Genomic DNA, 55,847 nt, shown 5'->3' with positions numbered 1-55,847 from the left:
ATGAATTCAAAGCCCATCAGGCCCATTGGGTTTTCGTATAAATCTGCCATGGTTGGCGCCTCATCATTCTTTATCAATTAACAAAGGTTAGTTGTAAGCAATGCTGAGACCAGTGGGAGGCGCACAGGAGATGCCCCGCACACTGCGGGCGAGAAAATCACCGTAGATCAGTTGAAACCCGAATATCTTCATTATCGACCCAAAGCTCTTGCGGGCGAGGCTTCTGCTGCCAGAAGACGATTATTATTGTATGCGTAACCTGATTCTACACAGCGTAAATCAGTTTGTCCGCCTTCTGTATCAAATCCCCTTTTTCCTTGCCCGCGCAAGGGGTTTATTGCAGAGGAAAATCCCCGCCAGTATCAGCCCGCCACCCAGGCACATGGCCAGCGTCAGCGGCTCATCCAGCAACAGCGCGCCAAGGATTACCGCCGTCAACGGGTTCAGGGCAATGAACACCCCGGAACGCGTCGCACCGATTTTGCGAATGCCGTCGTAATAGCCAATGTACGCCAACGCCGATCCCAGTACGCCCAGGTACAAAAGACTCGACCATTGCTGCACACCCAGGTGGGCGATCGCGACAACATTCACCTCAGCACTGACGATGCAGGTCATGCAGAGCATGGCGGTGCCCAGCAGAATCGAATACGTCACCGTTTGCACCGGCCCCAGGGTCTGGTTGAGTTCTCTGGAGCACAGCGAGTAGATGCCCCAGCCCAGGACACAGCCGAAAATCAGCAGATCGCCGAGCCAGGCGTCGGCTCCACCGGCCAACAATTGCGGGTCGCGACTGACGATCACCAGGCTCGCACCCGCGATGCAGATCGCAATGCCGAGGACTTTCATCCGGTTCAAACGTTCCTTGAACAGTAGCCACGAAGCCAGGCCGATCACCGCCGGGTTCAGCGCGACGATCAAGGATGCCCGAGAGGCGTTGATGAAATGCAGGCCATAAAAGAAGCACAGGTTGTAGAAAAAGATCCCGAAGAAGCCAAGCAATGACAATTGCAGCCACTGCCGCGCGCTGGGCCGGACCAGCGGTATCCGCGCCAGGCGCACAAACAGCAGCAGCGCCACGCTGGCCATCAGGAACCGCAGGCTGGCAGCCAGCAGCGGGCTGAGGCTGCCGGCCAGATAACGTCCGGCAACGAAGGTGCCGCCCCACACCATGGTGACTGCCGCCAGCTTTAGATACACCGGCAGATCCGATGGCTTTGACAGGGTTTGCTCGCAGGTCGTCATAAGATTCCAGAACCGGATGTCGGGGCAGATGACGTATCATTCAGCTAATACCCTGTCATCGTAAAATGAGCAAACACTCATGACCCTCACTCAACTGGAGATTTTCTCCATCGTGGCCGAACTCCACGGCTTCACGGCAGCGGCCAATCGCCTGGGTATTTCCCAATCGGCGGTGTCCCATGCCTTGAAGTCCCTGGAGCAGGAATTGGGTGTCGAGTTGTTGCGCCGACATCAATCCCGGGTCGAGCCAAGCGACATCGGCCAGCAATTGTTGCTCCGCGCCCGAGCGATGCTGGGTCTGGCCAATACCCTGCGCCAAGAGGCGGCCGATGCACGAGGCATGAAACGCGGCACGCTGCGCATCGGCTCCTTCGGCCCGACCTCATCGATCAAGTTGCTGCCGTTGATTTTGCAGCAGTACCGCGCCGCCCATCCCGGTATCGAGGTGCATATCGACGAAGGCCCTGATCGCCAGGTACTCCAGTGGCTGGAGGAGCGACGGATCGACATCGGCTTTGTGGTGTTACCCGAGGAGCGTTTCGACACGGTCGCGCTGATCGAAGACCAGATGGTCGCGCTGCTGCCCGCTGGCCACCCGCTGGCGGTATACGACAGCCTCAGCCTGAAGGACTTGTGCGATTCCCCGTTTGTGCTGACCGAGGCCGGTTCTTCGGAGCTGGTTTCACGCCTGTTCACCGCGGCCCGACTGACGCCCAACATCCGTTATCGCTGCTCGCAGTTGTTGAGCACTCTGGATGTTGTCGCGCGTGGCGACGGGGTGACGGTGGTTGCCGAAGGTTCTTTGCCCAACCAGATTGACAGCCGCTGGGTGAAAAAACCGCTGTCGCCGGCGGTGTTGCGCCAGGTCGGCCTGGCGGTACTCGATCGACGCCAGGCATCACCCGCGACGCTGGCCTTTATCGATCTGGCCCAAAGCCTTGACTTCCGTTGAGCGGCATAACCGCCAAGGGCCAACTATCATGGCCCGTACCCGAACTCTTCATGGGAGGCGTATTGCCCTGCCAGCGTTTGAGAGCCCTACTTTTTCGTGACAGGATTCGCGAATGCCACTGAAAGCCAAAACCCGCGGTCGCAACACAAGAATGGCTGTCACTCTGATCAGTGGATTGCTCCCGATGCTGCTGGGGACCGCCATTCTTTACATGCAAGCAGGGCGCGCACTCAAACAAGACGCCGAACAAACCGCCGAAGAAGCGATTCGCCAGTTCGACCTGATGCTCGACAACAACTCCCAGGCCGCTCGCGAACTACTGCCGCTGTCTGGCCAAAGTTGTGCTGACGTCAAACTGGCCCTGCGCGAACAGGTCACTCGCCGCCCATTCGTGCGCGCGACCAATCTGGTGTGGGACAACAACATTTATTGCAGCTCTTTGTTCGGCGACTACCAGGAGAAAGTCCCCCCCGGTGACTACACCCAGGGCGCCTTATGGCTCATGAACGGCAACCCGGTGACCCCCGATACCGCCTTGCTGGTGTACCGACTGAGCGAAGGAAAAAAAGGCGCATTGACGACCCTCGATGGTTATCACTTGAGCAACATTCTGCGCTTGATCGGTCGCAATACCTTGCTGTTGCTGCAGGTTGGGCCGGACTGGATGTCTGCCGATGGCAAGGTTCACACCGGTGCTGCACCTGAACTGCCCGTCGCGCCGAGCCGTTTGAGCTCCGGGCACTATGCAATTGCCGTGGAAGCCGGTTTCCCCGAAGGCGAAACCTGGCGATACATGAGCAGCGAATATCCGCCGCTGTTCAGCCTGCTGATTTTCTTCGGTGTGATTGCCGGGTCAATCGGTCATTTCCTGCAAAAACGCTCATCGGCACCCACCCAGGAAATGCAACGGGCACTGGAAGCCGCAGAATTCATTCCCTATTTCCAGCCCGTGGTGCATGGCGACAGCAAAAGCTGGTCCGGCGCTGAAGTGCTGATGCGCTGGAAACATCCGAAGGAAGGCCTGGTGCGTCCGGACCTGTTCATCCCGTTTGCCGAGCACTCGGGACTGATCGTGCCGATGACCCGCTCGCTGATGCGGCAAACCGCCGCCCTGCTCGCCCCGCAGTCCGCCAGATTCAACAAACCGTTTCACATCGGCATCAACATCACCGCCAGCCATTGCCAGGACCTGGAACTGATCAAGGACTGTCGCGAGTTTCTCGATGCGTTCGAGCCGGGCTCGATCCATCTGGTACTGGAACTGACCGAGCGCGAACTGATCGAACCCACGCCCATCACCCTGCAACTGTTCGAGCAACTTCGCGAACTGGGCGTGAAAATCGCCATCGACGATTTTGGCACGGGTCACTCGAGCCTTGGCTACCTGCGGCAGTTCAATGTGGACTTCCTGAAAATCGACCAGAGTTTTGTCGCCATGATCGGTATCGACACACTCTCGAGCCACATCCTCGACAGCATCATCGAACTGGCAGTCAAACTCGACCTTGCCCTGGTGGCCGAAGGTGTCGAGACCCGTGAGCAGAGTGATTACCTGAGCGTTCACCAGGTCAACTTCCTGCAAGGTTATCTGTTCGGCAAACCCATGCCCGGCGCGGAATTCATTAGTGCATTAAGCGACCATTAACTCGAGAATTTAATCGATAAAACAACGCTTAAACGCACAAATTTGAATCAAAACACTACTGCCGTTACATGAAAAAAAGACAGGATTTACTCTTGGTCAATTAACTACTACAATTTTTCATGCCTGCGCTAAATTGGCAGGTGAGCCACTATCACCGAGTCGCTTCAAGGCTCTTGGCTTATAGCTTTGTTTGCGGTTGGTATCAGCCAAACACACTATTGGAGTAAAGATATTGTCCAGACTCGCTGAATTTCGTGCAGCCGAAAAGGCCCTTCAAGAACAGCTCAAGCAGTTGGAATCCCTGAAGAACGATGCCGGGCTCAAGAAAGAAATCGAATTCGAAGAGAAGCTCCAGGGTTTGATGAAAACCTATGGCAAGAGCCTGCGCGACATCATCGCCATTCTCGACCCAAACCCGGCAAAATCCGGCCTGCAGGCAGCCGCACCTAAAACCCGCCGCGCCCGTGTGGTCAAGGTTTATCAGAACCCGCACACCGGCGAGCTGATTGAAACCAAGGGCGGCAATCATCGCGGCCTGAAAGCCTGGAAAGAACAGTACGGTGCAGCCACCGTTGACTCCTGGCTGCGCGGCTAACTCTCGCGGCGACAAAAAAGCCCTGCTTATGCAGGGCTTTTTCATGGGTTATCTAAATACCCGGGGCGGGCACCAGACAACTAGCTGACTGCCAACAATTTTGTGCTTAATCCATTTGGATATCTAAAATTTTTTTCATGCATCGAAAAAGCACTGACGCCAACTAAAGTTTCAAGCTGTTACGGGCAGCGTCTATTTCTTCCTGGCTCGCCTTATAAGCCTCTGCCTGCCCTGCGTAGGAAAGAACATAGGCCTTATCGGCATCCACCGCAGCCACCAATGTTTGAGAAAGCACGTGCCTGCCGTTTTGCGTGACGGTGCAGGTTGTTTCCAGCGCGGCCAATCGACTCAAGGTAGTCGAATGAATTCGCGTACAGACACTTTGATACCCACCCTGAAAGAAGTCTTTTTGTACCGACTTGCGCATCTCCAGCAACACGCCTTCGAGGTTTACCTGATGATCGCCTTGCACCGGACTCATGGTCAGCTCCATCACCATGAGCGGCGATCCATTCTGATCATTTTTCACTGCGCGCTGGCGACTGACCCCCGACGCCGCCCCAGGCACTTCTTCGACCTGCCAGCCTTCCGGCCAGGTCACTACCGGCTCATCGGCGCGAGCAACGCCAGCCAGCGAAAACATGCTTAGCAGGATGAACAGCACGTTACGGATTCGAATCATTGCAATGGGCACTCAAGGATCAAGCCGTAAAGTCTGGGCCCAGGTCGCCTGTCAGGCAATAGCCGACTGTTTGGGTTTGGTGATGTCCCAACCCTTGCGTATCATTGTCACCATTCGTTAGCCCACATATTTCCCGGAGGGCCCATGAGCCTGCACGAACTGAACACCTTCCCCGGCGTCACCGCCCAACCGGACGCCGCCACGCAGAAATTTGTCTTCAACCACACCATGCTGCGGGTCAAGGACATCACCAAGTCCCTGGACTTCTACACACGCATCCTGGGTTTTACGCTGGTGGAAAAGCGCGACTTCCCGGAAGCCGAATTCAGCCTGTATTTCCTGGCACTGGTCGACAAGAACCAGATCCCGGCCGATGTCGCCGCGCGCACCGAGTGGATGAAATCGATCCCCGGCATTCTGGAGCTGACCCACAACCATGGCACAGAGAACGATGCGGATTTCGCCTACCACAACGGCAATACCGACCCACGCGGTTTCGGCCACATCTGCATTTCGGTGCCGGATATCGTCGCCGCTTGCGAGCGCTTTGAAGCGCTGGGCTGCGATTTCCAGAAACGCCTGAGCGATGGTCGCATGAAGAGCCTGGCGTTCATCAAGGACCCGGACGCCTACTGGGTCGAGATCATCCAGCCTGCGCCGCTGTAACCCGCGCAACAAATCCCACATTTGAAATGTATGAAACACAAAACCCCATGATCAATCATGGGGTTTTGTGTTTGTAGGAGCGAGCTTGCTCGCGATAAACCCGAGAACACCGCGGGGCACCTGCCAACCAGCGTTATCGTTGACGACCATCGCGAGCAAGCTCGCTCCTACAGGGTTGTATATTTTCAACGCCGGCGCCGATGCACCTCTGTAGGAGCGAGCTTGCTCGCGAAAAACCCGAGAACGCCGCGGGGCATCTGCAATCCAGCGTTATCGTTGACGACCATCGCGAGCAAGCTCGCTCCTACAGGGTTGTATATTTTCAACGCCGGCGCCGATGCACCTCTGTAGGAGCGAGCCTGCTCGCGAAAAACCCGAGAACGCCGCGGGGCATCTGCAATCCAGCGTTATCGTTGACGACCATCGCGAGCAGGCTCGCTCCCACATCTGGAATGCGTTAAACAAAAACACCCATGACCAGTCATGGGTTTTTTGTTTTCAGCGCCAGGCTTTATGCCGGGGCGGAAGTGCGGATCAAGTGATCGAAGGCGCTGAGAGAAGCCTTGGCGCCCTCACCCACCGCGATCACGATCTGCTTGTACGGCACAGTAGTCACGTCGCCAGCAGCGAACACACCCGGCACCGAGGTTTCACCGCGAGCGTCGACGATGATCTCGCCGCGCGGCGACAACTCAATGGTGCCTTTGAGCCAATCGGTGTTCGGCAGCAGACCGATCTGCACGAAAATCCCTTCCAGCTCCACACTGCGCAATTCGTCGCTCTGCCGATCCTTGTAGCGCAGGCCGTTGACCTTCTGACCGTCGCCGATGACTTCAGTGGTTTGCGCACTGGTGATCACGGTGACGTTCGGCAGACTGTGCAACTTGCGCTGCAATACCGCATCGGCACGTAACTGCATATCGAACTCCAGCAGCGTGACATGGGACACGATGCCCGCCAGGTCGATGGCCGCTTCGACGCCGGAGTTGCCGCCACCAATCACTGCCACGCGCTTGCCCTTGAACAGCGGGCCATCGCAGTGCGGGCAGTAGGCAACACCTTTGTTGCGGTATTGCTGCTCGCCCGGGACGTTCATTTCCCGCCACCGCGCACCCGTCGCCAGAATCACGCTCCTGGCTTTGAGCGATGCACCGCTGGCGAAGTGAATCTGGTGCAGCTCGCCATTCTTGCCAGGCACCAATTTGTCCGCACGTTGCAGGTTCATGATATCCACGTCGTACTGCTTGACGTGTTCTTCCAGAGCCACGGCCAGCTTCGGCCCTTCGGTTTCCTGCACGGAGATGAAGTTCTCGATGGCCATGGTGTCCAGCACCTGCCCACCAAAACGCTCAGCCGCGACACCGGTGCGGATGCCTTTGCGGGCCGCGTAGATTGCTGCCGAAGCACCGGCCGGGCCACCGCCGACTACCAGCACATCAAAGGCATCCTTGGCACTGATTTTCTCGGCCTGGCGCTCGATGCCACTGGTGTCGATTTTGGCGAGGATTTCTTCCAGCCCCATACGGCCCTGGCCGAAGTTCACGCCATTGAGGTAAATGCTTGGCACGGCCATGATCTGGCGCTCGTCGACTTCGGCCTGGAACAGTGCACCGTCGATGGCGACGTGGCGGATGTTCGGGTTCAGTACCGCCATCAGGTTCAGCGCCTGGACCACGTCCGGGCAGTTCTGGCACGACAGCGAGAAGTAAGTCTCGAAGTTGAATTCGCCTTTGAGCGAGCGAATCTGTTCGATCACCTCGACACTGGCTTTGGACGGGTGACCGCCGACCTGCAACAAGGCCAGCACCAAGGACGTGAACTCATGACCCATCGGGATGCCGGCGAAACGCAGGCTGATATCCGCTCCCGGGCGATTGATCGAGAACGACGGCTTGCGTGCATCATCGCCGTTGTCGAGCAAAGTAATCTGGGTGGAAAGACTGGCAACGTCTTTCAATAGTTCGAGCATTTCCCGGGATTTCGCACCGTCGTCGAGGGATGCAACGATCTCGATCGGCTGGGTGACCCGTTCCAGGTACGATTTCAACTGGGCTTTAAGATTGGCATCCAACATACGGGCGATTTCCTTGAATTTGAGACATAAAAAAACGCCCGAACGAATCTCGCCCGGGCGTTTTTATTGGGCGGTGCAGCTTACCGGGTAGGTGCGGAGTTCCGCCCTGATGGTGCGATCACAGACTTAGATCTTGCCGACCAGGTCCAGGGACGGCGCCAGAGTGGCCTCGCCTTCTTTCCACTTGGCAGGGCAAACCTGGCCCGGGTGAGCAGCGACGTACTGGGCAGCCTTGATTTTGCGCAGCAGCTCGGAAGCGTCACGGCCTACGCCGCCATCGTTCAGTTCAACGATCTTGATCTGGCCTTCCGGGTTGATCACGAAGGTGCCACGGTCAGCCAGACCGGCTTCTTCGATCAGCACGTCGAAGTTGCGGGAGATGGCGTGGGTCGGGTCGCCGATCATGGTGTACTGGATTTTGCCGATGGCTGGCGAAGTGTTGTGCCAGGCAGCGTGGGCGAAGTGGGTATCGGTGGAAACACTGTAGATCTCGACGCCCAGTTTCTGGAATGCGTCGTAGTTGTCAGCCAGGTCTTCCAGCTCGGTCGGGCATACGAAGGTGAAGTCTGCCGGGTAGAAGAACACCACCGACCACTTGCCTTTCAGGTCAGCGTCCGAGACTTTTACGAAGTCGCCATTTTTGAATGCGTCAGCTTTGAACGGTTTAACTTGGCTGTTGATGATAGGCATCGTTGACTCTCCGTCAGGGGTTAAGAAGTTGATGGAGAGAACTTTACCCACTCGTCGGACAGAAGGCTCATTGGCAAACCTCATGCTGCTGATTGGCTTTCGCTATTAGCCGACCGTATTAATAGAAGAAAACGGTATCTAGGGTTCAACCGGCTTTTCTGTGATGCGCGCCATCCCGAGGAATGGGCTGGCCTCGATGTAACGCATGGCCGACTTCATGTCCTTCCAGCCCACATAACTCATGAGCGACTTCAAGTCCCAGCCACTTTGATGCGCCCAGGTCGCAAAGCCGCGGCGCAAGGAGTGGCTGGTGTAAAGCTCGCCAGCAATGCCGGCGCGCTCCAGCGCCTGACGCAGTAAAGGAATCACGCTGTTGGCGTGCAACCCCTCCTCGCCCAGATGCCCCCAGCGGTCGATGCCACGGAACACCGGCCCGCGCACCAGAGCAGCCTCGGTAATCCAGTCGATATAAGCCTGCACCGGACACAAACGCTGCAAGGCCGGCGTCTGATACGTCTTGCCGAGGTTGTCGCGATCACTCTTGCTGCGCGGCAGATAGAGACTGATGCCGGAACCGGCGCTGGCCTGCACGTGTTCAACCTGCAGCCGGCACAACTCATCGCTGCGAAAGCCGCGCCAAAAGCCCAGCAGGATCAACGCCATGTCGCGCCGGGCGCGCAGCATTCCCGGCCGGTCGCCTTCGGCCCTGGCGGTTTGCACCTCCAACTCCAGACAACTGACCACCTGCTCCAGATGCTGAAGCTGCAAGGGTTCGGCTTGTTTTTCCTGGGCCGGGTGCAGCGCGCGGATGCCCTTGAACACCTTGCGCACCACCGGCGCCTTGGTGGGATCGGCAAAACCCTGGCTGTTGTGCCACTGCGCCAATGCCGACAATCGCAGTTTCAGCGTATTGATCGATAACACACCGGCATGGGCCACCAGGTAGCGCGCCACGCTGTCGCCGGTTGCCGGCAGAAAACCGCCCCACGTGACTTCGAAGTGTTCGATGGCTGCCCGATAGCTGCGACGAGTGTTGTCGCGAGTCGCCGCTTGCAGATAGCGATCCAGATCGCTCATAGGACATGAACCTGTTTTGACTGTCTGTAGGAGCGAGCTCGCTCGCGATGATCGTCAACGATAACGCTGGCTGGCAGGTGCCCCGCGGCGTTCTCGGGTTTTTCGCGAGCAGGCTCGCTCCTACAAGGGTTTGTGTACGGAAATAGCGCGATGAATGCCTCGAAACTGCACTCACACGGGGTAATACCAGTATATCCCGTGCCAGCTATATTCAGCATTTAACTTTACAAATTGAATGGTACAATGTGTATTTACGTGGTACGTACCACATCATCAAAACCCGGGAGAACTCATGGCACGCGGCGGTGTAAATAAAGCGGTGGTGCAAGCCGCTCGGTTGGCGATCCTCGCCCGTGGCGAAAACCCCAGCATCGATGCCGTACGGATCGAGATGGGCAATACCGGTTCGAAGACCACGATTCATCGCTATCTCAAAGAGCTCGATGACAGGAACGAACCGGTCGAAGCGCCGACGGAACCGATTGACGACGAACTGATGGCGCTGGTGGCGCGGCTCGCACAACGCCTCAAGGAGCAAGCGCAGGAGCCCATCGACCAAGCGCGCGCGCAATACGAGGAACAGCGCAAGGCGCTGGAAAACCAGCTTGGCGAAGCGCAAGAGGCCAACAGCGAACTGCACCAGCAATACGAGTTTCAGAGCCTGGCACTGACCCAGGAATCCGAGGTCCTGCAAGAAACCCGCGCCTTGCTGCAAACGGAACAAACCCGCAACGCCGGACTGAACCAGGCGCTGACCGACTTCGAATTGCGCTTGAAAGACAAGGACGAGCAGATTCGCTCCCTTGAAGAAAAACACCTGCACACTCGGGACGCACTGGAGCACTACCGCAATGCGGTCAAGGAACAGCGCGAACAGGAATTGAGTCGCCATGAAGGCCAGGTGCAACAACTGCAGATGGAACTGCGTCAGGCACAACAAAGCGCGCTGGTACGCCAGGATGAAATCACCCAATTGCACCGCGACAATGAACGTTTGCTGACTGAAAACCGCGGCACGCTGCGGGAACTGAGCCTGATGCAAGAACAGCTCAAGCAAAGCAATACCCGTCAGGATCAGTTGCTGGAACAGGCCACCCGCGTCGACGGCGAACGCACCCTCCTCCAGGAACGCCTGCGCGTCGCCCTGCTGGAAAGCCAGGCCCTCAAACAGAACGTCGACGAGCAGTCGCAGCTCAACAAGTCACTGGAAATCGAGTTAGCCAAAACCCGGACAGACCTGGAAGAACGCGTACGTCTGGCCGCAACCATTGTGGCAGCGGCAGACGCAGCGAAGGACGATTAACCGGCGACCGGCGACCGCATGGTGACGAACTCTTCGGCGGCTGTCGGGTGCACGCCGATAGTTTCGTCGAAGTGGCGCTTGGTGGCGCCGGCCTTCAAGGCAATCGCCAGACCCTGGACGATTTCACCGGCCTCCGGACCGACCATGTGGCAACCCAATACCTTGTCGGTCCTGGCGTCGACCACCAGCTTCATCAGCGTGCGCTCCTGGCATTCAGTCAGGGTCAGCTTCATCGGCCGGAAGCGGCTTTCGAAGATCTGCACGTCGTGGCCGGCTTCGCGGGCCTCTTCCTCGGTCAACCCGACGGTGCCGATGTTTGGCAGGCTGAACACCGCCGTCGGGATCATCTTGTAATCCACCGGACGATACTGCTCTGGCTTGAACAGGCGTCGTGCAACCGCCATGCCCTCTGCCAGAGCAACCGGTGTCAGCTGAACACGACCGATCACATCGCCCAGCGCCAGGATCGATGGCTCGGCGGTCTGATACAGCTCGTCGACCTCGACAAAGCCTTTCCTGTCGAGTTTGACCCCGGTGTTTTCCAGCCCGAGATTGTCCAGCATCGGACGACGGCCCGTGGCGTAGAACACGCAATCGGCTTCCAGCTGGCGACCATCCTTGAGCGTGACTTTCAGACTGCCGTCGGCCTGCTTGTCGATGCGCTCGATGTCCGCATTGAATTGCAGATCCATGCCGCGTTTGGTCAACTCTTCCTGCAAGTGCTTGCGCACCGAAGTGTCGAAGCCGCGCAGGAACAGTTCACCGCGATACAGCAGCGTGGTCTCGGCGCCCAGGCCATGGAAGATCCCGGCGAACTCGACCGCAATGTAGCCCCCGCCCACCACCAACACGCGCTTGGGCAGCGTTTTAAGGAAGAATGCCTGGTTGGAACTGATGGCATGCTCGTGCCCCGGGATCTCCGGAATCTGTGGCCAGCCACCGGTAGCGATCAGGATATTTTTGGCGGTAAAGCGCTCGCCATTGATCTCGACCTGATGCGGATCGACGATCTTCGCGTGGCCTTCATGCAAGGTCACGCCACTGTTGACCAGCAGGTTGCGATAAATACCATTGAGGCGATTGATCTCGCGGTCCTTGTTGGCGATCAGCGTCGCCCAATCGAACTGCGCCTCATCCAGGCTCCAGCCAAAACCGGAAGACTGCTCGAAGTCTTCAGCGAAGTGCGCACCGTAGACCAGCAACTTTTTCGGCACGCAGCCGACGTTCACACAGGTACCGCCCAGGTAGCGGCTCTCGGCCACGGCCACTTTCGCACCGAACCCGGCGGCAAACCGCGCAGCCCGCACACCGCCAGAACCGGCACCAATCACATAAAGGTCAAAATCGTAGGCCATTTTCAATCTCCTCGGCAGGTGACCAGCATACCCGTAGACATTTGTGGGGCAAGCGCTGCAGACGATATGGAGCTGGAAAATGAAAAAGCCACCCGAAGGTGGCTTTTCGATACAACAGGTCGCCGGCTATCAGTAAGCCTTGCCCGTCTTGTAGAAGTTCTCGAAGCAGAAGTTGGTCGCGTCGATGTAGCCTTCGGCGCCACCGCAGTCGAAACGCTTGCCCTTGAACTTGTAGGCGATCACGCAACCATCCTGCGCCTGTTTCATCAGGGCGTCAGTGATCTGGATCTCGCCGCCTTTGCCTGGCTCGGTTTGTTCGATCAGGCTGAAGATGTCCGGCGTCATGATGTAACGACCGATGATCGCCAGGTTCGACGGGGCGTCTTCCGGTTTTGGCTTCTCGACCATGTTGCGCACGCGGTACAGGTCGTCACCGATCAGGTCGCCGGCAATCACACCGTACTTGCTGGTTTCCTGCGGGTCTACTTCCATGATCGCGACGATGGTGCAGCGATACTGCTTGTACAGCTTGACCATCTGCTTGAGTACGCCGTCACCTTCCAGGTTGACACACAGGTCATCCGCCAGCACCACGGCGAACGGCTCGTCACCGATCAGTGGGCGACCGGTGAGGATCGCGTGGCCCAGACCTTTCATTTCGGTCTGGCGGGTGTAGGAGAACGAGCACTCATCCAGCAGACGGCGGATACCGACCAGGTATTTCTCCTTGTCGGTGCCCTTGATCTGGTTTTCCAGCTCGTAGCTGATGTCGAAATGGTCTTCCAGGGCGCGCTTGCCGCGACCGGTGACGATGGAGATTTCGTTCAAGCCGGCATCCAATGCCTCTTCGACGCCGTACTGGATCAGTGGCTTGTTTACCACCGGCAGCATTTCTTTGGGCATGGCTTTAGTCGCTGGCAGGAAGCGAGTACCGTAACCGGCTGCTGGGAACAAGCATTTCTTGATCATATAAGTCCTTGTAACGGCTGTGTGTACGAGTTTCGGCGCAGTCTAATCAGGCGGCGTGCACCTTACAATGCCCCGCGCTGGCTAACCGATGCCAACATAGAGAAATATTCTTGCCGATAGTTCCCTGCGCGGGTGCGCAGGTTACGGGGCAAACCCTTATGCATAGCAGAGATTCGCGCAATTGCACGCTTTCTACCTAAGCCGGCATCCCACCATACGCCCAACGGCACCCGCTGCGCGCGTTTGGCGGTATCATGGCGCGATTGAACCAGACAACGAGGCAATTAGATGTCGGCAGCAAAAAGCGTCAACGGATTCCTGATCAATCAGGTGAAAGACGGTCAATGGTGGGTGGCGAGTGCCGCCGGTGAAAATATCGCCGGACCTTTCCCTTCCGAAGCCCTGGCAATCGAAGTGGCTTCGGTGCTGGAGCTTGAGCATCCGGAACCCAAGCGACGCGGCAAGGACAAGAACTGACCGACGCCCCTATCGAATAGCCCTGTCATTGCACAGGGCTTTTTTGTGACTGCCGAAAAAGATGTGGCCTTTCGCTATAACCTTTTGATCCCGGCGCTGTCTCAGCCTTGCCCCACCACCCTGACGATGATCAATCCATGAAAAAGATATTGCCTTTGCTAGCGGTATTGGCCCTGAGTGGCTGTGCGACGTCGGAAGAAACCTACCTGAACAACGGAGAGCAGGGCCTGACGATCGACTGCTCGGGAGAGGCCAATTCCTGGGCCGCCTGCTACGAAAAGGCCGACGCCTCCTGCGCGGGTACCGGCTACCGGATTGTCGGCACCGACGGTACGCCATCGCTCAAGGAAAGCGAAAAGACCCTCGGGGCCGATATCGGCAATTACAAGAACCGCAACGTCGTGGTGGTCTGCAAATAACGCGCTCGACCCTACAGATGAATTTCGGCGAACTTGATCCCGAGTCCGCGCAATGTTTCGATCAAGTCGTTGAGATTACCGAAGGACTCGACTTCATCGTTGTCATCCACCAGGAAATAGCTGCGCCCGGCGCTTTTCTTGAAAAACACGATCCATTCTCCAAGGTCAGCCGGGTTCTGAATCACGTGGGTGGCAGAGATAAGCCCCTCTGCGTGGCGCGCCCGGATCTGCTCTCGCTTCATACTCGACTCCAGAAATAACGATGCCGCCAAAGCCAGGCTTTGGCGGCATCGGTGCTGTCAGTCGATAGTCTATCAGCCGGAAATGCACTCGGTGGCGGCATTCTGTACATCCTTTGGACGCACCGGGACATTGGACATGCTCTCGTGTAGCTTGATGCTGCTGCCGCCCGAGCGCTCTTCAATGTCGAATACGGCAGACGGGCCCGAGGAATATTTGAGCGGCACGATCACGCGCAATCCATCCTTGTGCGGCTCGACTTGCAAGGCGCCACGGCTGTCGGCCAGTTTTTCGCTGAGGCATTGCGCATATTCATGGGGCTTCTTGCCAGAAATCACGTTCATGGTCGGCAGCGTCGCATTGATTTCAGAGACGTTCGCGCAACCGCTCACCAATACCGCCAGCGAAAGAAACCAAAAACCCCATTTCATACAAAACCTCCGATAAAGAGGCTCGGACAGCGCAGATGCGTTTTTTCTCCGAGGTGCCCTACTTTATCGCTCATCAAAGGTGAAATTAGCGTTTTTAATTGTCAAAGTGGCCGGATAATAAGGCAGTCGGGCTGATAAACTGCGCCAATCGCCCATGCTATCGTTTTGATTTTGTAGAAAAAGCCCTTCTGGAGGCGCCTCATGAAATTTATCCATCAGCGCGAGCACCTCAATGAAGACGACATTGTCGTCATTCAATGCTCGCAAATGTGCAACATCCGTTTGATGAACGACGCCAACTTCCGCAGCTTTAAAAATGGCGGCCGTCACACCTATCACGGCGGTGCATTCGACACCTTTCCGGCGCGCATCACCGCCCCGAGCACCGGTTTCTGGAACATCACGATCGATACCGTCAACCGTCGCCCTATCAGCGTGACCCGCAAACCCACCCTGACACACTCGATCAAAATCATTCGCCGCTCCAGCTCGAAACTGAGCTGAACAGCGAACCCGAAACAAACGACAGGCAGATACAACCGTGGCCCAAACGACCAAGTACGTCATCAAATACAAACTCAACGGTGAGCGCCGCTTCGAGTTTGCCCAGCTGGAAAACGGCACCGCAGAAGAAGCCAAGGCGGCGCTGGATGCCATTCATGGACAGGACGACGTCATCAGCGAAATCAGCGTCAGCAAAGCGCTGTAAGGCGAACCGGGGCGACAGTGGAAGTCGGCTCCCCCTCGCAATTCGACCGCAAGCGCCGGAGTGCCTGCTTCCTCCTTGCCCTCCAGACTGGCCACCTCACCAACAAGAGGCCCGGCAATGAGCGAGCAATATCTGGACAGCCTGGACTGGCCCCGGCTGGAACAGCAACTTGATCAGGACGGTTGCGCCGTCATCCCGTCACTGTTGAGCCACAAGGCTTGTGATCAGGTCAGCGCCTGGTACCCCCGGCCCGAACCCTTTCGCTCCCACGTGGTGATGGCTCGCCACGGGTTCGGCCGCGGCGAGTACAAGTATTTCAGCTACCCATTGCCGAACCTTGTGGCCCGCTTGCGCAGCAAGCTCTACCCACGGCTGGTGCCCATCGCCAATCGCTGGCATGAACAGATGGACCTGCCGACCCGCTTTCCAGACTCTCATCAATCCTTTCTCGAGCGCTGTCATGCCGCTGGTCAGAACCGTCCGACGCCGTTGTTGCTGCAATATGGTCCGCAGGACTACAACTGCCTGCATCAGGACTTGTACGGTGAGCACGTTTTCCCGCTGCAAGTGGCCATTCTGCTGTCGGCCCCGGATGAAGACTTCACCGGCGGCGAATTTGTCATGACCGAACAGCGCCCGCGCATGCAGTCACGCCCGATGGTCATCGGCCTGAAGAAAGGCGACGGGCTGATATTCGCCGTCAACCAGCGGCCGGTCAAAGGGGTACGCGGTTACTACCGCGTGACCCTGCGTCACGGCGTGAGTCGCCTGCACAGCGGCAAACGATATACCCTTGGAATCATCTTTCACGATGCTTTATGACCCCATGAACCCGCTGACTCATGACCTGTTTGCCAATGCCGAGCCCGAGCAGCAGCCCAGGCGCGAGCAGATCGGCGAACAGTCCTATGTGCTCAGAGGCTTCGCCCTGCCCTGGCTTGAGCGCTTGTTGCCCGCCCTGGAAGCAGTGCTGGCGGCCGCGCCGTTTCGGCAGATGGTCACGCCCGGCGGCTTTACCATGTCGGTCGCCCTGAGCAGTTGTGGCACGTTCGGCTGGACTACTGACCGCAGCGGCTATCGCTACACCCGCGACGATCCGCAGACCGGTCAGCCCTGGCCGAGGATGCCTGAAGTGTTTTTCCAGTTGGCGCAAGCGGCGGCGCTGGCAGCGGGGTTCCGTGAGTTTGTGCCGGACTCCTGCCTGATCAACCGTTACATCTCCGGGGCTAAAATGTCATTGCATCAGGACAAGGACGAGCATTCCTACGCAGCCCCTATCGTTTCGGTATCGCTGGGCCTGCCGGCGATGTTCCTGTTCGGTGGCTTTGCACGCAGCGACAAAAGCCAGCGCATCCCCCTGCTGCATGGCGACATCGTGGTCTGGGGTGGCGTCGATCGACTGCGTTATCACGGGGTGTTGCCGATCAAGGACGGCCATCACCCGAGGCTCGGCGAGCAACGCATCAACTTCACCTTCCGTACCGCCGGATAAAGACTGCGAATTTGACCGCAAGCGCCGGAGTGTGTGGGAATTGCCCCATGGTTAATGTGCAGGCAACCCCTCAAAGGACGTGACGCCATGACAACCCAATCGAGCAAGATCAGCACCGAAAACGATCCGCGCTGGGCCGCCGTGGTCGCGCGCGATCCCAAGGCTGACGGGCAGTTTGTCTATGCCGTGAAAACCACCGGCATCTACTGCAACCCCAGCAGCCTCGCGCGCTTGCCCAAACCACACAATGTGGAATTCTTCGACAGCGCCGAACAGGCACAGGCGGCGGGTTATCGCCCGAGCAAACGCGCAACCAGAGATCAGAGCGAACTCGCCGCACAACATGCCGCCACCGTGGCCGCCGCGTGCCGCCAGATCGAAAGCGCAGAAACGCTGCCTGCTCTGGGCGAGCTGGCCGAGGCGGCGGGGCTGAGCAGCTTCCACTTCCATCGCGTGTTCAAGGCCGTCACCGGCCTGACGCCCAAGGGCTACGCCGACGCTCATCGTTCGCGCAAGTTGCGCGAGCGTCTGGCGGATGGCGGCTCGGTGACCGATGCCCTGTACGACGCCGGCTTCAACTCCAACAGTCGATTTTATGAAGCGGCAGACCATCTGCTCGGCATGAAACCCGGGGACTACCGCGCGGCCGGCCAAAACAATGACATTCGTTTTGCCGTCGGCCAGTGTTCGCTGGGGGCGATACTGGTGGCGCAGAGTGAGCGCGGGGTCTGCGCGATCCTGTTGGGCGATGATCCGCACCAACTGGTCTGTGATCTGCAGGATAAATTCCGGCGTGCCAACCTGATTGGAGCCGATCATGAATTCGAGCAATTGATTGCCAGGGTCGTCGGCTTTATCGAGGCGCCGGCGATCGGCCTTGATTTGCCTCTGGATGTACGCGGCACGGCGTTTCAGGAGCGTGTCTGGCAAGCGCTGCGGGAAATCCCCGTTGGCAGCACGGCCAGCTACGCCGAGGTTGCCCAGCGCATCGGCTCGCCAAAAGCCGTTCGCGCCGTGGCTCAAGCTTGCGGCGCGAACAACCTGGCCGTGGCGATCCCTTGCCATCGCGTAGTGCGCAGCGATGGCAATCTGTCGGGCTATCGCTGGGGTGTCGAGCGCAAACGCCAGTTGCTGGAACGCGAGTCTCGGTAATCAGCGATTCACATCCACCACCACGCGCCCGCGCAACTGCCCGGCAAGCAAGCGCGGCGCGGCCTCGATGGCTTCGCTCAGGCCAATCTCGTGACTGATCAGCGGCAACAGGTTGAAGTCCAGATCCCTGGCCAGCCGACTCCAGGCCTCCACGCGCCTGGCTTTGGGCTGGGTCACACTGTTGATACCGGCCAGGGTCACACCACGCAAAATGAACGGTGCAACGGATGCCGGAAAGTCCATGCCCTGGGCCAAACCACATGCCGCGACGGTGCCATTGGCCTTGGTGCTGGCGCAAGCATTGGCCAAGGTGTGGCTGCCGACCGAATCGATGACCGCCGCCCAGCGTTCTTTGGCCAACGGCTTGCCTGGCAAGGACAGCGTGGCACGGTCGATGATTTCACCAGCCCCCAGTTGCTTCAGGTAGTCATGCTCCGACGTACGTCCTGTGGACGCGACCACCCGATAGCCGAGCCTGTTGAGCAACGCGATGGCGAAACTGCCGACGCCACCATTGGCGCCGGTCACCAGGATTTCGCCCTGCTCAGGCGTTACACCGTTGTGTTCCAGCGCCAGGATGCACAGCATGGCCGTGTAGCCCGCCGTACCGATGGCCATCGCCTGGGCAGTGGTGAACGCCTTGGGCAGCGGAATCAGCCAGTCACCGTTCAGGCGAGCCTTCTGCGCCAATCCGCCCCAATGTCCTTCACCCACACCCCAGCCATTGAGCAGGACCTGGTCACCGACCTTGTAGTCCGGATGCCCGCTGGCTTCGACGACACCGGCCAGGTCGATGCCCGGCACCATCGGGAATTTGCGCACCACCGGACTGCTGCCGGTGATCGCCAGGCCATCCTTGAAATTCAGCGTGCTGTAGGCAACACGCACCGTGACATCGCCCTCGGGTAACTGATCGTCCTGGATCTCTTGCAGTGTGGCCCGGTAACCGCTGTCGTCTTTGTCGATGAAAATACCTTTGAACATCACGGCCTCTCAATGGAATCAGTCTGGTTGTGGTGCAATTGAAATAACACATGGCAACAGATTGCCGTACCCGACTTTAAGCCAATCGGGCAATCGCGGTATCCATGGGCGCAATGGCGACGCCGGCCGAAATCACGACTGGCCTTGCACCGGTCGTTGCGTTACAAATCCTGTTCTACCGTCCCTGCCCTGCTTCAACGTCGGAGAACACTGCACATGAACCAATGGCCAGATACCCGCATTCTTGACCTGCTCGGGATCGAACTGCCGATCATTCAGGCGCCGATGGCCGGTGCCATGAACTCGTCCATGGTGATTGCAGCCTGCAATGCCGGCGGGCTGGGCTCGTTGCCAGCGGCGATGCTCAGCAAGGATCAATTGCGCGAGGAACTGAAAACGATCCGTCAGCACACCCAGCGCCCAATCAACGTCAACTTCTTCTGTCACCAGCCTCCAGCCCCTGATGAACAACGCGCGCAGGACTGGAAAAACCTGCTGCAACCCTACTACCAGGAACTCGGTGTCGACTTCGATGCGCCAACGCCCGTGTCCAACCGGGCGCCGTTCGATCACGCGGCCTGCGAAGTGGTTGAGGAATTTCGCCCAGAAGTGGTGAGCTTTCACTTTGGCCTGCCGGAAAAATCCCTGCTCGACCGGGTCAAGGCCACGGGTGCCAAAGTGCTGTCCTCGGCCACAACCGTCGCCGAAGCGGTGTGGCTGGAGCAGCATGGCTGCGATGCAATCATTGCCATGGGTTACGAAGCCGGGGGCCATCGCGGCATGTTTCTCAGCGATGACCTGAGCAGCCAGGTGGGGACTTTCGCCCTGGTGCCACAAGTCGTCGATGCGGTGAAAGTACCGGTGATTGCCGCCGGCGGTATCGCTGATGCACGAGGCGTCGCCGCCGCCTTCATGCTGGGCGCTTCGGCGGTTCAGGTCGGTACGGCCTACCTGTTCACGCCAGAGGCCAAGGTCAGCCCGTCCCATCACAAGGCCTTGCGCACCGCCAGGGAAAGCGAGACGGCCATCACCAACGTGTTCACCGGTCGCCCGGCCCGGGGCATTCTCAATCGGGTGATGCGTGAACTGGGCCCCATGAGCGCCAAGGCACCGGCCTTCCCCCTGGCCGGTGGCGCGCTGATGCCGCTGCGGGCCAAAGGTGAAGCGGACTTCAGCAACCTCTGGGCCGGCCAGGCATTTACCCTCGGGGTCGAATTGACCACCGCGGCACTGACTCGACAACTGGCGGAAGAGGGATTAGCGAGACTGCTACGTCGCCCCTGAGCATCTTTTGCGTTAAAATTGTATACAATTTTATGACAGCACATTCCGTTTAAAGGCAATTCGCTATATATTTCTGTACATAACGATTCACCCCCTGCTGCAATTGCCTTTTAACGGAGCCGTTTCATGACCATTCGTGCCTCACGTTTTGCCCCTACCTGCCTGGCGAGCCTTCTCGCCGTATTTGCCTTCGGCTCAGCCCAGGCAGACGAAGTCCAGGTGGCGGTCGCTGCCAACTTCACCGCGCCCATCCAGGCCATCGCCGCGGATTTCGAAAAAGACACCGGGCATAAACTGGTCACCTCCTTTGGTGCCACCGGCCAGTTCTACACCCAGATCAAAAACGGCGCGCCGTTCGAAGTGTTCCTCTCGGCAGACGACAGCACCCCGCAAAAACTTGAGGCCGAAGGCGACTCCGTCAAGGGTTCGCGCTTCACCTACGCGGTCGGTACCCTGGCGCTGTGGTCGGCCAAGGAAGGCTACGTCGATGCCAAGGGCGATGTGCTGAAAAAGAACGAATATCAGCACCTGTCCATCGCCAACCCGAAAGCCGCGCCTTATGGCCTGGCGGCTACCCAGGTGTTGGCCAGGGAAGGGCTGAGCGACAAGGTCAAGGACAAGATCGTCGAAGGCCAGAACATCACCCAGGCCTACCAATTCGTCTCCACCGGCAACGCCGAGCTGGGATTTGTCGCCCTGTCGCAGATCTACAAGGACGGCAAGATCACCAGCGGTTCGGCCTGGATCGTTCCAGCCAGCCTGCACGACCCGATCAAACAGGACGCCGTGATTCTCAACAAGGGCAAGGACAACCCGGCCGCCAAGGCACTGGTTGAGTACCTCAAAGGGCCGAAAGCGGCCGCTGTCATCAAGTCCTACGGCTACGAAATCTAAATGTCGCTATCGAGTGCCGATTTTTCCGCCATTTGGCTGACCCTGAAACTGGCGTCCCTGACGACCGTCATCCTGCTGATTGTCGGCACTCCGATTGCGTTATGGCTTGCGCGCACCCGCTCCTGGTTGCGCGGCCCGGTCGGGGCGATCGTCGCCCTGCCCCTGGTACTGCCACCGACGGTGATTGGCTTTTATCTGTTGCTGGCGCTCGGCCCTCACGGGTTGATCGGCCAGTTCACCCAATCACTCGGCCTTGGCACCCTCACTTTCAGTTTTGCAGGGCTGGTCATCGGTTCGGTGCTGTATTCGATGCCGTTCGTGGTCCAGCCGCTGCAAAACGCATTTTCCGCAATCGGCACGCGCCCGCTCGAAGTGGCCGCGACGTTACGGGCAAACCCCTGGGACACCTTTTTCAGCGTGACACTGCCCCTGGCCCGCCCCGGTTTCATTACCGCCGCCATTCTCGGTTTCGCCCATACCGTCGGCGAGTTCGGCGTGGTGCTGATGATCGGCGGCAATATTCCCGAAAAGACCCGCGTGGTCTCGGTGCAGATCTACGATCACGTCGAAGCCATGGAATACGCCCAGGCGCATTGGCTGGCCGGGGCGATGCTGGTGTTCTCGTTTGCCGTCCTGCTGGCGCTGTACTCCAGCCGTAAAGCCAAAGCGGGCTGGAGCTGACCGATGATTCAAATGCGACTGACACTACGCTACCCGGGCTTCGCCCTGGACGTCGACCTGCAACTGCCAGGCCGTGGCGTCACGGCACTCTATGGTCATTCCGGCTCGGGCAAGACCACGTGCCTGCGCTGCATCGCCGGTCTGGAACGGGCCGATCAGGGTTTTATCCTGGTCAACGATGAAGTCTGGCAAGACAGCGAAAACAAGGTTTTCGTCGCGCCGCACAAACGCGCGCTGGGCTACGTGTTTCAGGAAGCCAGCCTGTTTCCTCATCTGTCGGTGCTGGCCAATCTGGAGTTCGGTCTCAAGCGCATCCCCAAATCGCAGCGCCGGGTCGACATGGCTCACGCCACCGAGTTGTTGGGTATCCGCCATTTGCTGGAGCGGCACCCACAGCACCTTTCCGGCGGTGAGCGGCAGCGCGTCGGCATCGCCCGCGCCTTGCTCACCAGCCCCAAACTGTTGTTGATGGACGAGCCTCTGGCCGCGCTGGATGCCCAACGCAAAAGCGAAATCCTGCCCTACTTGCAACGCCTGCACGATGAACTCGACATCCCCGTGCTGTACGTCAGCCACTCCCAGGATGAAGTCGCACGGCTGGCCGACCATATAGTCTTGCTCAGCAACGGCAAGGCACTGGCCAGCGGCCCGATCGGCCAGACCCTGGCGCGCCTCGACTTGCCGCTGGCGATGGGGGACGACGCCGGCGTGGTGATCGAAGGTCGCGTCAGCGCCTATGACGCTGACTATCAATTGCTCAGCCTGCAATTGCCCGACACCACCCTCAGCATTCGTGTGCCTCATACGCCACTGGATACGGGCCAGGCACTGCGCTGCAAGGTTCAGGCGCGCGATGTGAGCCTGAGCCTGCAGAGTACCGGGCAAAGCAGCATCCTCAATCGCCTGCCGGTCACCGTGGTCAGTGAAATGAACGCCGACAACGCCGCCCACGTGCTGATTCGCCTGGACGCCGCCGGCACGCCACTGCTGGCGCGCATCACGCGTTATTCCCGCGATCAACTCAACGTCCACCCTGGCCAGCAACTCTGGGCGCAAATAAAAGCCGTTGCGGTGCTGGCGTGAGCCCGACGGCACGCCCGCACCGGGGCCGGTGACGCATGAACCGACGAACTGACCTGTCTGTTTTTTGCACGATCACCAATGGCTTCTATAGTTGATGTGAACAGAAAACCGCTGCGGAGAGGCCATGGAAGACATTTTCGTCGTGAAGCGTTGCAACAAGATCATCATCCATGGCCGCCGCGAAGGTGAAATTGACCATCTGCCGCCCGATGCCGCGGTCTGGTATCGCATTGCCGATACCCGTACCCAAGGCTTCATCGGAGATGGCTACGATGTTGAAGAGGACGCCCTGCGTGTTTGCCGGCAGTTGAACGCCAAATCGCAAGTGACAGTCCGACAAAGCTGACGACCTGTCAGCACTTTTTAACGGGTCTATACTGATATGGCTGAAGGATCAGCGACCCCATCGGCAGAAAGCTCGCTCCAGGCGGGCTTTTTGCTGCCACACCCAGGTTTCTTGAACGGAGGTGTCTCCCATGTCCGAAAAAGAGTCCATCACCACCCTGCTCACCTTGCTGGACTCCCGTCAGGCCCGCTTGGCTGCGGCTTGCAAGGAAATCGCCGATTGGGTCGATCATCAAGGCGGGCACCCCACCGCTCTCAGAATTCGTGATCGCCTGAACGACATCGAGAAGGACACGCCACTGATCCGGCACACGCTGTCGTCTCTTAAACCTGTCGACCGGCCTCTGCCTCGGTTCAGATGATCCGTCACGGACTTACGGTACGAGGACAGGCCCGATTCGGGCAGCATGATCGGTGACGGTGACGTCTCCGAACGTTCGGCTGCCTGCCAGGATTCATTCCTCTCCCACAACCCGGCCCGGCGCCGGGATTTTTGTTGCGCAAAACCAACCGCCCACACTGCCAATAACTGGCGTTCCGACTGGACCGAGCGACTGGCCGTTTGCCCGCGCGAGGACTCAATCGGAAGAAAAAGCCATGAACAGAGGCGTCATGTTATTGCCTGTCGATGCCCTTGCGCGCCGGCTCCATGATCTCGCGCAGGGACATGCGCTTGAACGCCTCGACCAGTGCTCGCCCTTCCTGCGGTGCACAAGTAACCGCCAGGCGCATGGTCGCCTCGCCCAGGTGCCAGATCAAAAACGCCGACTCCTGCACCTGCTGTTCATCAATGTCGGGAAACACGCGAAGCATCGCCTGGGCCAGTAGTGCGCCCGCCACCCGGCTCTCCACCAGCTCCAGTTGCAACAACTGCTTGTCGGCCTGCATGCCGGACCAGATGTCACGCATCACCGGTGTCGCCATCACGATCTCGTAATACAGATCGAGCAACTGCGTATAGGCGGCTTGCAAGCCCTGGGCATCCTCGACGGCCTCCATTGCTTGCGCAATGCAACGACGGCTTTCAGCGTTGTAGCGTTCGGCCAGCGTGCGGATGATGGAACTTTTGTCTGGAAAATACTGATAAAGCGATCCGATCGAAATCTCGGAGCGTTCGGCGATTTCACTCATCTTGAGTTGATCGCTGCCCTTTTCCGCGATCAATAGAGTCGCCGTCGCCAAAATCCGCTCCTGACGTTCGCGGCTGCGCTGTTGCGTGGGGTTGCGTCGAACAGCTTCTGCAGCAGGCTGTTCGAGGGCTTCAGGAGTCTTTTTGCGCACCAGTGAATTTCCCGATCAATAACGTGACATGTACTCACCTTAGCATCGCCACTGCCAACACCCAATAACAGGTACCGCACGTCGGGGAACTCGAACTGACGGGTTGACGGAAAAACATGAGGATCTATCATCTTTTAAACATGAGCATCACTCACATTAACCAATGGAGATGAACGCGATGAAAACCGATCAACCAATCACGCTGGTCCTTGGCGCCACGGGCAAAACCGGGCGGCGAATCACAGAACGTCTCGAAGCTGCCGGCCTGGCCGTTCGCCGAGGCTCCCGCGAGGCGAATCCCCCTTTCGACTGGGAAGATCGATCAACCTGGGACGCGGTGATAGATGGCGTGCATGCGGTCTACATTTGCTTTCAACCGGATCTCGCCGTTCCTGGCGCCGTGGAATCCATCCAGGCGTTCACCGACCTGGCGGTTAAAAGCGGAGTCCGCAAACTGGTCCTGTTATCCGGTCGCGGTGAAGTCGAAGCGGAACAGGCCGAACGCGTCGTACAGAACAGCGGGATTGACTGGACGATTCTTCGGGCGAGTTGGTTCTGCCAGAACTTCAGCGAGGCGCACTTTCTTGAACCCATTGTGCAAGGCGAACTCGCACTTCCCGTCGGCCAGGTCGCTGAACCCTTTGTCGATGCGCAAGACATCGCCGAGTGTGCCGTCGCCGCACTGACCCAATCCGGACACACCAACCAGCTCTATGAATTGACCGGCCCTCGGGCACTGACGTTTGCCGAAGCCGTGACCGAAATTGCCCGTTCCACAGGTCGCAACATCGAATTCGTGGCCGTCCCGGCGGACGCCTATCGACAGGCCATGGAACAGCAACAACTTCCCCAGGCGTTGATCGACCTGGTGCTCTATCTCTTCACGACTGTGCTCGATGGCCGCAACACGCCAATAGCCGATGGAGTACAGCGGGCACTGGGGCGGCCGGCACGCGACTTCAGCGACTATGTGCAGCGCACTGCCGCTACGGGCATCTGGGAAGATGCAAGCCCGACGTAACGCATTGGCGAGAACAAGGTTCCTCGTCTAGGGTCTTTTGCGTATCGAACTGCGGCACCTTAATTGGCAGGAGCCTGATCAAGGAGAACCCCATGTCACTCAATCGTAGTGCCGAACAAACCTACCGCCAGTGGTCCACGCCGATACTGCTGGAACTCAAGGAGCGAGAGCATCAAATGAATCCGTCAGACCGCCAGGCACTGGAAAACGTGCTGCTGGAAAGAAGGCTGATCAATACCGGCAACCCGGCCGGCAGCGATCGCCGCAAGGCAGAACCTGCGCCCTGAAAAGCATCAGGCAACCACGATCAAGATCGAAATAGTGGAGCAGAAACAAACAAGGGCTTGCATTCGCTTTCGCTGCAAGCCCTTTATTTTAGAAAACGAAGACGGGGTCGAACATACCAGCTAAGAATCGTGAGATTACTTGATTTAACTATTATTAAATTCGTCATCCATACCTAAAACGGGAAGTTCCCTCGTCTACTTCGCCTCCAGCCGGCCGCTTATCGTGCCGACGCCCTCCCCCGTTTCGCCGTCGCCGGGCGGCACCTGTGATCATCAGCGCTCTCCCCGTTTTGGGATGGTGGTTAAAACGGCTATTTTCCAAAAAAACACGATTTTATGGTTGATACGGACAGGGACCGGACTTTGAGGCGAAGGCTCCAGACTTTTAACCTGCCCTTCCAGTCGATGAAGCGCCGCAGTGGCTTCTCGTTGTGGAGTGGCCATGGGCTGCTATCATAAAAAAATCGCCGAAGCGGATGGTTGATGTGGTGACCAGGAACAAGAAGCGGCCAGATCGATAAAAAAATGCCAATACCGCTGTTCGTAAGACACTACTTTGAGAAGAGCAGGTGAATATGGACATTAAAGCCACCTTGATCGGTACCATCCCGCTGTTGGCCATCTTCGTGATCGCCCTTCTCATCGAACGCATCAATCCAGCCCAAGTGCAACCACTAAAGTCGGCTGGCTTTAATCTGCTCTACACACTGTTGTACGCCTTGGCGCAGGCCGCAATTGTTCCGCTGGTTTCCGTTGCCACGGTTGTCGCCGTCAATGCTGCGGGCGGTGGCTGGATCGATCTGCCGAACACTGGATGGGGGCTGCTGCTCGGTTTTCTGCTTTATGCTTTCACGCTCGACTTCATGGAGTACCTGTTCCATCGTGCGCAGCATCGCTTTCCGGTGATGTGGGCCATGCATTCGTTCCACCACAGCGACACGGCGCTAAACGCAACCACTACCAGCCGGCATCATTGGGCTGAACACGGGATCAAGATGCTGACGATCTTCATGCTCGCCGGGGTGATCTTCAAAGCAAATCCCGCCATCGTCGGCCTTTACGCGGCCATCAGTTTCTACAACGTGTTCTCCCACATGAATATCCGAGTTGGTTTCGGCCGCATGTCGTTCGCTCTGAACTCGCCGCAATATCATCGCATTCACCACTCGGCGCTACCTGAGCACTACGACTGCAATTTTGCAGGGCTGTTTCCGATCTTCGACGTGCTGTTCGGCACCTACCGCCAGCCGCGCGCGGGGGAGTTTCCACCCACCGGCCTCGACGACAAGAAACCGCCGTCCGGCCTGATCGATGCGGTCATCTGGCCCGCCCGGGCGAAGTAGCACGGATCAGTTGCAGACAAACACGACGGCGCGCGGTTCGCGCTGCTGCTGATGCAGGTTGACCTCGCGAAAAAAATCCGCCGAAGCGGGTTCATTGATTCATGGAGTGGTTTTTTTAAAATCCCATGCATATCCAGGCGCTCTCAAAAAGCTTACCTCGTTCGAGTTGGCTACCGGCCGGCACGCTTCTATTCGTCGGTGCGGTGATTGCGTCAATGGCAGGTTTCGATATCGTCTTCAACGCCATCACCGGCGACATGCCGTGGATTCGTGTCGTGCTATTTCTTGCACTCACGAGCCTGGGAATTTTTTTTGCGCAGCGCACCGGCCTTCGACTGGCGCCCCATGATCTTAGTCATCCTATTGCTGTCGCTTTTGGTATCGGGCTGCTCGTCGCCATATATATAGCGACCATCGACGTCGTAGTTTTCAGGCAGCTGTTACCGCCGCGTTACGTCGCTTATTTTTCCGAGTTCACCCTATCCGAGCGCATGATTTACTTCATGCTGCGCGCGTTCAACGAGAACATTCTTTACCGACTATTTTTCATGTCGGCTGTGGTATGGGGCATAGGGCTTGCCTGGCGAAATTCGCAAGGACTACCCCCCAAAAACGCTTACTGGGTCGCCATCGTTCTCGCCCAGGCCATCCCCATGCTGCTCAACGAAGCAAGTTTTTATCCGCCGCACATAACGCCAGTTTTTTTGCTCTACGTCGCCGTGCGATTCATACTGGCAGGCATTCTCTGGGGCTTCCTCTACTGGCGGTATGGCTTTGTAACGGCAGAAACAGCCCACGTTAGCACGCATATTTTCCTGCAGCCGATCCTGGGGTATTCATTGGGGCCGGGTTGACACAATAACCCCCGACCGTTGCGAAGTGATCGCATTGCTCGCCTGTGAGGGGGTGGATGAACCCGATTGGCTTCCGGAAAATTAACCAGGTTACGTCGGGGTAGTCACCCTTTTGGACAAAACCAATAGTTTGCCGCGCTAAAACCATCCACTACGATCGTTTTCCAGCTCTTGGCGACACTGCTTGAGTTGGGCGTTGTAAATTTCTGACTGCTTTTGCACTTTCTGGGCAACCTGCATCAGCCAAGGTTTACTGCGATAGGAATTGCGGCTAAAGCCCCCACGTCCCTCGTGATAAGCCAGGTACTGATTGTAGGTGTCCCATTTGGAGATTCCGAGCTGACGCTGGGAGCCAGTGGTGTACCAGCCGATAAACATGATCGCGTCGTCGAAACTGTCACGCGAACCACCATTGCCAGTATCTCCCTTGTACTCGCCCCACACCGGATCCTGAGCCTGCGCATACCCGTAAGCCGAGCTGACTCGCCCAAAGGGGATCACCCAGAGCAGATAGTCTCGAGGCGGCAATGCGTCGGCCACGAAGCTGCTTTCCTGCTTCATGATCGCCATGGCCACATGCAGAGGCGTCCCATATTCACTCTGCATCTCTAGCGAGTCCTCATACCAGTCGGGATACTCACGATAAATGCTGCAGAGATTGCCTTGGTCCTTGGGGGGTGCAGTCGTGCAACCTGTCAAAAACATAAGCAACAAAGCCAACAGTAAAACTTGCCCTTGCTTCATTCATCATCCTCAAAAACAAGGGCATAAGGTGCCCCCCGTTTACTGCAAGGAGCCTGAGTCAGTCAGATACAGGCAAAAACCTGAGAAGGCATTATTCCCGACCGCGTCACTCCTCTAGGGAGACTGCTTTGTAAGCCCCTATTACAGACATTCGGATGCAGAGCGGGATGAATTGCGGGGCAGACTTTTGATTTTGCGATGCAAAGAAATAAGGGGCACCGTCTGGCTAGACGTCTACTTCAGCGCCAAGGCCAGGCCGGGGTCCATGACGAACTATAATTTAATGTTGGGGGGACCGTCGGAGGTAGCGCTATGCGTATCTTCAAGCAGCTCCTGTTCCTGGTCGCGGGGCTTCTGGCAAGCAGCCTCTCGCTGGAGGCAATCAGCAGTGGTGGCCTAGGTCAAAATCCTCACCCGGCCGTTCTGGTCAGTGGGCAGCCACAGCAATGCGGGCAATTCCAACATTTCCACAGTGGCTCGTTTCATATGGGAAACCGGCATTTTGTACCGATGAACAACCGACATTTCGTACTAATAAACAACCGGCATTTCGTACCAATACATAACCGACATTTCGTACCAATGAATAACCGGCACTTCATAGTGATCCGCAGGATGAACAACTTCGAGGTGATCAGAGTACCCGAGGCCAGCGATCAGCCCTTCGATTCCAGGCATGTTCAGTTTGTGCGCCGCTTCGATCCGCGGACGGGGCTATTTCTGATTCAACCGGTAACATTCGGGAGGTAATGGACCAGCTTGGTGACACCACCATAGTGATGACTGAGCAAAACATCCGCAACCGCAAAGGGAAGAAGGTGACGTCTACAGGAGAGGAATTGCGATAATAAAAAACTAAGGGCCTGCATGAGGTATCTCACGCGAGCCCTTGATATTCATGGTGCCCGAAGCCGGGATCGAACATAGCCGATAAAGACCGCTAAACTGCTGGATTTCTCTATTGTAAAGTTCGTCATGTATACCTAAACGTATACCTAAAACGGGAAGTACCCTCTTCTTCTTCGCCTCCAGTCGGTCGCCTATCGTGCCAGCGACCTCCCCCCGTTTCGGGATGGTGGTTAGGAATGCGAATGTTGAAGTGATGGAAAAATAGTTTACGCACGCGGGACGATACTGCGATCGCTCAGATGTTATGACGCAGCACCTCCCGGCACTCCCTCATGTTCGCCCAAGACGGCGATTTGCCAAAAAAACGACGAATTTATGGTTGAAACGGATAGGGACCGGTCTTTGAGGCAAAGGCTCCAGACTTTTGACCTCCCCCCTCCCTAATGGCTTTATCGAGCAGCATCAACTGTCCAGGTTATGTTGCCCGGTGGCGATACGAATCAACGACCGATCTGCCACGCCCTACCATATATGACCCTGCGCCGGACCTCGAATTACCTGCATAGGGGCGATTCCATCCGTGGTCAGCGCCTGTTTTGGTGATTGGCCGAGAACGACCCGAAGCCATCGCTCGCATTTGTCCGTTTTCTAACAAAGCTGACCACTCAGTACGAGCGTTAAGCGGCCAGTGATGGAAGAGCTTCTTGCTAGTTGCCGATGTGCGCTGGGAGGGAATAGAACTACTAAGTAGTCGGACATGAGCGGCTTGTATAAAATTTGCCGCTCATTGTGTACCGAGCTGTCGTTCTATTCGTATTTTTTAACTTGGTATTCCTCGGATGCTTTTGGGTCGTTCAAGTGCTTTATAAGTTCTTCTAGAATGATTAGGTCGCAGTGCCTTGCGCCTGTTTCTAAATCTTGAAGAATGTGTGTCACGCCGTGATATTGGCGCTGAGATGCATTATCTGAGATTAATAACGATGTTATGCCGTATTTTTCTAGATACAATTCGCCAGTTTCCCAGGCTATACACATATCTACATCTTTTATATTTTTGTCGTTGCTTTCAAAATCCTCGATCAGTCCATCCAGGCTAAATTTGTATTCGAGGATCATTGGTTCGGTAATCATTCCGAAGAGCCCATCAACCGTTTCTTCGGATACGCCTAATGGGTTTTTTTCTTCGTCGTATATATAAAGGTCTTTTTTGAGATCGAAGCCTATTTTGAATAATCCATCGTAAGTGAAGCGCTCATTTGTAGACATGATGCGCAGCCCTCGAATAACGCCACCTGCGATTAGCTGATGAAATAAGGCGATAACATCCTGTTCTCGAGTTGGGTCGGATGTTATAGATACTCGCTCGACCGGCAAGAAGAAATGTTTATTTGTGAGTTCTAGCGGTTTCGCGGCCTCATGCCCTAACATGTCTTTTTTCCAATTACTAACTTGCATCCCCCTAACCAGATCGGGGGACACGCCTGTATTGGGCTTCATTAGCCCATAGTATTTTGAAAGATGGTTTTCCATTAGCTTCTGACTTACGCTTTTAGCAAAGTCCGATAGCTCCCTGTGAAAACCTTTTCGACCGAGATCAGGCGTGTAATTATCAAAGTGGATTAAAAAATGTACCTGGTTTTGTCTACCGGTATAACGCTTTAGTGGAACAATAAGTGTTTCACCCTGCGGCATGTTGTTGGCAGCTAACTGGATACCTGTGTTAAGAACTTTGTAGCCGTTTCTGATGCCTAGCGAGTCGTTGAACTGCTGCCATATTTTTGTGGTTGATCCAAACTCTACAGAAACAGATGGAGAGTATGTACTTAATACATTTATATCCTCTTCGTCCAATCTGCCTTTGAGTATCTCACCTAGCTCGGAGGCCGTCCAGGTGTCATGCATGAAATCAAGATTTCTATACTTGTCTTTTAATTTTCGGTTTGCGCCAAACTTGGCAAATGTTTTTTCTGATTCGTCTGCGATGTCTCGTATAGCAGCGCTTTTCCCGGTGGAATTGTGAAGCCAAAGATAACCGGTTCCTTTTGCTTCGTGGGTAGTTGTTATGCCGTTCGACTTAACAATTACCGTGGTGATAACAGTACTGTCTGGCTGAACTGAACCTAGGCCGGTTTTTATTGAAAGTATCTTATGCCATTGTTCAGCTGTTTCTGTTTTGATCCAGTTTAATTTTTTTGGATGAGTGGTGTCATCAAATCGAACGTTTATTGATACGCCTCTATCAAAATTCTGGAACTCAGGGTCTGTGTCAGCTGTCGTAATTGGCTCGACTTTTGGGTTCGCTCCGGATGCAGTGCTTTTTATCCAGTTTCGAGCGTTTACGATTCTGCCTGAAGCCTCGAAGTCAGGCACTTTGGTTGAAATACGCATAAAATTAAAGCCGTAAGCAACATATGTGGCTCCAACACCTTTGTGCCCCCTTGTTTTTCCAGATTTAAAAGAAAAATTCGGTGCCAAAAATTGCTCAAATTTTTCTTTATCTAAACCTATACCGTTATCGGATACGGTGAGCGTGTTTTCATCTAGGTCAATAATGATATTTATCTTAGGGGTGTATGATGCTATTGAACCTGAAGATTGTTCTAGCGAGTTTCTGGCCTCTACTGCGTCGAGAGAGTTTTGTATTAACTCACAGAAGGGGTCATACCACCCTACATATGAGCTAAGAATATTTTCAATTTCTCGCTTGAGCGCCCCTAGTGCAGCCTCATTTACAGCCGTATTTTTAAATTCAAGAGGGTCAAAAGATTTAAAAGTCATAGAGGTGCTATCCATAGTTTTCGACGATCACGGGCTGGCTAGTGATTTTCTGACGAGCTATTTATAAGCTAAACAACCGTTTTTTCGCTATAAAAATGTAAGAGGCTGTGTAAAAACGTTTCAGGGTAGGTTTGACGGTCAGAACCAGAGCGAAAATTGCGCTCCTACGCAAATTTCAGGTCTGCTGACTAGCCAAGCTCTGGCAGATTTTACGTAGCAACACAGATTTCCCAACGGTGTCTGCGCTTTTACACACTCCGGGCCGATAGCCGCCTGGCGTAACAACCCACTTCCCACCCGAACCCGAATTTAACGTTCCGCGAGCCGCAAGTGCTCAATGTACTGCCCCCTGCCTTGGCGCTCCAGCGTCGCAGACGATAACCTGAACCCGAGGACTCCGATCAAATTTATTGGCCACTAAATTGTGTCCTATGCTGAGCAAGGTATACCGGAACCGCTGCCAGAAGCTCACGCAAGTCAAGTGCCGGGCATAGGGAGAATCAAGATGGAGATCTATATGCCGTGCAGTTTTAGCTACTTGTTCATCTGGGCAACACTGGCCTTGACGCTACCAGCTGGAGTTATGGCAGCCGACCAGGTCAGCTGCCGGATGGAGGGTGACAAGCAGATCATTACCACGCAGACGCAGGGGGCGACATACGCCGTCAATGGTACTGCGAGGTCGATGGCTAAATCCCAGGACTGGCGCGACGGCAGTGAACGGTACGAACCTACTGAGATGCTCAGTCTATTGCAGGAGGGGATCGCCATTTGCGACCCATCCAAAGCGGTAAAGGCCTCCCCAGTCTCTGCGCAGGCACCTGCGCCCCAAGCGAATCCGAGCGGGCGGGTGACGGTCGGCCATTTCACCAAGGCGGCGGAACAGGGCGACCTAGAAACGCTCAAGATATACCTCTCTCAAGGTGGCGACGTGAATGCAAAGGACAAGGGTGTACCGGGGCTTTTCGAAGGCTCATCAGCAATTTACGCTGCCGCAGCCTCAGGCAAATGTGAAGCGCTGGATTTTCTACTGAAGTCAGGTGCCAACCCTGATCCCAAAGGTGTGAAGTTTGGGTACACTCCACTCAGCCACGCGGCCCAAGCCGGAGCCACCGCTTGCGTGAAATCGCTCTTGGCCAAGAAGGTCCGTGTGGACGTGAGGACCGAAGCTGGCGGAGACACAGCGTTGATCATGGCCGCCTATTACGGACACATGGAGATCGTCCAACTCTTGATTGACCATGGAGCCAGTCTGAAGCTGCAAAACAAAGATGGGGACACGCCATACCGCGCCGCCATGGTGATGGGGAACCGGCGGGTAGCGCAGTATCTCCAGTCCAAAGGGGGGAGCTAAACACCGAAGCGTTTTTGGAGCACCTCGCCCTACAAGCTATCGCCATTGAGTATTTCGGGGGAGGAGTCCACATACGGTTGTCACCTGACAACACTCGGTGGCGCAGTCCGAAGGCTCAAAAAGCGTGACTCATATTCTTGACGCACCGATTCAAGCTTCCACTGAACGTCAGCACGCTTTTGCTCTAGGATAGGTTGTAACATTGCGGCGACCTGTTTGACGACCTCCCCAGGCTCGCTGGATGATGTCTGAATAATGTTAGTCATGCTTATGTGACAATGGTTTCTGCTTGTAGTTGAATTGCAGAAGCTACAGGCAGTCACCGTATTGACAGCATCAATTGCCTTGGACAAAATCTCACAATCTTCAAGAGATAACTCCGGAAATCGCTCAGCAACAGCCAAGCGAATATCTTTGAGCCCCCCTCCCTGGCTTTTGCCGATAATGTGCTCAACAGTCATCTGGCGCCACAAGTCGAAAGTCAGTTCGGCGCCACCACACCCGCATAGTTGGCAGGTGCCGCTAGAGCGAGCATGCACGTCAAATGCGTAGCCAAACAGGGATTGACAGTTTTTGTAGTTGTAAGGAGTGGTCATTTTATTTGCCAGCCTGTATAAGCAGCTTGTTTTAAAGGGGAGAAATATTTAGAAGAAAATTATCACCAGCATCACTATCCTTTAAAGTTAGCCTTTAGCTCATCAACATATATACTTGCTAGAAATATGGAAAAATCTCTTAGCTCGGCAACCTCAAACTCAATTTCAAAATCTTTTATGCCCTCTTTGCTGTAATTCCATATCTTAACCCCCTTCCACTTTCCGTCACTATTTAGTGGTGCCAGATTTTGATGAGCAACGCCGTTTCTTATTTTTTTAAGCAACTCTTTCAACTTCATATTGCGCGCCTGATTATATCCATTGACACGCACCTTTGATTCAAATGAAATAATTTCATCGGTTTGATTGATTAAAGATTTATCATTTATTTCTTTTTTGTAACCCTTGAGCGCACTTGCCAGGTCAATATATGCGATTTTTTTAGGAATCAAACACATACTGTCTAATTCCAATATTTTTTTATCGAGCGATTTTACTTCGTATCTTGCTGTATTTTCAGATGTAGCTACAATTAGTCCGAGCAAGCAATTAAGCAGAAAAGTAACATCAAGGCCTCTATTCTCAGCATCAGCCGAAAGTGATTCAATTAATGAGACAGTGCGCTCGACAAACTCCAAGGGGTAGTTTTGTAGTTCCAATTGTTGCATCCTCTCTATACGAAATAGCCTAGCGCAACGGCCTCTTTCCACATCCCAAGTACTAGATTTATCAAGAGCGCACTTAGGCTAATGCATGCTATCTAAAGAGAAAGAGCATATGGACGGCAAGCCAATGGTGCTCATCAACTTCTGACAGTAGACAAAGCATAGCTAAAATTTGACCTCCGCTTGCCCGTCGTCCGCTTCTGGCCGCTCTCTGCTTATCACCCGGCCGGAACCGACGACTTAACGCCTCGACCCGCCACAGTTTATCCAGCCTCGTCGTATAGCTCTGGCTCATCAATTCCCGCCCCCCCAGTCCGGCGCCAGCTGTACCCGGCCTGAGCGAATTGTTACTCCACCCACTTATTTTTGATCTGATCGAGTACGCCCATCACCCTACCGGCCTCGTTTGTTGCACTGGGACGAAGAGATCTCCGGTGCATTCGTTGCACTGGCATAGGCGGAGCAGTTACCTCGGCTTTGCTGTAGGCAAATCCCTCCCGATAGACGCGTTCCAAGTCAAGGCCACCTTGATGATCAGAACAAATGGGGGCCTGCTGGGAGCGGATGCCAGCCACCTTTGCTCAGCCGCTTCTCCACTAGAGCCTTGTACTCCTGCGGCTCAGGCGCGTCCTTGCGCTTATGACGGCGCTGATTGCACCGCCGGCAGGCGGCAGCAATATTGGACTGGGTATTTCTTCCGCCATCCTGCCTGGCGACTAGATGCTCGGCTGTGCACTGGAAGTGCCTAGCCTGCCGAAGGGAAAGGTCATGGCGGCGGGCGAAGGCCTCAGGAGTATCGCGCCACATCGGGAAGCCGCAGTAATAACAGCAGCCATCTTGGCGATCGAACGCAGCGAAACGATGTTTGATAACAGATTTATGGGTCATGGCGACCTCCTGTATGAAAATGGAGGTCCGCTGCGCCTAATAAGGCAAGAAACGGTACCAGTCGAGTCACTCGAACCGGCCTAACATCGCCCCCTTAAGGGAACGACAAGAGCAAATCTACGCCAAAACAAAAGCAGTGATCAAGTGGTCTGGAGGCGACCTGAACTGGTCAAGTATTCCCGGACACCCATGCAGGCGAAATCATCAGTAATCAACTGTGTAAAGTATAAAGCCCGGTAGTTATCCGGGCTAAACGTCACTCTACCTTCGCGTTAGGCCATCGCGTTCGGGCTTCAACCAAGGCCTCCGCATGAGTCATCGGCTCACCGATCATTGTGTAGGGACTGTACCCTGCCACGAACACTGCCCAGTGACTACGACGGGCCTCACCATCGTTGGCCGCAACTTCGGCCATCAGCTCCAAACGGTGCAATTTGATGTAGCGGCGCAGCTCCTGTGTCAGCCTGCTAGATGGTGAGACGCTTAAGCGGTTGCCCACCACCTTGGCACTGAACCCGCGATCATGGAGATAGTCGATAACTCCCATCAGAAGACCTCCGCGTCGGATTCATCGAAGGCCATGTCCGGCGAAGTACTGGTGGTGTCGGGGGATAGTTGCCGACTCGAAGTCCTACAAGTCCCAATGTCCTGCTCGGGGTGATCGCCTGGCAGGACATCAGGACTTGCAGGACATTGCTTCGGTATCTTTCTCCCGATGTACCACTTCACCGTCCCCCCAGATTTACCCAAGGGCTTGCACTCGATACCTATCTGCCGAAGAGCGGGAGCGGCACGTCGCAGGGCGTCCCCTAGCCCCTTCGCGGAACGCGGCCACGAATCGCAGCCGGTTGGACGGTACTGTTCCAGGGTACGCAGAATCTCCTTTACCGGGGCGGTCACTCCGTGTGGACGCGCCTCGACCAGTTCCACTACGGCGGCAGCTACCGGGCTAGCGTCAATGGTGCGAGCCAGACTTTCCTGTCGACTTGCGTTGAACTCGCGCAGGAAGTCCTCGGGTATATGACCTGCCGCTGCGGCGACAGCCATACCGAAGCGGGCGAACTCAACCAGACGTGGGCGCTCGTCGGCAGGGATGTGCATCTGCGGCACTAACTCCAGTGCCTTAGCGAAAATATCCAGCAGCGCCCCCAGCAAACACGGACGCTCGGCTTCGTACTCCCGCCAAAGGTCTGTCACTTCCAGCCGCTCGCTGATAACCGGTGTCTCGATAGTGATCGTTCTGTCCACTAGATCTTGCGCCGTGACTGCCGCAGATATGCCATTCAGCACGACGGGGCGCTTCACGCTGATAACACTTTCGTCGGCATCCGAGTACAGCTTGCGCTTGGCAAAGCCGCCTCCGGTTGCCAATACGCACATGGCATCCTGAGTTGCTGCGGGCAAGTGCGAGACGTTCTCCAGGCTCACTACCGCACACACCCCAGCAGAAACGAATAGGTCCTCCGCCGACTTCGGTGCACTGCGCAATGGGCAGGAATTCGGATCAATGAGCTGGCGCAGTGCTGTTTGTGTCGTGCTCTTCGCACTCCCCTGCTCGCCCAGCAACTCCAGCACTGGATATGGCGTATCAGGACGCAGGCATTCGATCAGCCAAGCCAGAGCCAGCAAACGGGAGCCGCGCGGGATGTTCGCCACGTGCCAAAGTTGCTCGATCGATCCACCTGGAACTGGAGCCGGAATCGGCTGCATGGATTCAGGTCGAACGAACATGGCCTCGGGTGACTCGGCGATCTCCCACTTACCCGGCCGGATGCGAACCGCCCGGCTACTACCTGATACAGCCAGGTCGAGAAAATAATCTCCAGCGGCACCAGCAGTGCGCCGGTGTACCTCCTGACAGTCTCCATGGAATCGACCGAGGCCGGCCAGGGTGCTCAGCGCCTCCCGGACCGATTGATCTCGGGGTGCCTTTCCGCTGTCGGAGTAAAAACCGGCAACCAGTGCATCTCGGAACTGGCGCGCGGCTAGATCACGCACTTCACCGGTCGTTCGGTCCTTGGCGAAAACGTCCTTGTTTTGATCGTGGAACAACTCGAAGCGTTGCTCCACGAACTTGACCAGCAGAGAAGCTTGGCTCTGCTTTTCGTCGGCATCATCACCGGGCTCGAAGTGCTCCTCGACTGATTGCTGATCGACGTCTTCGAACTGCTGTTTACCGGGAGCGTCCACCATTTGCAGCAGTTGCTCGACGGTGCCACCCGCGTCCAGCCAGTCGGATACGTCGCCCTTCGGCAGCAACCCTGGAAGGCTGAGCACGCGAACTTCTGCACCTGCCTGACTCAGCGCCCGACAAACCTTGTCGGCGTGCTGATGTCCCGGCTCGTCGTTATCCGTAAGAATCACTACCCGTCGGCGTGCCAAGGATTCATTGAGCGCATCAGGCCACTTGCCAGCGCCACCGGCATTGCAGGTTGCGACCAACCCCAGCGACTCCAGACGCAGTACGTCCTTCTCGCCCTCCACGACAAACACTGGCGCACTACAAGGTGCGTGCAGCAACTGCGGCAGACGGTAGGGAACCTGACGCACGCCCTTCACCGACCACACCCAGCCGCCTTTTCCGTCCGGACTGCGCTGGCGAAAGTCCTTTGGTTCGTAGCGGACAACTTGAAACAGAACGTTGCCGTCCTCGTCGGTGTAGTCATAACGAGCCGACATGCGACGGCTGGCCGGTAGGACATCAGGACTTTCAGGACATGGCGCCGGCTGCTTTTCTTTTAAGCCGTGCTGCTCAAGCCAGCCCATTTGCTTGGCCCGACTTGTGATGCCGGTTTTCCAGGCAATCAAATCCAATACGCCGCCACCGCTTCCGTCTTCGTGCGAGTGCCATACCCCCTTTTCCAGATCAACGGATAACGAGCCATGCGCTCCGAATCGAAGCTCGGTCGGCTTGCTCATTGCGGTATTTGGCTCGCCAAGAAGGTAGAGCGCCACGGGCCCAATCATGGATTTCAGCCAAGCCGATCCCGCCGGCGCTTTGGCGCCGTTTTGACTTTTCATGGGTTAGGCCTCGGGCTGTTTGACGTTGCGACGGTTACGGTAGAACCGACCGTCGTTGCCTAGGTCAGCAATAACGAGAGCACTTGCGAATTTGTAGCAAGGCAGCCGGACAGACGAAGTGAAATTGTTTCGCACAACAAAAGCGCAGGCCTTCCAGACGTCTGTATGCGATGGCGCAGGCGTCATGCTGCGTCCCTCGCTTCGATCTTGGCCCGGAGCCAAGCTTCCACCTCGGCCACGACGTAGTAGGCCGCAGCCTGACGAGCCTCACCATCTTTGATCGGCTTCGGGAAGGTCGGGTCTTTCTTGCGGAGCTTGTCCAGGCCCGAGCGGGATAGGTCCAACCAGCCACACAGCGCTGGCTGGCGGATTAGAGCTTTTGCGGGAGTCGTTGCTGGGTGCATTTGAGCGCCTCCGTATGGGTGACGCTCACAAGTTAGTTTTCGAAACGACGGTCTAATAATTACACCGTCGTTTGTTTTCGCCGCCACTCTCGATAGGTGGTTTTCGGGATGCCGAAACGCTTCTCCATAATACTTGCAAGATCGCGCCGCGACCTGCCGCTAGCCAATAGCTCCGCTTCCGCCTTGGCGACTGCCACCCAATCGTAAAGGACGGGACGCTCGGCGCGGGCCGTCTCCATCTTCTGGCTGTGTTTTTGCTTGGTCTCAGACCTGACTATTTGTTCGGCTTTAACTAAGGAGCGCAGGTCCTTTTGCAAAGAATGGCGCGCCGTAACTGCCCGTTCAAGTGACTCCAACCGCTTGATCAGTTCTCGAACCTCCTCAACAGCGCACTCGGCATGGCCATTCTGATCAAATTGCCGCGCATCTTCGATATGGCCTAGCACCGATAGACAAGATGATCGGACATCCAGCAGCGAGCAGACATATTCGGGCAGATGAAAGCCGAAGCGGGAAAACCTCATGTGCTGACAATCGCTCAATGATTCGAAGTCGTCAGAACTGTACCCGGTGGTCATTACCAAACAGTCAAGGGCTCGCCCGGCCACCTCCTGACAAGGCATCTTAAATGCGAGGTCTACATCAATTGGCTCCCGCTCAATCTCAGCACGAAGGATGACCCCAGCCAGAAAGCCCCGTATATACTCACTTTCCCCACAATCCCATTGGGTAAGGTGCGCTTCAATGATCGGCAGCATGTCAGGCTTTTTCATGCTCCCACCGCCCCTAGAGCTCTGGGCTCGTCAACACTGACGTTATGCGCGAACTCGTAGGGCGTGATGTGCTTTTCCCGGTTGGCGTCCAGGTAATCGGCCCACCAGGTCATCATCAGTCGACGCTCTTCCAGGTGCTCAGCTTTGTGGATATAGGCCGCGCGCACGCCGTTGCGCTCTTGGTGGCTCATTTGCCGTTCAACCGCGTCACGCGACCACAGGCCGGACTCGACCAACGCGGAACAGGCCATAGTGCGGAACCCGTGCCCACAAACGTCTATCTTGGTGTCGTACCCCATGCGGCGCAGTGACTTGTTTACGGTGTTCTCCGACATTGGCCGCCAGTGGTAGTGATCGCCCGGCAACACCAGATCAAAGCGCCCGCTCAGCCGGCGTATCTGCTCCAGTACTTCAAGCGTCTGGCGTGACAACGGGACAAGGTGCGCAGTCCCCATCTTGGCGCCTCGGTGCGACCTCTTGACGCCCTCGATTGGTGCCCGTTCGCCGGGAATCGTCCACATGCTCCGGGTAAAGTCGAACTCAGACCAGCGAGCAAAGCGCAGCTCACTAGAACGAATGAACACCAGTAAAGAGAGGCTTACAGCAAGACAGGTAAGCGGTCGTCCGGTGTCAGCCTCGCAGCGTTGCAACAACTCCGGCAACCGCTCAAGGGGCAAGGCCGGGCGGTGTTTGGTCTTGCGGGTGGCAGTCCCCCCCCACCAGGTCAAGCGCCGGGTTGTATTCGATGAAATTGCGCTGAACGGCGGTTCGCATGATTCCGGCGATGCGCTGGCGCAGTCGCCCAACCAAATCAAGCGCGCCGCGCTTCTCTACCTCCTTCAGACAGGCCAGGAGGTCGCGGGTTTTCAGGTCGGATACGGGGCGTTTGCCCAGCATGGGGAAAAGATCGACCTCAATCTCTTTCAGCACCCTGACCGCGTGATCCTTCGACCATTTGCCGGCCATGCTGGCGTGCCATTCCCGAGCCACCGCTTCAAAGGTGTGCCCCGCCTCACTGGCCGCCTCGATCTTTGCTTGCTTAGCGCTCTCGATGGGGTCTTGGTCATGCGCCAGCAATTCGAGTGCATCGGCTCGACGTGCGCGGGCGGCTTTCAGAGTGAGAGCCGGGTAGTTGCCGAACGTAGCCAGACCAGGCTTACCGCTTGGCTTTTTATACTTGAAGCGCCAGACCTTGGTGCCGGTAGCCTTTACAAGCAAAAAAAGCCCATGCCCGTCGAACAGGGTGTAGTCCTTTGCGCGGGGTTTGGCGGCCTCGCATTTGGGGTCAGTAAGGGGGGTTACGGTGCGCGCCATAGGTATACGCCTCGATATCGAACCGATATATACCTAAACGTATACCTAAATCGTGGGGCTGTACAGGAACATACGGGGATATTCAGACACAAAAAAACCGGCTATAAGGCCGGTTTCTCTAGGCTTCAGGTGTTTACAGGAACATCTGAAATCATACTATTGGTGCCCGAAGCCGGAATCGAACCGGCACGCCCTTACGAGCGGGGGATTTTAAGTCCCATGCGTCTACCAGTTTCGCCATTCGGGCGGTAGCGCGGTGAAGCGTGCAGGTTCTGCCAAACAACGATCTGGCAGTTCTGACGCCTGTGCAGCAGAGGTGGAAATATATACATCCCGCCTCGGTGAAGCAAGTTCGCAAATACCCTTTTCAAGACTAAATCTTGCAGGCTAGTGCAAATAAAAAAGCTCCGTAAATCATAGATCTACGGAGCTTGTTTATTAGTGGAGGCCGAGGTCGGAATCGAACCGGCGTAGGCGGATTTGCAATCCGCTGCATAACCATTTTGCTACTCGGCCTCAAAACATTTGATCTCTAGTAGCGCGACATCAAATGCGTACAAACTTGGAGCGGGAAACGAGACTCGAACTCGCGACCCCGACCTTGGCAAGGTCGTGCTCTACCAACTGAGCTATTCCCGCGTCTTGGTGTGGCGCATTCTATAGAATCCAGAAGCCCCGTCAACCCTTTGATTCAAAAAAGTTTTATTTCTTTTCAACGTCGGTCTTCAGATGTGGCCAGGCAGCCCGCAGGTACTGGACCATCGACCACAAAGTCAGGCCAGCAGACACCATCAGCAAGGTGTAACCCAACAAGACCCAGAAACTGAATTCCCTGGAATTGGCCAGCAGGATCACCAGCGCCAGCATTTGCGCGGCGGTTTTCCATTTGCCCAGGTTCGACACGGCTACGTGGGCACGGGCGCCCAGTTCGGCCATCCATTCGCGCAGTGCCGAGACGACGATCTCGCGACCGATGATCACGGCAGCAGGCAGTGTGAGCCACAGGTTTCCGTGTTCCTGCACCAACAGTACCAGTGCAACCGCCACCATCAGCTTGTCGGCAACCGGATCGAGAAAAGCCCCGAACGGTGTGCTCTGTTCCAGGCGGCGGGCCAGGTACCCGTCCAGCCAATCGGTGGCGGCAGCGAATGCGAAGACCGAGGCGGATGCCATGTAGCTCCATTGGTAAGGCAGATAGAAAAGCAAAATGAAGATCGGTATGAGTAGAACGCGTAGAACGGTAATCAGATTAGGGATATTCATCGGCACAACTGGCTACGAGGTGAGGGGGCATTCTACTCGCTGTGCAGATTTGCATAAATCAACTCTGCGAGCTTTTTACTGATCCCGGGGGCTTTGGCAATTTCTTCGATGCTTGCACGAGACAGCTCCTGCAATCCACCAAAATGTTTCAACAAATCCCGCCGACGTGTTGGTCCGACGCCGGCGATGCCTTCCAGTGTAGACGTCCGACGGGTTTTTCCACGTCGGGCACGGTGCCCGGTAATGGCAAATCGGTGGGCTTCGTCGCGAATCTGCTGGATCAGGTGCAACGCTGGAGAATCGCCGCGCAACGTGAACTCATGTGCAGCGTCGTTCAGGTACAGTGTTTCGAAACCGGCCTTGCGCGTCGCGCCTTTTGCCACGCCCAGCAAAATCAGATCAGGCACGGCCAGTTCATCGAGTACGTCACGGGCCATGGACAACTGGCCTTTACCGCCATCCACCAGCAGGATGTCCGGCAGCTTGCCCTCCCCGTCCTTCAGTTTGCTGAAGCGTCGGGTCAACGCCTGATGCATTGCCGCGTAATCATCGCCGGCCGTAACGCCCTCGATGTTGTACCGCCGGTAATCGGCCTTGATCGGACCTTCGGGGCCGAAGACCACGCAGGACGCCACCGTCGCCTCGCCACTGGAATGACTGATGTCGTAGCACTCAAGTCGTTGTGGCGGCTCATCCAGCTTCAGCACCTCTGCCAGCGCATCGAAGCGTGCCGTAATGTGCTGACGATTCGCCAGGCGTGCACTCAGTGCCTGCTCGGCATTGGTCACCGCCAATTGCTGCCAGCGCGCCCGCGTACCACGCACGCGATGGCTGATGGTCAGTTCACGACCGCGCAGCTCGTCAATGGCGGCGATCAGTGTTGGAAAGTCATCGTGAACCACATTGACGATCAACTCGCTCGGCAAGTCGCGCTCAGGACTGCTGATGAAGTACTGGCCGAGAAACGCGGCCATGACTTCGCAAACGTCTTCCTCAATACCAACCTGAGGGAAGAAGTTCTTGCTTCCCAGTACCCGCCCACCCCGCACGCTGATCAAGTGGACACAGGCACCGCCCGGGTTGACGAAGGCGGCAATCACATCGACGTCTCCGGTCCCGCCTTCCATGCTCTGTTGATCCTGGACCCGACGCAGCAACGCAATCTGGTCCCGCAACTCGGCCGCTCGTTCGAACTCGAGATTGATCGCAGCCTCCTCCATTCCGGCGGACAACTCGTCAGTCAGGGCATTGCTGCGCCCCTCAAGAAACATCACCGAGTGGCGCACATCCTCGGCATACACCCGGGGCTCCACCAGCCCGACGCAGGGCGCCTTGCAACGCTTGATCTGGTATTGCAGGCAAGGACGGGTACGGTTCTTGTAATAGCTGTCTTCGCATTGCCGAACGAAAAACGTTTTTTGCAGCAGGCTCAGGCTTTCACGGATCGCACCGGCGCTCGGGTAAGGACCGAAATACTTGCCCTTGGCCTTCTTCGCGCCACGATGAATGCTCAGGCGCGGGAATTCTCCGTCGGAGAGATAGACGTAGGGGTAGGATTTATCGTCGCGCAGCAGGATGTTGTAAGGCGGCCGCCATTCCTTGATCAGTGTCTGTTCAAGCAGCAAGGCTTCGGTTTCGTTGGCCGTGATCGTGGTTTCGACCTGGGCGATTCGCGCGACCAGTGCGGCGGTCTTGGGAGCAAGCCCGGTCTTGCGAAAGTAACTGGACAGGCGATTCTTGAGGTTTTTCGCCTTGCCGACGTAGAGCAACCGCGCTTCGCTGTCGAACATGCGGTACACGCCGGGGCGACCGCTGACGGTCGACAGAAAGGCGCTCGGATCAAAGGTGTCGGTCATGTTCAGAGGCTGGCGTCGACCATGCCATGTCGAACCGCCAACAGCGTCAACTCGACATCACTGCTGATCGAAAGCTTTTCGAAGATGCGGTAACGGTAGGTGTTCACGGTTTTCGGGGACAGGCACAATTTGTCGGAAATAATCTGTACTTTCTGGCAACCGACGATCATCAGCGCGATCTGGATTTCCCGCTCCGACAATGCATCGAAAGGCGAATCGTTGGTGGGCTGGAATGACTTGATCGCCAACTGCTGGGCAATCTGCGGGCTGATGTAGCGTTGCCCGGCGAACACCAGGCGGATGGCCTGGACCATTTCCGGCAAGCCTGCCCCTTTGGTCAGGTACCCTGCCGCGCCGGCTTGCAACAGCCGCGTAGGAAACGGGTCCTCTTCACACACGGTCACCGCGACGACCTTGATATCCGGATGGCTGCGCAGCAATTTGCGGGTGGCTTCAAGACCGCCGATACCCGGCATCTTGACGTCCATCAGCACCACATCGGGTTTCAGCTCACGCGCCTTGAGCAGGGATTCCTCACCTGACTCGGCCTGGCCGACTACTTGCAGGCCATCGATGTCAGCCAGCATTCGTGTAATGCCTGTACGAACGAGATCATGGTCATCGACTACTAGCACCCTAATCAAGCAGACACCTCGCGATATGGTCTTATTGGGTTGCCAGACACCTTAGCAAAAAGCATCTGGCAGACCTAGCGGAAAGCGTCAGATTAAAGGTATCAATTCATCTTGAAAGGCTTGTTGCAAGCGTGTTTCAGCAATGCGGGCCCGGGATCTCAAGCTGCATCCTCAGGAAACATTCGTCCTTGCCCGCCACCCTCAATCCCTTGCGCTCGTACAGTGCCTGCGCCGGGTTGTTTTCGAAAACCGTCAGGCGTAACGCCGGGCGTCGCTCCTCGTACGCGAGAGCCAGTACCTGATCGATTGCCCAGGATCCTGTGCCCTGCCCACGAAACGCTTCGACGATATGCAGTTCGCGGATATACAAGGCTCTGGTGTCACGGCTCAGGCTGACATAACCCAGGACATCTTCGCCCTTTGCAATCAATCGGTTGTCCCGTCCTGCCCAGGCCACGTCGAACGCTTCGTCCTGCCACAACAGATCATGCTCGATGTAGTAATGCAGCATGCCTCTACAGGTCAGTTCGCGGGCGAACTCCAGGTCATCGGGCGTTGCCGGACGCCAATGGCGCTCCATCATTGCGGTTCCACGGCGAGGGTCAGTGCCGTCATGGTGCGTCCTTGTGACGATGGGTGTTTTGTCGAGGCACCGAGTGTGTCACAACTTTCGGGGCACTCAAGCGATAGAAAGCCCCATCGTTGGCCGATAGCATTTTCTGATTGAATCTGCGTACCGGCCTCTAGTAAGCTCGGTCCATCCATCGGAGACAGACCATGTTCAACAACCTCTTGCAGCTTCGTACCGTCAGCGTCTTGCGCTCGGTTGCGGCTGCCCGGGTGAACAGCGGTTGTGCTCCGGTCAGCTTTTATTTTGGGTATTGGTTTAGCCACTGGCGCGCCTGATACCTACACGGCGCCCACTTCAAACGGGTCGCCACCAGAGAATTCTCAACCCCCGGTCGGCCTCCCGACCGGGGGTTTTGTTTTTTCAGCCCCGACACTTTTAGCGACACGCCAGTCATTCAGAGGATTCAGAACATGAACTACGCCACTTATTACCGTTACGACAGTTTTACCGCCTGGCGATTTACCACCCTCCGCTCGGGACAGCCTGCCGCCTCCGATCGGTCACCCACAGGTGGCAAGCACACACACGCAGCCAATTTGGCCAATTGTCGAACACCCCAGTAGGGCCGAGCGCGCGGGCATGAACCCGCCGCCAGCCCAGGAAGCCTTGAATATGAATTCGTCCGTCTCTGCACTACCGCTGTCCACCTTGAGCCCTGCCAATGAGGCGCTGACCCTGCGCCTGCCCAGTTCATTGCAACTCAAACAGCAATTGCCCCTCAGCAACATTCTGGCCCAGCAGGTCGCCGCCCACCGCCAAGCGGTTCGCACGATCCTCAACGGTGAAGATTCCCGTCTGCTGGTCATCGTCGGCCCATGCTCGATACACGATCCGCAATCAGCCCTCGAATACGCCGGTAACCTTGCACGCCTCGCCGCTGAAGTCAGCGACCAGATGCTGCTGGTGATGCGCGCCTACGTTGAAAAACCCCGTACCACGGTTGGCTGGAAAGGTTTGGCCTACGATCCGCACCTGGATGGCAGCGATGACATGGCCGCAGGCCTGACGCTGTCCCGCGAGCTGATGCGCGAAATGCTCCGCCTGGGCTTGCCCGTGGCCACTGAGCTGCTGCAACCGATGGCAGCAGGCTACTTCGATGATCTGTTGAGTTGGGTGGCGATTGGCGCCCGGACGACGGAGTCGCAGATCCATCGGGAAATGGCCAGCGGCCTGGGCATGCCTGTAGGGTTCAAGAACGGGACTGACGGCGGTGTAGCTGTCGCCAGTGACGCCATGCGCTCCGCGGCCCACCCCCATCGTCATTTCGGTATCGATAGCCAGGGACACCCGGCGATCATTCAAACTCCCGGTAATGCGGACACTCACCTGGTATTGCGCGGCGGCCATCGCGGGCCGAACTACGACAGAGCCAGCGTCGTGCAGGTGAACAGTGACCTGACCCGGCTCAGGATTCCGGCTCGAATCATGGTCGACTGCAGTCACGCCAACAGCGGTAAAAACCCGCTGCGCCAGCCGGCCGTGTTCAACGATGTGCTTGAACAACGCCTGCAAGGTGATCGTTCGCTGATCGGCATGATGATCGAAAGCCATTTGTTCGAGGGCTGCCAGCCGTTGAGTTCGTCGTTGCAATACGGTGTATCAGTGACCGATGGGTGCCTCGGTTGGACCGGTACAGAACAACTGCTGCTTCAAGCGGCAGATCGGCTGCGAGCGTCTAACAACGCCCAATAATCAGCATCATCCGTCCGCCCTCCGGCCTTCATGGGAAGACTGGAGGGCAAATGGCAATCAATGCCCCATCAGGGACTGCACCTGAACCAGTGTCACCGCGGATTGCTGGCAAGTGTCATCAAGGCGTTCGACTGAATAGGAAACACGGATCGCAGAATCTCGATGCTCGCTCCAGAAGCGGTAGGGAACGATGAACACCAACGGTTCACCGGCGGTGTCCCTGGTTATTTCTCGATGGTCACAGTGATTGAATTTCTCTGCGTCGCATTTCAGATAAATCAGCTCCCCTTTTTCAGCTCTGGCGTTTTCGATGACGACGGTCACGCCATCCTGCGCATCAAGCAGATCCACCCAACCTTCGTCTGCCTCCAGCACAGTGGGTCCTGGCAGCGCCCGCCGCTCCAGCTTGCCAATCATCAGTGTCGTTACTTCAGAGTAACGGGGACCATGCCCTGCTTGCTTGACGCAATAATCGACGGAAACGGAGGAGCCCAGGTTGGGTGCAATACACTCCGGGCTGACCCAAAACGAAAGTTCACCCCCCACAGCAAAGGACTCGACCTTGAGTGCGTCACTGAAACTTCCTTCGATCGAAACGCCAGCCCAGGTCAGCAACACCCAGTCGCCCGCGGCCATGCGCGCATAGGGTTTGATCGTCACGATCGCCCCCTCTTCCACCCGTCCCGGATCAAGCGTTCTACCCATTGCATCGTTCACGATCGCAGGCAACAGGTCGGATTGCACATCACCAACACTCAGTTGCAAGCGATGGGAATTCACAGGCTCGGTAAAACAGGCGTTCATGAGTGAGTAACTGATTTCGAGTGAGCCACCGTCAAGCGCCGCGATATGTGCACTATCCACAGTAAAGATTACGTCCTCGCCGACCCGGTCCTCACTGACAAAGCGCACCACCTGATGATTGCAGGCGAGGCCATCGGCATCCAGCCCCGCCCAACTCAATAGCAATTTGTCGCCGCAGGTCATGCCTGGATAAGGCAAGACCCTGATTACGGCTTTTCCGTCGGCGGGGTTCAGAACGCCGTTTTCCGCCTGTTCAAGTATGGGAGGTGGCAAGGGTTGCTGCGCGAGACTCAAGGTATCGGGTTCGTAAACCGTCATTCATTTGCTCCTTTCCTTGGAATAAACACCGAACGGGTGGCCGGTATTGGATGACGACTATTTAATCTCAAGGCAAACAACCGTTATGTCAGCCTCTCGCTCCGGCTCGCTCGGAAAGTCGATATATACGAAGTAGGTCTTTGATCAGCAGCAAGCTGATTGCCGTGAAAAATCGTCAAACTATTCCGACTAAAGCCTCAGCCACACTCGAGCATTCGCACCGGCTCTATTCCGCTTTCCGCAAGCTCCGGCGGACTTTTCATACGCCTCGCCAACCCCGACTGTTTTAGAGTGAAGCGCCATGCAGTCCCAACGAACTTCTGCGTAAAGGTATGAACATGCAAAGGAATGCAAACACTCGTTATCCAATACTGCTGATCCACGGCCTTTTCGGTTTTGAAAGAATCGGCAAGTTCGAGCTCTTTCATGACATCAGGCAGGCGCTGAGGAACGCCGGAGCAAGGGTGTTCGTTCCACACCTGTCGGCCACCCATGACAATGAGGTACGCGGTGACCAATTGCTTAAGCAGATCGAGCGGGTACTGGAAGGAACCGGTGCACGCAAAGTCAACCTCATAGGCCATAGCCAGGGCGCACTCACTGCACGTTATGCCGCAGCGATTGCGCCACACAGTGTGGCATCGGTGACTTCCGTCAGCGGGCCGAACCATGGCTCGGAACTGGCCGATTTCCTGCGCAAGGCATTGACTCCGGGCCGCCTGCCGGAACATGTGGCCGAGACGGTCGTGACCCTCTTCGCCGACTTCCTCGCGACATTAAGCGACAAACAGTACCAACCGCAGAGTGCCATAGCGGCCCTCAATGCGCTGACCACCGAAGGCGTAGGCGCATTCAACGACAAATACCCGCAAGGACTGCCCACCACCTGGGGTGGCAAGGGCCGCGACCGGGTCAACGGTGTCCATTACTACTCATGGAGCGGCGTACTGCAGTCGAACGTTTTCGAAGAAAGGCTCAATGCGCTTGATCCGCTCCACGCCTTTTGCCGGGCCCTTTCTGGCTATTTCGTCACGGAAGACCAGCAGAACGACGGTTTGGTCGGTCGCTTCAGTTCCCATCTGGGCACGGTTATCCGCTCCGACTATGCGCTGGATCATCTGGACACCATTGGCCAACCAACCGGCCAGTTGCGCACAGGTATCGACCCGATCGAACTGTATGTCCAGCATGCCGAGCGCTTGAAAGACGCCGGCCTTTGAGATGCCACCCGCCGTGGATCCGGCGTGGAACGGAACTTTGAGAAGAAATAGCTCACTGAATCCGGTAGGCTCAGCACTTTATCGAGTATTGAAAGGAGTATTTTCCCATGGCTAAAGCCACTGCCCGTCACATCCTTGTTGCCTCGGAAGCCAAGTGCAACGAACTCAAGGCTCAAATCGAGGCCGGCGCCGACTTCGCCGAGGTTGCCAAGGCAAACTCCACCTGCCCTTCCAGCCGCCAGGGCGGTGACCTGGGTTCGTTCGGTCCGGGCCAGATGGTCAAGGAATTCGACACCGTGGTCTTCAGCGCGCCGATCAACGTGGTCCAGGGCCCGGTCAAGACCCAGTTCGGTTACCACCTGCTGGAAGTGACCAGCCGTCAGGACTGATCGACGCTTGAGCGATTCACACAACGGCCCGCCATTTGGTGGGCCGTTGTGTTTGCGACACGTAATTCGGCTGGCGAGGGACGCGCCGCTAGCGTACAAATTGTGGTTAACGACCACCCGGCTCTAAGGCTGACAATGCGACTGGCTTTCCCTACCTTGTTGTTCACGGCTGTGGCCCTGCTGTCGGGTGCCGCGGGTGTGAATGCGGCACCGCAACCGGCAATGACCGTGTATGGCGAACCGGCGAAATACCCTGCCGGCTTCAGTCATTTCGCCTACACCAACCCGCAGGCCCCCAAGGGTGGCACGATGCGGCGCTCGGCAGTCGAAATCGGCCAGTTCGACCATGTCTTGCCTTACATCGACAAAGGCATCGGCGTCACACAGATCGATGGTTTGCTCTATTCGCCGCTGGCCCAGCGCTCGCTGGACGAGCCGTACACCGTGTACGGCCTGGTGGCAGAGAAGATGGAGCGTTCCGCGGACGGCCTGTCGCTGCGCTTCTACCTCAACCCCAAGGCGCGCTTTGCCGATGGCAAACCGATTACCGCCGAAGACGTGCGCTACACGTTCGACCTGCTGATGACCCAGGGCAGCCTGCGTTACCGCACCCAGTTCGCCGACGTCAAAGGCGTCGAAGTCGAATCGCCACTGACCATCCGCTTTGATTTCAGGAACAACGAAAATCGCACCCTGCCGCTGGATATCGCGACCTTGCCGGTGTTTCCCGAACACTGGTGGAAAACCCGCGATTTCGCCAGTGGCGGCGGTTATGAAGCACCGCTGGGCAGCGGTCCCTATAAAGTCGGCAAGATCGATTCCGGGCGCAGCATCACGTTCGAGCGCAATCCCGACTGGTGGGGCAAGGACCTGGCGGTCAGCCGAGGCCTGTACAACTTCGATCATTTCAGCATCGAGTACTTCGGCGATACCGATGTGGCGCGCCAGGTCCTGCGCGGTGGCGCCTATGACTACAATCGCGAGTTTTCCGCCACCGGCTATTCCATCGGCTACGACAGCCCGGCCCTGAGCGACGGTCGCCTGCAAAAGGCCCACCTCGCAACCGAAGCGCCACAGCCAGCCCAGGGGTTTGTGTTCAATCTGCAAAGGCCCATGTTCCAGGACCGTCGTGTACGCCAGGCCCTGGTGATGCTGTGGGACTTCGAGTGGAGCAACCGGCAGATGATGCGCGACATGTACATCCGCCAGCAGAGCTTTTTCTCCAATACCGATCTCGCGGCCCGGAAACTGCCGGATGCGGGTGAGCTGGCGATTCTCGAACCATTGCGCGGGCAGGTTCCCGACGAAGTCTTCACCAAGGTGTTCGAGGCACCGAAGACCGATGGCAGCGGCCTGATTCGCGACAAGCAACTGCAGGCCCTTGACCTGCTCGAACAGGCCGGCTGGAAACCCGATGGCGACCAACTGGTCAATGCCGACGGCGAGCCGCTGAGCTTTACGTTCCTGGTCAGTCAGAACGGCATGGACCGCCTGCTGTTGCCCTATAAACGCACGTTGAAACAGATCGGCATCGACCTGAACATCCGCCGCATCGACTCGTCCCAGTACGTCAATCGCCTGATGAGCCGCGACTACGACATGATCGTCACCGGCTACCCGGTCACCACTTCCCCGGGAAACGAACTGCTCAATTATTTCGGTTCGGCGGCGGCCACCGACCCGGGATCGAACAACTACATGGTGTTGCAGAATCCGGCAGTGGACACCCTGATCACCGGGCTGATCCGCGCCAACACCCAGGCCGACATGCTGCATTACGCCCACGCCCTGGACCGGGTGCTGCAATGGAACTACTACTGGATTCCCAACTACTACCCACCGGGAACCTCTACAGTGTGGTGGAACCGCTTCGGCATCCCCAGCGTGCAGGCGAGCAATGACGAAGCCATCGAAAGCTGGTGGGAGATGAGCACCACGCCATTGACCAACCAACAGATGACTGCCGAGCGCATCAGCCGTGGCAGACCCGGAGGGCCGCACTGATGTGGGCTTACATACTGCGGCGCCTGCTGCTGATCATTCCGACGCTGGTGATCATTCTTCTGGTCAACTTTGTCATCGTCCAGGCCGCGCCGGGCGGGCCGGTCGAACAGGCCATTGCGCACCTGCAAGGCATCGGCGGCGCCACGGTCGGCGGCGGTTCCGGCGAATCCATGAGCGGCAAGTCCCGGGCCAGTCGCGGGCTCGATCCGCAGCTGATCAAGGACATTGAGAAACAATACGGCTTCGATAAACCGGCACATGAACGCCTCTGGCTGATGCTCACCAGCTACGCACGCCTGGACTTCGGCAAGAGTTTCTTCCGCGGCGCCACGGTCACCGACCTGATCCTCGAAAAAATGCCCGTGACCATTTCCCTCGGGCTCTGGGCGACGCTGATCACCTACCTGGTGTCGATTCCCCTGGGCATCCGCAAGGCCGTGCACCATGGCAGCCATTTCGACATCTGGAGCAGTACCGCGATCATCATCGGCTATGCCATGCCGGCGTTCCTGTTTGCGATGTTCCTGATCGTGGTCTTTGCCGGTGGCACTTCGCTGAACTGGTTCCCGGTCCGCGGGCTGGTCTCGGACAACTTCGAATCGCTGTCGACCGTTGGCAAAGTCGCCGACTACTTCTGGCATCTGGTGCTGCCGGTGACCGCGCTGGTGATCGGCGGTTTCGCCACGCTGACCATCCTGACCAAGAACTCGTTCCTCAATGAAATCACCCGCCAGTACGTGGTCACCGCCCGGGCCAAGGGCTTGAGTGAACGCCGGGTACTCTATGGACACGTGTTCCGCAACGCCATGCTGCTGGTGGTGTCGGGCATTCCCCAGGCGTTCATCAGTGTATTTTTTGCCGGTTCCCTGCTGATCGAAGTGATCTTCTCCCTCGACGGCCTGGGCCGCATGAGCTATGAAGCGGCGGTATCACGGGACTATCCGGTGGTGTTCGGCTCGCTGTTCATCTTCACTCTGTTCGGCCTTCTGATAAAACTGGTCGGCGACCTCTGCTACACCCTGGTCGACCCGCGTATCGACTTCGCCGCGAGGAACGCCTGATGCTCAAGCTTTCACCGCTGGCGCGTCGCCGTTTCGAGCGTTTCAAGAAAAACCGTCGGGGCTGGTGGTCGCTCTGGCTGTTTGTCGGCCTGTTCCTGATGACCCTGGGCGGCGAACTGATCGCCAACGACAAACCGCTGCTGGTCAGCTATCAAGGCCAGTGGTACTTCCCGGTCTTCAAGCGCCACACCGAACAGGAGTTCGGCGGACAACTGCCGTTTCAGGCCGACTACCGCAGCGATTACGTGCAGAAGCTGATCAAGCAGGGCGGTGGCTGGTTGCTGTTTCCGCCGATTCCGTTCAGCGATGACACGCCCAACTATGACCTCAATAAACCCGCCCCCAGCCCGCCTAGCAGCGTCAACTGGCTGGGCACCGACGACCAGGCGCGGGACGTGCTGGCCCGGGTGATCTTCGGTGCCCGGGTGTCGATCCTGTTTGCCTTGATGCTGACGTTTGTCAGTGCCCTGATCGGCATCGCGGCCGGGGCACTGCAAGGCTATTACGGCGGCTGGGTGGATTTGCTCGGCCAGCGCCTGCTGGAGGTGTGGTCCGGGTTGCCGGTGCTGTACCTGCTGATCATCCTGTCGGGCTTCGTCGAGCCGAATTTCTGGTGGCTGCTGGGAATCATGGCGCTGTTTTCATGGTTGGCCCTGGTGGACGTGGTGCGCGCCGAGTTCCTGCGCGGACGCAACCTGGAATACGTCAAGGCCGCACGCGCACTGGGCCTGACTGACCGCAAAGTCATCGTGCGGCACATTCTGCCCAACGCCATGAACGCGACCTTGAGCTACTTGCCGTTCATTCTCACCGGGGCGATATCCACCCTGACGGCGCTGGATTTCCTCGGCTTCGGCATGCCTGCCGGCAGCGCTTCCCTGGGAGAACTGATCGGCCAGGGCAAGCAAAACCTGCAAGCGCCGTGGCTGGGCCTGACGGCGTTCTTCACCCTGGCGCTGATTCTTTCTTTACTGGTGTTCATTGGCGAAGCACTGCGCGACGCGTTTGACCCCCGATCGTGATGCGGATGTTGATATGACCAACCTGATTGAAATCCGTGACCTCAGCGTGGCCTTCAGCGGCCAGACCGTGGTGCGCAATCTGTGCCTGGACATCCGCCCCGGCGAATGCCTGGCGCTGGTGGGCGAGTCGGGGTCGGGCAAGTCAGTGACGGCCCACTCGATCCTCCAGTTGCTGCCGCAAACCGATACCGAGACAACCGGCAGCATTCGCTATCGCGGCCAGGAACTGGTGGGCGCCGATACCGGCAAGTTGCGACAACTGCGCGGCAATCGCATCGCGATGATCTTCCAGGAGCCGATGACCTCCCTCAACCCGCTGCACAGCATCGAAAAGCAGATCGGTGAAACCTTGCTGGTGCACAAGGGCCTGGCGGGCAAGGCGGCGCAAGCGCGGATCCTCGAATTGCTGCACCTGGTGGGCATCCAGAAACCCGAGGAACGCCTCAAGGCCTATCCCCATCAACTGTCCGGCGGGCAGCGCCAGCGGGTGATGATCGCCATGGCCCTGGCGTGCGAACCGGAACTGCTGATTGCCGATGAACCGACCACCGCACTGGATGTGACGGTGCAACGCAAGATCCTGCTGCTGCTCAAATCCCTGCAACAACGACTGGGCATGTCGCTGCTGCTGATCAGCCATGACCTCAATCTGGTGCGCAGCATCGCCCAGCGCGTGTGCGTGATGAAGGCCGGGGAAATCGTCGAGCAGGCGCCTTGCGAGATCCTGTTCACCGAACCCAAGCACCCTTACAGCTGCGTATTGCTGCACGCCGAACCCGAGGGCGAAGCCCTGCCCCGGGACGCGCGCGAAAACGTGCTGGAGGTGGACAACCTGCAGGTACGGTTTCCGGTCAGTGGTGGTCTGTTTCAGCGCAAGACCTGGTTGCGGGCCGTCGATGGCATCAGCCTGAACATTCAGCGCGGCAAGACCCTGGGCATCGTCGGCGAGTCCGGTTCCGGCAAGTCCACCCTTGGCCAGGCGATCCTGCGTTTGCTCGACTCCGAAGGTGGCATCCGCTTTCAAGGCCAGGCGCTGGACGGCCTGACGCAAAAACAGCTACGACCCTGGCGCAAGAAGATGCAGGTGGTGTTCCAGGACCCCTTCGGCAGCCTCAGCCCGCGCATGTCGGTCGCGCAGATCATCAGCGAGGGCCTGGAAGTGCACAGCCAGTTGAGCGCCGAAGAGTGCAATGCCGAAGTGATCCGGGCCCTGAGCGAAGTCGGCCTCGACCCGCAAAGCCGCCATCGCTATCCCCACGAGTTCTCCGGAGGACAGCGCCAGCGCATCGCCATCGCCCGGGCATTGGTGCTCAAGCCGGCGCTGATCCTGCTCGAC

58 protein-coding genes, 3 tRNA genes and 1 pseudogene (2 of these 62 only partly in view) are annotated in these 55,847 nt (G+C 57.0%); 32 read left to right on the top strand and 30 right to left on the bottom strand.

Annotated features, from left to right (window positions below; all coding sequences use genetic code 11):
* Positions 1–50 carry the 5' end (the start) of a 4-hydroxyphenylpyruvate dioxygenase gene (gene hppD / locus ACEN8E_RS12245; RefSeq protein WP_008020954.1) on the bottom strand. It extends 1,027 nt beyond the left edge of the window, so the window shows 50 of its 1,077 coding nt (coding positions 1–50); its start codon is at positions 48–50; its stop codon lies beyond the left edge, outside the window.
* A gap of 250 nt (positions 51–300) precedes the next feature.
* The gene (locus ACEN8E_RS12240; RefSeq protein WP_495592826.1) at positions 301–1,245 is read right to left on the bottom strand and encodes a DMT family transporter; all 945 of its coding nucleotides are present in this window, start codon (positions 1,243–1,245) and stop codon (positions 301–303) included.
* A 79-nt stretch (positions 1,246–1,324) separates the two neighbouring features.
* Here ACEN8E_RS12240 and ACEN8E_RS12235 point away from each other — a divergent pair, with 79 nt between their 5' ends.
* From ACEN8E_RS12235 to ACEN8E_RS12225, 3 genes are all read left to right on the top strand, one after another.
* On the top strand, positions 1,325–2,197 hold the full coding sequence (locus ACEN8E_RS12235; RefSeq protein WP_495592825.1) for a LysR family transcriptional regulator: 873 nt from the start codon (positions 1,325–1,327) through the stop codon (positions 2,195–2,197).
* Between the two features lie 112 nt (positions 2,198–2,309).
* A complete protein-coding gene (locus tag ACEN8E_RS12230; RefSeq protein ID WP_495592824.1) occupies positions 2,310–3,842 on the top strand; it encodes an EAL domain-containing protein in 1,533 nt (510 codons plus the stop codon).
* A gap of 232 nt (positions 3,843–4,074) precedes the next feature.
* The gene (locus tag ACEN8E_RS12225; protein WP_007975932.1) at positions 4,075–4,437 is read left to right on the top strand and encodes a histone-like nucleoid-structuring protein, MvaT/MvaU family; all 363 of its coding nucleotides are present in this window, start codon (positions 4,075–4,077) and stop codon (positions 4,435–4,437) included.
* 163 nt (positions 4,438–4,600) lie between these two features.
* Here the strand turns inward: ACEN8E_RS12225 and ACEN8E_RS12220 are convergent, their stop codons facing one another.
* Complete coding sequence (locus ACEN8E_RS12220; protein ID WP_495592823.1) at positions 4,601–5,119, bottom strand: DUF4946 domain-containing protein; 519 nt, start codon at positions 5,117–5,119, stop codon at positions 4,601–4,603.
* A 144-nt stretch (positions 5,120–5,263) separates the two neighbouring features.
* On the opposite strand from ACEN8E_RS12220, the gene gloA reads away from it, so the two are divergent.
* On the top strand, positions 5,264–5,785 hold the full coding sequence (gloA, locus tag ACEN8E_RS12215; RefSeq protein WP_154947676.1) for a lactoylglutathione lyase: 522 nt from the start codon (positions 5,264–5,266) through the stop codon (positions 5,783–5,785).
* A gap of 511 nt (positions 5,786–6,296) precedes the next feature.
* Here gloA and ahpF read toward each other — a convergent pair.
* The 3 genes from ahpF to ACEN8E_RS12200 all read right to left on the bottom strand — a co-directional run bounded on the left by ahpF (position 6,297) and on the right by ACEN8E_RS12200 (position 9,626).
* Positions 6,297–7,859 (bottom strand): alkyl hydroperoxide reductase subunit F, encoded by a 1,563-nt coding sequence (gene ahpF / locus ACEN8E_RS12210; RefSeq protein WP_495592822.1) that lies wholly within the window; start codon positions 7,857–7,859, stop codon positions 6,297–6,299.
* A gap of 126 nt (positions 7,860–7,985) precedes the next feature.
* Positions 7,986–8,549, bottom strand: coding sequence for an alkyl hydroperoxide reductase subunit C (gene ahpC / locus ACEN8E_RS12205; protein ID WP_007975937.1), 564 nt, complete (start codon positions 8,547–8,549; stop codon positions 7,986–7,988).
* 138 nt (positions 8,550–8,687) lie between these two features.
* A complete protein-coding gene (locus ACEN8E_RS12200; RefSeq protein ID WP_495592821.1) occupies positions 8,688–9,626 on the bottom strand; it encodes a site-specific integrase in 939 nt (312 codons plus the stop codon).
* A 292-nt stretch (positions 9,627–9,918) separates the two neighbouring features.
* On the opposite strand from ACEN8E_RS12200, the gene ACEN8E_RS12195 reads away from it, so the two are divergent.
* Positions 9,919–10,929: a DNA-binding protein gene (locus ACEN8E_RS12195; RefSeq protein ID WP_495592820.1), complete on the top strand. Its 1,011-nt coding sequence runs from the start codon at positions 9,919–9,921 to the stop codon at positions 10,927–10,929.
* Here ACEN8E_RS12195 and gorA read toward each other — a convergent pair.
* Positions 10,926–12,284 carry a glutathione-disulfide reductase gene (gene gorA / locus ACEN8E_RS12190; RefSeq protein ID WP_495592819.1) on the bottom strand — a complete coding sequence of 453 codons (1,359 nt, stop codon included), beginning with the start codon at positions 12,282–12,284 and terminating at the stop codon, positions 10,926–10,928. The genes ACEN8E_RS12195 and gorA overlap by 4 nt on opposite strands.
* 129 nt (positions 12,285–12,413) lie before the next feature.
* On the bottom strand, positions 12,414–13,253 hold the full coding sequence (galU, locus tag ACEN8E_RS12185; protein ID WP_007975949.1) for a UTP--glucose-1-phosphate uridylyltransferase GalU: 840 nt from the start codon (positions 13,251–13,253) through the stop codon (positions 12,414–12,416).
* 288 nt (positions 13,254–13,541) lie between these two features.
* On the opposite strand from galU, the gene ACEN8E_RS12180 reads away from it, so the two are divergent.
* Both ACEN8E_RS12180 and ACEN8E_RS12175 read left to right on the top strand, forming a co-directional pair.
* Positions 13,542–13,730: a hypothetical protein gene (locus ACEN8E_RS12180; protein WP_495592818.1), complete on the top strand. Its 189-nt coding sequence runs from the start codon at positions 13,542–13,544 to the stop codon at positions 13,728–13,730.
* A gap of 137 nt (positions 13,731–13,867) precedes the next feature.
* Positions 13,868–14,149, top strand: a complete 282-nt coding sequence (locus tag ACEN8E_RS12175) for a hypothetical protein (RefSeq protein WP_495592816.1) — start codon at positions 13,868–13,870, stop codon at positions 14,147–14,149.
* Between the two features lie 11 nt (positions 14,150–14,160).
* On the opposite strand, the gene ACEN8E_RS12170 is transcribed toward ACEN8E_RS12175, so the two are convergent.
* Positions 14,161–14,391 carry a hypothetical protein gene (locus tag ACEN8E_RS12170; RefSeq protein WP_495592815.1) on the bottom strand — a complete coding sequence of 77 codons (231 nt, stop codon included), beginning with the start codon at positions 14,389–14,391 and terminating at the stop codon, positions 14,161–14,163.
* A 72-nt stretch (positions 14,392–14,463) separates the two neighbouring features.
* Positions 14,464–14,820, bottom strand: a complete 357-nt coding sequence (locus ACEN8E_RS12165) for a hypothetical protein (protein WP_495592814.1) — start codon at positions 14,818–14,820, stop codon at positions 14,464–14,466.
* Positions 14,821–15,021: 201 nt separating this feature from the next.
* On the opposite strand from ACEN8E_RS12165, the gene ACEN8E_RS12160 reads away from it, so the two are divergent.
* The 5 genes from ACEN8E_RS12160 to ada all read left to right on the top strand — a co-directional run bounded on the left by ACEN8E_RS12160 (position 15,022) and on the right by ada (position 18,173).
* Complete coding sequence (locus ACEN8E_RS12160) at positions 15,022–15,324, top strand: DUF1883 domain-containing protein (RefSeq protein WP_007900033.1); 303 nt, start codon at positions 15,022–15,024, stop codon at positions 15,322–15,324.
* A gap of 37 nt (positions 15,325–15,361) precedes the next feature.
* A complete protein-coding gene (locus ACEN8E_RS12155) occupies positions 15,362–15,529 on the top strand; it encodes a hypothetical protein (protein ID WP_007985513.1) in 168 nt (55 codons plus the stop codon).
* Between the two features lie 117 nt (positions 15,530–15,646).
* Positions 15,647–16,351 (top strand): 2OG-Fe(II) oxygenase, encoded by a 705-nt coding sequence (locus ACEN8E_RS12150; RefSeq protein WP_495592813.1) that lies wholly within the window; start codon positions 15,647–15,649, stop codon positions 16,349–16,351.
* Complete coding sequence (gene alkB, locus ACEN8E_RS12145; RefSeq protein WP_495592812.1) at positions 16,341–17,021, top strand: DNA oxidative demethylase AlkB; 681 nt, start codon at positions 16,341–16,343, stop codon at positions 17,019–17,021. Before ACEN8E_RS12150 ends, alkB begins: the two co-directional genes overlap by 11 nt.
* 87 nt (positions 17,022–17,108) lie before the next feature.
* Positions 17,109–18,173 carry a bifunctional DNA-binding transcriptional regulator/O6-methylguanine-DNA methyltransferase Ada gene (gene ada / locus ACEN8E_RS12140; RefSeq protein ID WP_495592811.1) on the top strand — a complete coding sequence of 355 codons (1,065 nt, stop codon included), beginning with the start codon at positions 17,109–17,111 and terminating at the stop codon, positions 18,171–18,173.
* Here the strand turns inward: ada and acuI are convergent, their stop codons facing one another.
* Complete coding sequence (gene acuI / locus ACEN8E_RS12135) at positions 18,174–19,157, bottom strand: acrylyl-CoA reductase (NADPH) (protein WP_495592810.1); 984 nt, start codon at positions 19,155–19,157, stop codon at positions 18,174–18,176.
* 216 nt (positions 19,158–19,373) lie between these two features.
* Here acuI and ACEN8E_RS12130 point away from each other — a divergent pair, with 216 nt between their 5' ends.
* The 6 genes from ACEN8E_RS12130 (at position 19,374) to ACEN8E_RS12105 (ending at position 23,806) form a co-directional block, all read left to right on the top strand.
* Positions 19,374–20,441: an NAD(P)H-dependent flavin oxidoreductase gene (locus ACEN8E_RS12130; protein WP_495592809.1), complete on the top strand. Its 1,068-nt coding sequence runs from the start codon at positions 19,374–19,376 to the stop codon at positions 20,439–20,441.
* Between the two features lie 126 nt (positions 20,442–20,567).
* On the top strand, positions 20,568–21,335 hold the full coding sequence (modA, locus tag ACEN8E_RS12125) for a molybdate ABC transporter substrate-binding protein (protein ID WP_495592808.1): 768 nt from the start codon (positions 20,568–20,570) through the stop codon (positions 21,333–21,335).
* Positions 21,336–22,016 carry a molybdate ABC transporter permease subunit gene (gene modB, locus ACEN8E_RS12120; protein WP_495592807.1) on the top strand — a complete coding sequence of 227 codons (681 nt, stop codon included), beginning with the start codon at positions 21,336–21,338 and terminating at the stop codon, positions 22,014–22,016. It abuts the gene before it with no gap.
* A 3-nt stretch (positions 22,017–22,019) separates the two neighbouring features.
* A complete protein-coding gene (gene modC / locus ACEN8E_RS12115) occupies positions 22,020–23,099 on the top strand; it encodes a molybdenum ABC transporter ATP-binding protein (protein WP_495592806.1) in 1,080 nt (359 codons plus the stop codon).
* A 124-nt stretch (positions 23,100–23,223) separates the two neighbouring features.
* Complete coding sequence (locus tag ACEN8E_RS12110; protein ID WP_495592805.1) at positions 23,224–23,445, top strand: hypothetical protein; 222 nt, start codon at positions 23,224–23,226, stop codon at positions 23,443–23,445.
* A 130-nt stretch (positions 23,446–23,575) separates the two neighbouring features.
* Positions 23,576–23,806 carry a hypothetical protein gene (locus tag ACEN8E_RS12105; protein WP_057714650.1) on the top strand — a complete coding sequence of 77 codons (231 nt, stop codon included), beginning with the start codon at positions 23,576–23,578 and terminating at the stop codon, positions 23,804–23,806.
* Positions 23,807–24,059: 253 nt separating this feature from the next.
* On the opposite strand, the gene ACEN8E_RS12100 is transcribed toward ACEN8E_RS12105, so the two are convergent.
* A complete protein-coding gene (locus tag ACEN8E_RS12100; RefSeq protein ID WP_495592804.1) occupies positions 24,060–24,725 on the bottom strand; it encodes a TetR/AcrR family transcriptional regulator in 666 nt (221 codons plus the stop codon).
* Between the two features lie 178 nt (positions 24,726–24,903).
* Between ACEN8E_RS12100 and ACEN8E_RS12095 the strand changes: the two genes are divergently transcribed.
* From ACEN8E_RS12095 to ACEN8E_RS12080, 4 genes are all read left to right on the top strand, one after another.
* The gene (locus ACEN8E_RS12095) at positions 24,904–25,746 is read left to right on the top strand and encodes an NAD(P)H-binding protein (protein ID WP_495592803.1); all 843 of its coding nucleotides are present in this window, start codon (positions 24,904–24,906) and stop codon (positions 25,744–25,746) included.
* A gap of 92 nt (positions 25,747–25,838) precedes the next feature.
* Positions 25,839–26,033, top strand: a complete 195-nt coding sequence (locus ACEN8E_RS12090; protein ID WP_495592802.1) for a hypothetical protein — start codon at positions 25,839–25,841, stop codon at positions 26,031–26,033.
* A 575-nt stretch (positions 26,034–26,608) separates the two neighbouring features.
* Positions 26,609–27,376: a sterol desaturase family protein gene (locus ACEN8E_RS12085; RefSeq protein ID WP_495592801.1), complete on the top strand. Its 768-nt coding sequence runs from the start codon at positions 26,609–26,611 to the stop codon at positions 27,374–27,376.
* A gap of 215 nt (positions 27,377–27,591) precedes the next feature.
* Positions 27,592–28,230 (top strand): hypothetical protein, encoded by a 639-nt coding sequence (locus tag ACEN8E_RS12080; RefSeq protein ID WP_495592800.1) that lies wholly within the window; start codon positions 27,592–27,594, stop codon positions 28,228–28,230.
* Between the two features lie 138 nt (positions 28,231–28,368).
* On the opposite strand, the gene ACEN8E_RS12075 is transcribed toward ACEN8E_RS12080, so the two are convergent.
* Positions 28,369–28,974, bottom strand: coding sequence for a transglycosylase SLT domain-containing protein (locus ACEN8E_RS12075; protein ID WP_495592799.1), 606 nt, complete (start codon positions 28,972–28,974; stop codon positions 28,369–28,371).
* 312 nt (positions 28,975–29,286) lie between these two features.
* Between ACEN8E_RS12075 and ACEN8E_RS12070 the strand changes: the two genes are divergently transcribed.
* A complete protein-coding gene (locus ACEN8E_RS12070) occupies positions 29,287–29,724 on the top strand; it encodes a hypothetical protein (RefSeq protein WP_495592798.1) in 438 nt (145 codons plus the stop codon).
* Between the two features lie 906 nt (positions 29,725–30,630).
* On the opposite strand, the gene ACEN8E_RS12065 is transcribed toward ACEN8E_RS12070, so the two are convergent.
* Positions 30,631–32,601, bottom strand: a complete 1,971-nt coding sequence (locus tag ACEN8E_RS12065; RefSeq protein WP_495592797.1) for a hypothetical protein — start codon at positions 32,599–32,601, stop codon at positions 30,631–30,633.
* Between the two features lie 505 nt (positions 32,602–33,106).
* On the opposite strand from ACEN8E_RS12065, the gene ACEN8E_RS12060 reads away from it, so the two are divergent.
* Positions 33,107–33,955 (top strand): ankyrin repeat domain-containing protein, encoded by an 849-nt coding sequence (locus tag ACEN8E_RS12060; protein WP_495592796.1) that lies wholly within the window; start codon positions 33,107–33,109, stop codon positions 33,953–33,955.
* 80 nt (positions 33,956–34,035) lie between these two features.
* Here the strand turns inward: ACEN8E_RS12060 and ACEN8E_RS12055 are convergent, their stop codons facing one another.
* From ACEN8E_RS12055 to ACEN8E_RS11985, 15 genes and pseudogenes are all read right to left on the bottom strand, one after another.
* Positions 34,036–34,551 carry an HNH endonuclease gene (locus ACEN8E_RS12055; protein ID WP_495592795.1) on the bottom strand — a complete coding sequence of 172 codons (516 nt, stop codon included), beginning with the start codon at positions 34,549–34,551 and terminating at the stop codon, positions 34,036–34,038.
* Between the two features lie 74 nt (positions 34,552–34,625).
* Positions 34,626–35,210: a HEPN family nuclease gene (locus tag ACEN8E_RS12050; RefSeq protein WP_495592794.1), complete on the bottom strand. Its 585-nt coding sequence runs from the start codon at positions 35,208–35,210 to the stop codon at positions 34,626–34,628.
* Between the two features lie 540 nt (positions 35,211–35,750).
* Positions 35,751–36,104, bottom strand: coding sequence for an HNH endonuclease (locus ACEN8E_RS12045; RefSeq protein ID WP_495592793.1), 354 nt, complete (start codon positions 36,102–36,104; stop codon positions 35,751–35,753).
* 256 nt (positions 36,105–36,360) lie between these two features.
* Complete coding sequence (locus tag ACEN8E_RS12040; protein ID WP_495592792.1) at positions 36,361–36,651, bottom strand: hypothetical protein; 291 nt, start codon at positions 36,649–36,651, stop codon at positions 36,361–36,363.
* The gene (locus ACEN8E_RS12035; protein ID WP_495592791.1) at positions 36,651–39,125 is read right to left on the bottom strand and encodes an AICE element replication initiation protein; all 2,475 of its coding nucleotides are present in this window, start codon (positions 39,123–39,125) and stop codon (positions 36,651–36,653) included. Before ACEN8E_RS12035 ends, ACEN8E_RS12040 begins: the two co-directional genes overlap by 1 nt.
* Before the next feature lie 182 nt (positions 39,126–39,307).
* Positions 39,308–39,529 (bottom strand): helix-turn-helix transcriptional regulator, encoded by a 222-nt coding sequence (locus ACEN8E_RS12030; protein ID WP_495592790.1) that lies wholly within the window; start codon positions 39,527–39,529, stop codon positions 39,308–39,310.
* 59 nt (positions 39,530–39,588) lie between these two features.
* A complete protein-coding gene (locus tag ACEN8E_RS12025) occupies positions 39,589–40,302 on the bottom strand; it encodes a hypothetical protein (RefSeq protein WP_495592789.1) in 714 nt (237 codons plus the stop codon).
* A pseudogene (locus tag ACEN8E_RS12020) lies at positions 40,299–41,616 on the bottom strand (tyrosine-type recombinase/integrase). Before ACEN8E_RS12020 ends, ACEN8E_RS12025 begins: the two are co-directional and overlap by 4 nt.
* A gap of 160 nt (positions 41,617–41,776) precedes the next feature.
* Positions 41,777–41,863, bottom strand: a tRNA-Leu gene (locus ACEN8E_RS12015).
* 195 nt (positions 41,864–42,058) lie between these two features.
* Positions 42,059–42,132, bottom strand: a tRNA-Cys gene (locus tag ACEN8E_RS12010).
* Positions 42,133–42,179: 47 nt separating this feature from the next.
* Positions 42,180–42,255: transfer RNA gene (locus tag ACEN8E_RS12005), tRNA-Gly, on the bottom strand.
* A 63-nt stretch (positions 42,256–42,318) separates the two neighbouring features.
* Positions 42,319–42,879 (bottom strand): CDP-diacylglycerol--glycerol-3-phosphate 3-phosphatidyltransferase, encoded by a 561-nt coding sequence (pgsA, locus tag ACEN8E_RS12000; RefSeq protein ID WP_495592788.1) that lies wholly within the window; start codon positions 42,877–42,879, stop codon positions 42,319–42,321.
* A 32-nt stretch (positions 42,880–42,911) separates the two neighbouring features.
* Positions 42,912–44,735 (bottom strand): excinuclease ABC subunit UvrC, encoded by a 1,824-nt coding sequence (gene uvrC, locus ACEN8E_RS11995; protein ID WP_495592787.1) that lies wholly within the window; start codon positions 44,733–44,735, stop codon positions 42,912–42,914.
* Positions 44,736–44,737: 2 nt separating this feature from the next.
* The gene (gene gacA / locus ACEN8E_RS11990; RefSeq protein ID WP_008015884.1) at positions 44,738–45,379 is read right to left on the bottom strand and encodes a response regulator transcription factor GacA; all 642 of its coding nucleotides are present in this window, start codon (positions 45,377–45,379) and stop codon (positions 44,738–44,740) included.
* A 127-nt stretch (positions 45,380–45,506) separates the two neighbouring features.
* A complete protein-coding gene (locus tag ACEN8E_RS11985) occupies positions 45,507–45,950 on the bottom strand; it encodes a GNAT family N-acetyltransferase (protein ID WP_495593310.1) in 444 nt (147 codons plus the stop codon).
* A 197-nt stretch (positions 45,951–46,147) separates the two neighbouring features.
* Between ACEN8E_RS11985 and ACEN8E_RS11980 the strand changes: the two genes are divergently transcribed.
* Both ACEN8E_RS11980 and ACEN8E_RS11975 read left to right on the top strand, forming a co-directional pair.
* Positions 46,148–46,276: a hypothetical protein gene (locus ACEN8E_RS11980; protein ID WP_495592786.1), complete on the top strand. Its 129-nt coding sequence runs from the start codon at positions 46,148–46,150 to the stop codon at positions 46,274–46,276.
* 337 nt (positions 46,277–46,613) lie between these two features.
* Entirely contained in the window at positions 46,614–47,693 is a 1,080-nt protein-coding gene (locus ACEN8E_RS11975; protein ID WP_495592785.1) for a 3-deoxy-7-phosphoheptulonate synthase, read from the top strand.
* Positions 47,694–47,750: 57 nt separating this feature from the next.
* On the opposite strand, the gene ACEN8E_RS11970 is transcribed toward ACEN8E_RS11975, so the two are convergent.
* On the bottom strand, positions 47,751–48,815 hold the full coding sequence (locus ACEN8E_RS11970) for a hypothetical protein (RefSeq protein WP_495592784.1): 1,065 nt from the start codon (positions 48,813–48,815) through the stop codon (positions 47,751–47,753).
* 338 nt (positions 48,816–49,153) lie between these two features.
* Here ACEN8E_RS11970 and ACEN8E_RS11965 point away from each other — a divergent pair, with 338 nt between their 5' ends.
* The 6 genes from ACEN8E_RS11965 to ACEN8E_RS11940 form a co-directional block, all read left to right on the top strand.
* On the top strand, positions 49,154–50,035 hold the full coding sequence (locus ACEN8E_RS11965; protein ID WP_495592783.1) for an esterase/lipase family protein: 882 nt from the start codon (positions 49,154–49,156) through the stop codon (positions 50,033–50,035).
* Between the two features lie 107 nt (positions 50,036–50,142).
* Positions 50,143–50,424, top strand: a complete 282-nt coding sequence (locus tag ACEN8E_RS11960; RefSeq protein WP_007984657.1) for a peptidylprolyl isomerase — start codon at positions 50,143–50,145, stop codon at positions 50,422–50,424.
* Positions 50,425–50,559: 135 nt separating this feature from the next.
* The gene (locus ACEN8E_RS11955) at positions 50,560–52,428 is read left to right on the top strand and encodes an extracellular solute-binding protein (protein ID WP_495592782.1); all 1,869 of its coding nucleotides are present in this window, start codon (positions 50,560–50,562) and stop codon (positions 52,426–52,428) included.
* Positions 52,428–53,489, top strand: a complete 1,062-nt coding sequence (locus ACEN8E_RS11950; protein ID WP_085717658.1) for a microcin C ABC transporter permease YejB — start codon at positions 52,428–52,430, stop codon at positions 53,487–53,489. The genes ACEN8E_RS11955 and ACEN8E_RS11950 overlap by 1 nt, the downstream gene beginning before the upstream one ends.
* Entirely contained in the window at positions 53,489–54,511 is a 1,023-nt protein-coding gene (locus ACEN8E_RS11945) for an ABC transporter permease (RefSeq protein ID WP_495592781.1), read from the top strand. The genes ACEN8E_RS11950 and ACEN8E_RS11945 overlap by 1 nt, the downstream gene beginning before the upstream one ends.
* 13 nt (positions 54,512–54,524) lie before the next feature.
* On the top strand, positions 54,525–55,847 hold the 5' portion of the coding sequence (locus ACEN8E_RS11940) for an ABC transporter ATP-binding protein (protein WP_495592780.1). The gene runs 255 nt beyond the window's last position; 1,323 of the gene's 1,578 nt are visible here — the first part of the coding sequence; it begins with the start codon at positions 54,525–54,527; its stop codon lies off the right edge, out of view.

This window comes from Pseudomonas sp. Pseusp9 (assembly GCF_059491265.1).
This window is presented reverse-complemented; position numbering and strand designations above follow the sequence as displayed.

Bases quoted from the DNA above. Each gene is read 5' to 3' on its own strand.
- ACEN8E_RS12175 (WP_495592816.1), top strand. From the start codon at position 13,868: ATGAAAAAGATATTGCCTTTGCTAGCGGTATTGGCCCTGAGTGGCTGT.
- modC (WP_495592806.1), top strand. From the start codon at position 22,020: ATGATTCAAATGCGACTGACACTACGCTACCCGGGCTTCGCCCTGGAC.
- ACEN8E_RS12235 (WP_495592825.1), top strand. From the start codon at position 1,325: ATGACCCTCACTCAACTGGAGATTTTCTCCATCGTGGCCGAACTCCAC.
- ACEN8E_RS12045 (WP_495592793.1), bottom strand. From the start codon at position 36,104: ATGACCCATAAATCTGTTATCAAACATCGTTTCGCTGCGTTCGATCGC.
- ACEN8E_RS12075 (WP_495592799.1), bottom strand. From the start codon at position 28,974: ATGAAGCAAGGGCAAGTTTTACTGTTGGCTTTGTTGCTTATGTTTTTG.
- ACEN8E_RS12240 (WP_495592826.1), bottom strand. From the start codon at position 1,245: ATGACGACCTGCGAGCAAACCCTGTCAAAGCCATCGGATCTGCCGGTG.
- ACEN8E_RS12080 (WP_495592800.1), top strand. From the start codon at position 27,592: ATGGCAGGTTTCGATATCGTCTTCAACGCCATCACCGGCGACATGCCG.
- ACEN8E_RS12195 (WP_495592820.1), top strand. From the start codon at position 9,919: ATGGCACGCGGCGGTGTAAATAAAGCGGTGGTGCAAGCCGCTCGGTTG.
- modB (WP_495592807.1), top strand. From the start codon at position 21,336: ATGTCGCTATCGAGTGCCGATTTTTCCGCCATTTGGCTGACCCTGAAA.
- ACEN8E_RS12025 (WP_495592789.1), bottom strand. From the start codon at position 40,302: ATGAAAAAGCCTGACATGCTGCCGATCATTGAAGCGCACCTTACCCAA.
- ACEN8E_RS12160 (WP_007900033.1), top strand. From the start codon at position 15,022: ATGAAATTTATCCATCAGCGCGAGCACCTCAATGAAGACGACATTGTC.
- ACEN8E_RS12105 (WP_057714650.1), top strand. From the start codon at position 23,576: ATGTCCGAAAAAGAGTCCATCACCACCCTGCTCACCTTGCTGGACTCC.
- ACEN8E_RS12085 (WP_495592801.1), top strand. From the start codon at position 26,609: ATGGACATTAAAGCCACCTTGATCGGTACCATCCCGCTGTTGGCCATC.
- ACEN8E_RS11965 (WP_495592783.1), top strand. From the start codon at position 49,154: ATGCAAAGGAATGCAAACACTCGTTATCCAATACTGCTGATCCACGGC.
- ACEN8E_RS12060 (WP_495592796.1), top strand. From the start codon at position 33,107: ATGGAGATCTATATGCCGTGCAGTTTTAGCTACTTGTTCATCTGGGCA.
- ACEN8E_RS11945 (WP_495592781.1), top strand. From the start codon at position 53,489: ATGCTCAAGCTTTCACCGCTGGCGCGTCGCCGTTTCGAGCGTTTCAAG.
- ACEN8E_RS12230 (WP_495592824.1), top strand. From the start codon at position 2,310: ATGCCACTGAAAGCCAAAACCCGCGGTCGCAACACAAGAATGGCTGTC.
- pgsA (WP_495592788.1), bottom strand. From the start codon at position 42,879: ATGAATATCCCTAATCTGATTACCGTTCTACGCGTTCTACTCATACCG.
- ACEN8E_RS12180 (WP_495592818.1), top strand. From the start codon at position 13,542: ATGTCGGCAGCAAAAAGCGTCAACGGATTCCTGATCAATCAGGTGAAA.
- uvrC (WP_495592787.1), bottom strand. From the start codon at position 44,735: ATGACCGACACCTTTGATCCGAGCGCCTTTCTGTCGACCGTCAGCGGT.
- ACEN8E_RS12095 (WP_495592803.1), top strand. From the start codon at position 24,904: ATGAAAACCGATCAACCAATCACGCTGGTCCTTGGCGCCACGGGCAAA.
- ACEN8E_RS12070 (WP_495592798.1), top strand. From the start codon at position 29,287: ATGCGTATCTTCAAGCAGCTCCTGTTCCTGGTCGCGGGGCTTCTGGCA.
- ahpF (WP_495592822.1), bottom strand. From the start codon at position 7,859: ATGTTGGATGCCAATCTTAAAGCCCAGTTGAAATCGTACCTGGAACGG.
- ACEN8E_RS11980 (WP_495592786.1), top strand. From the start codon at position 46,148: ATGTTCAACAACCTCTTGCAGCTTCGTACCGTCAGCGTCTTGCGCTCG.
- modA (WP_495592808.1), top strand. From the start codon at position 20,568: ATGACCATTCGTGCCTCACGTTTTGCCCCTACCTGCCTGGCGAGCCTT.
- gloA (WP_154947676.1), top strand. From the start codon at position 5,264: ATGAGCCTGCACGAACTGAACACCTTCCCCGGCGTCACCGCCCAACCG.
- ACEN8E_RS12130 (WP_495592809.1), top strand. From the start codon at position 19,374: ATGAACCAATGGCCAGATACCCGCATTCTTGACCTGCTCGGGATCGAA.
- ACEN8E_RS12170 (WP_495592815.1), bottom strand. From the start codon at position 14,391: ATGAAGCGAGAGCAGATCCGGGCGCGCCACGCAGAGGGGCTTATCTCT.
- alkB (WP_495592812.1), top strand. From the start codon at position 16,341: ATGCTTTATGACCCCATGAACCCGCTGACTCATGACCTGTTTGCCAAT.
- ACEN8E_RS11955 (WP_495592782.1), top strand. From the start codon at position 50,560: ATGCGACTGGCTTTCCCTACCTTGTTGTTCACGGCTGTGGCCCTGCTG.
- ACEN8E_RS11970 (WP_495592784.1), bottom strand. From the start codon at position 48,815: ATGACGGTTTACGAACCCGATACCTTGAGTCTCGCGCAGCAACCCTTG.
- ACEN8E_RS11960 (WP_007984657.1), top strand. From the start codon at position 50,143: ATGGCTAAAGCCACTGCCCGTCACATCCTTGTTGCCTCGGAAGCCAAG.
- acuI (WP_495592810.1), bottom strand. From the start codon at position 19,157: ATGTTCAAAGGTATTTTCATCGACAAAGACGACAGCGGTTACCGGGCC.
- ACEN8E_RS12220 (WP_495592823.1), bottom strand. From the start codon at position 5,119: ATGATTCGAATCCGTAACGTGCTGTTCATCCTGCTAAGCATGTTTTCG.
- ACEN8E_RS12040 (WP_495592792.1), bottom strand. From the start codon at position 36,651: ATGGGAGTTATCGACTATCTCCATGATCGCGGGTTCAGTGCCAAGGTG.
- ACEN8E_RS11975 (WP_495592785.1), top strand. From the start codon at position 46,614: ATGAATTCGTCCGTCTCTGCACTACCGCTGTCCACCTTGAGCCCTGCC.
- ACEN8E_RS12030 (WP_495592790.1), bottom strand. From the start codon at position 39,529: ATGCACCCAGCAACGACTCCCGCAAAAGCTCTAATCCGCCAGCCAGCG.
- ACEN8E_RS12065 (WP_495592797.1), bottom strand. From the start codon at position 32,601: ATGACTTTTAAATCTTTTGACCCTCTTGAATTTAAAAATACGGCTGTA.
- ada (WP_495592811.1), top strand. From the start codon at position 17,109: ATGACAACCCAATCGAGCAAGATCAGCACCGAAAACGATCCGCGCTGG.
- ACEN8E_RS12165 (WP_495592814.1), bottom strand. From the start codon at position 14,820: ATGAAATGGGGTTTTTGGTTTCTTTCGCTGGCGGTATTGGTGAGCGGT.
- ahpC (WP_007975937.1), bottom strand. From the start codon at position 8,549: ATGCCTATCATCAACAGCCAAGTTAAACCGTTCAAAGCTGACGCATTC.
- galU (WP_007975949.1), bottom strand. From the start codon at position 13,253: ATGATCAAGAAATGCTTGTTCCCAGCAGCCGGTTACGGTACTCGCTTC.
- ACEN8E_RS12110 (WP_495592805.1), top strand. From the start codon at position 23,224: ATGGAAGACATTTTCGTCGTGAAGCGTTGCAACAAGATCATCATCCAT.
- ACEN8E_RS12200 (WP_495592821.1), bottom strand. From the start codon at position 9,626: ATGAGCGATCTGGATCGCTATCTGCAAGCGGCGACTCGCGACAACACT.
- ACEN8E_RS12035 (WP_495592791.1), bottom strand. From the start codon at position 39,125: ATGAAAAGTCAAAACGGCGCCAAAGCGCCGGCGGGATCGGCTTGGCTG.
- ACEN8E_RS12055 (WP_495592795.1), bottom strand. From the start codon at position 34,551: ATGACCACTCCTTACAACTACAAAAACTGTCAATCCCTGTTTGGCTAC.
- ACEN8E_RS11985 (WP_495593310.1), bottom strand. From the start codon at position 45,950: ATGGAGCGCCATTGGCGTCCGGCAACGCCCGATGACCTGGAGTTCGCC.
- gorA (WP_495592819.1), bottom strand. From the start codon at position 12,284: ATGGCCTACGATTTTGACCTTTATGTGATTGGTGCCGGTTCTGGCGGT.
- ACEN8E_RS12090 (WP_495592802.1), top strand. From the start codon at position 25,839: ATGTCACTCAATCGTAGTGCCGAACAAACCTACCGCCAGTGGTCCACG.
- ACEN8E_RS12150 (WP_495592813.1), top strand. From the start codon at position 15,647: ATGAGCGAGCAATATCTGGACAGCCTGGACTGGCCCCGGCTGGAACAG.
- ACEN8E_RS11950 (WP_085717658.1), top strand. From the start codon at position 52,428: ATGTGGGCTTACATACTGCGGCGCCTGCTGCTGATCATTCCGACGCTG.